The organism is Caenispirillum bisanense (assembly GCF_900230255.1).
Taxonomy (GTDB): domain Bacteria; phylum Pseudomonadota; class Alphaproteobacteria; order Rhodospirillales; family Rhodospirillaceae; genus Caenispirillum; species Caenispirillum bisanense_A.
The window spans coordinates 279,375-335,318 of record NZ_OCNJ01000006.1 but is presented as its reverse complement, the minus strand read 5'-3'; the positions used below and the strand labels follow the sequence as shown (position 1 = coordinate 335,318).

Genomic DNA, 55,944 nt, shown 5'->3' with positions numbered 1-55,944 from the left:
GGCCGGCGCGGCCGGGGTCAGGGCGTCAGGCACGAGCGGTAGACCTCCACCAGGAGCGGCGCCACCACCGGCGCGGCGAAACGGCGTTCGAAGGCGGTGCGGGCGGCCGTGCGCATGGCCGGTGTCACGGCGTGGACGGCACGGGCGAGGGCGTGGCTGTCCTCGCCGGGCACCAGCAGCCCGGTGACGCCGTCGTCCACCAGCTCCGGCAGGGCACCGGCGGCGGTGGCGACGACGGGCGTGCCGCAGGCGAAGGCTTCCACCACCGCCCGGCCGAAGGGCTCCGGCCACAGGCTCGGCACCACCACGGCGCGGGCGCGGCCCATGGCGTCGAGCACCTCGGCGTGCGGGCGTCGGCCGTGCAGGGTGACGCCGGGCACGCCGTCCAGCGCGCTCGCCATGGGGCCCTCGCCGTAGACCTCGAGGGGCGGCAGGTCGCGGTGGCGGCTCCAGGCCTCGGCGAGGCAGCCGACGCCCTTCTCGTCCGTCAGCCGGCCGGCGTAGACGACGCCGCTGCCGCCCGGTCCGGGCGCGGGCGCCGGGTCGACCATGTTGGGGACGACGGCCGTCGGCCAAGTCTCGGGCAGCACGGCGGCGACGGCGCGGCTCGGGCAGACGAAGCGCGTGACGCGGCGCCACGTGCCGATGGAACGGTGGACGGCGAGGGCCAGGGCGGCGGCCGAGGTCGCCGCCCGGTCGCCCCGCCAGCAGGCACGGCCGAGCGACGGCCAGGCGAAGGGCCGGGCGATGCAGTCGTCGCACGGCGCGCCGGCACGCCAGCGGGTGGCGGCGGGGCACACCAGCCGCCAGTTGCGCAGGGTCTGCACCACCGGCAGGCCCAGGCGGGCGGCGGCGCGGTGGACGGCGGGCGACAGGCCGGGGAAGAAGTTCTGCACGTGCACCACGTCCGGCCGCTCGGCCCGCACGCGGCGCACCAGCTCGGCGGCGGCGCGGCGGTTCCAGGCGGCGCGCAGGAAGGCGCCCGGGCCGGCGGCGGCCTCCGGCGGCAGGGTCCACGACTGCACCGTCACTCCGGCGGCGGCGAGGGCGCGCGTCTCGGTCTCCACCGAAACGTCCTCGCCGCCGGGCCGGCGGTAGCGGGCGTGGACCATGAGCACCTTCATTCGCGCTGCTTCGCCTCCCATTCCACCTCTTCCCAGTCGGCTTCCGGCATGTCCGGCAGGGCGGCCGGCTGCGGCGGCGGTGCCGGTGCGGTCTCGGGAACGCCCAGCAGGGCGGCGAGGCGCGCGCGAAAGGCGCCGTGATCGAAGCGGCCCTCGATGAGCGCATGGCCCTTGCGGCCCATCTCGCGCGCCGCCTTGGGGTCGAGCAGCAGGCGGTGGATGGCCGATCCCACCTGCCCCGGCGGCGCGGTGAGGCCGGTGACGCCGTCCTCGATCAGCCAGGCGGCGGCGTCGTCGGTGCCGCCGATGACCGGCAGGCCGTAGGACCACGCCTCGATGAAGGCGAGGCCGGACCCCTCCTTCTTCGACGGCAGCACGACGGCATCGGCCTCGCGGTAGACCTTGGCGAGCGCCGCGTCGTCGAGCGGCCCGAGGAACTCGACGCGCCGGTGGACGCCGTGCTCGATGGCGAAGTCCCACAGGGGCTCGATGAGCGGTCCGGAGCCGACGATGCGGTAGCGCAGCGCCGGAAAACGCTCCAGCAGGCGCGGCATGGCGCGGATGACGAGGCCGACGCCCTTGTTCACGTCGCGGACGCCGAGGCGGGCGACGGTGAGCAGCACGTTGCCGTGGCGCCGCTCCACCAGCTCCTGCGGGCCGTCCACCGCCTGCGGGAACAGCACGAAGCGGTCGCGCGGGATCTGGTAGCGGCGGCTCATGCGCTTCAGCGTCGTCTCCGACAGGGCGGCGACGGTGTGCAGGCTCTTGCGGGCGGCGAAGAACTCCCACCCCGGCGTGTGGCGGTGGGCGGCGTCGCCCCAGACTTCCGGCCCGTTGGCGAACAGCACCACCTTGCATTTGGGCGCCACCACGCGGGCGATGGCGGCCAGCGGCAGGAAGTCGGCGTGGGCGAGCAGCAGGACGTCGGGCCGTTTGGTCAGCAGGTGCATGCCGACGGCGTCCATCACCGGCTTCTTCTTGCCGTCGCCGGTGCGGAAGGGGGCGGGGCACGGCGCGTTGGGCGGGTCGAGCACGGAAAAAACCTGCGGCTTGACGCCTGGCAGCTCGTTGAGGCAGCGGATCAGCCGGCGGTTGAACTTTTCCATGCCGCCCTGGGCGAACCACGCCCCGAACATGACGAAGGTGACCTTCACGCCGCGATCTCCTGGTGTGCCTGCATGCCGTCGTGCGGCGACGCTACCACCGCGGGGCGCGTCTGCGCCACCGCCGCGCCCGCCACCAGGCCGAGCGCGAGGAAATACTGCCACGTCAGGAAGATGCCCGCGTTGAGGTAGCCGGCCGCCTGGCTGCCGAGCAGGAAGGCGGCGGCGAGGCGTCCGTCGGCGCCGCCGCGCGGCAGGATCAGCCGCAGCAGGCTGCCCTGGAAGGCCAGGAACAGCAGCACCGCCGGCGCACCGCCGTAGAGGGCCAGGGTCACGAGCACGTTGTGGGCATAATGGGCGGCGGCGATCTCCGGCGCCAGCGGCAGGTTGGCGGCGTAGCGCGGGTCGGCCCCGGCGCCGACGCCCGTCAGCGGGTGGGCGCGCAGCACGTCGAGCAGGGCCGTCCAGGCGTCCAGCCGCGCCTCGATGGTGCCGACGGTCAGCCAGCGGCGCAGGAAAGGGTCGTCGGCGGCTGGCGCGCCGGTGAACCACAGGTCGTAGGCGGCGCCACCGAGCCACAGGGTGAGCGGAAACCCGAGCACCGCCGCCGCCAGCACCAGCCAGGGCCGGCGGAAGGAGCGCAGGCCGAGCAGCGCCCAGGCCGCTCCGGTCACCGCCAGCGCGGCCCAGGGCGTGCGGCTCTGCGTCAGCACCAGCCCGACCAGCGCCGCCGCCCAGGCGAGCGCCGTCCAGCCGCGCGGCAGGCGGGCGAGGTGGACCAGCACCAGCGCCCCCACCAGCGCTTGCCCCCAGGTGAAGGGGTCAGCGAACAGCGAAAAGATCCGCCGCTCCCAGCTGTCGCCCACCATCCAGGCGAAGACCTTGCCGGCCTGGATGGACCGCTCCGCTGCCCCCACCGCCCAGGCGAGATCGAGCGCCGTGTAGCCCGCCGGCCCTTGCCACAGGCCGTAGAGGGCGGAGGCGACGCACACCGCCGCCGCCGCCCGTCCGATGGCGGCGCGGTCGCGCACGGCGAGCGCCGGCAGGAACAGCAGGGCCGGCACGATCTCCTGATGCAGCGCGCCCAGCCGCTGGAACCACGGCGCGCCCACCGGGGACAGCAGGGTGCACAGGCTCACCCAGGCCACCAGCGCCAGCAGCCACAGGGCCGGCGCCGGCAGCCGCAGGCGGGGCAGGGCGGCGGCGAGGGCGGCCGCCAGCAGGAGCGTCGGCAGAAGCTGGACGCCGTAGTAGGCCGCCGTCGAGCCCTCCCCGAGGACGAAAGTCAGGCGCTTCAGCAGCTCCGCCAGCGGTTCCGCCACCAGCAGGGCGGCGATCAGGCCGCCGACGCTGCCGCCGGCCAGCAGCACGAGCAGCACCAGCGCCACCACGGCCAGCACCAGCGCGCCCATCCCGCCAGCCACGGCACCGGCGGCGACGGCGGCCGGCACGGCGGCGAGTGCGGCGAGCCTCACAGGCAATGGCGCCCGCTCCGCAGCACCAGGGCGGTGCGGGCCAGCAGCGCGAGGTCGAGCGCCGGGCTCCAATCGCCGACGTAGGCGAGGTCGAGGCGCTGCATCTCGGCGAAGGAGCGGTCGCGCCGCGCCACCTGCCACAGGCCGGTGAGCCCCGGCCGCATGCGGCCGCGCAGGCGGCGCACGCTGCGCGGCAGGCGCTTCATGTGGTAGGCGGGCAGGGGGCGCGGGCCGACCAGCGACAGGTCGCCGCGCACCACGTTCCACAGCTGCGGCAACTCGTCGACGGCATAGCGGCGCAATGGGGCGCCGATGCGCGGCAGGATGCGCGGGTCGTCGGCCAGCTTGCAGGTCGCCGCCCACTCGGCGCGGGCCTGCGGGTCGGCGGCCAGATGCTCGGCGAGGCGGCGGTCGGCGTCGCGGCACATGGTGCGCAGCTTCCACAGCACGAAGGGCCGTCCGTGCCGGCCGATGCGCACCTGGCGGTAGAATACCGGGCCGCGATCGGTCAGCCAGACGGCCGCCGCCGCGGCACCGATCACCGGCAGGGCGAGCAGCAGCAGCGGCAGGCCGAGCATCAGGTCCATGCGCCGCTTGACGCCCTGCCAACGCCGCAGGTCCAGCGGCCGCGCCGGCGCTCCGACGGTGGATATGGTACGACTACGTATGGTCATACCGGCCGCCGTCGCAACAGGTCGCGCATCGCCAGCGCCGCGAAGACGGGCAGGGTCTGCAGGTAGCGGCGGCCGAGCCGGCGCGGCTCCATGGCGAGGCGGAAGGCCCATTCGAGGCCGCTGCGCTGCATCCAGCGGGGCGCCTGCGGCACCGTTCCGGCGGCGAAATCGAAGGCGGCGCCGACGCCGATCATCACCGTCGCGGCGGCACGGCTGCGGTTGGCGCGCATCCACAGCTCCTGCTTCGGCGTGCCGAGGCTCACCCACAGCACGTCGGCCGGTGCCGCCCGCAGGGCCGCCAGGGCGTCGGCGTCCTCGCCCGGCTGCGGCCGATGGCCGACGGGGCGGAGCGGCAGGGTGTCGGCCAGGGCGACCGCGAGCCCGGGATGGCGCCGTGCCATCTCCGCCGCCGCCCGCGCCGCGACGCCCGGCGCGCCGCCGAGGAATGCATGGCGCAAGCCGGCGGCGCGACCGAGGTCGCACACCCGGTCCATGAGGTCCGGGCCGTAGACCCGTTCTGCCCCGCGCGCGCCGGCCAGGCGCTGCAGCCAGACCAGCGGCATGCCGTCGGCGGTGACGAGGCCGGCGGTGCGGTGCGCCTCTGCCAGGGCTGGGTCGCGGCGGGCACGGACGAGGCCGTGGGCGTCGCGGACGCAGACGTGCATGTGCCGCCCGTCGTGCGCCGCCGCCACGATGGCTGCGGCGGCGCCGTCCAGTGTCAGGCAATGCACGGCCGTGCCGAGGAGGGCGACATGCCGTACCTCATCCAGGTTGTGGATCGCCGTCACGGGCCTCCCCCGCCATAGCCCTCGCGCAAGCTGCGCAGTTCATGCCTCCTGCGGTACTACCACGGCGCTAGGAGTGATTGCCCGTCGAAGTGCGGCGGCGCGAATCGTTCCGGCGGTGTTCGCGCCTGTTCGGCAGCCATGAAGCGCGACCTTAGGGCGCTGCCGATCCATAGTGGTAGCGGCTCGGCCCGCACCGCAGCGACTCGGCCGTTCTCCGCGCTGGAATGCGCGCCGCGCGGGGTGTACTCTGCGCACCTTCCTTCCTGCTTCCTCCCTCTGCCCTCAGGAGTACCGGTGCGGTGATGCCCGACGAGGCGAAAACCAGCGGCGCGCAAACCCCGTCCCCTTCCGCTTCCGTCACGCCTCTGCCCGCCGCCGCCGCGGCGGTGCCGGCGTCCGTGGACGATCTGCCGCCGCCGGCTCGCGGCGGGGGCCGCTGGCTGACTGCAGTAGCGCTGGTGCTGACGGCCCTGTGGCTCGGCTGGTGCGGCTGGTACGTCACCGAAACGATCGGCTGGGTCCGCGTGCCGACGCTCGCGCCCGAGGTGTTCGGCGGGCTCGCCAGCGGGGCGCTGGTGCCGGTGGCGCTGCTGTGGATGGTGGTGGCCGTGCTCGACCGCGGCCGTGCCATGCGCCGGGAAGCCGAGCTTCTGCGCGAGCATCTGGCGCGCCTCACCTATCCCGACGGCGCGGCCAAGGAACGAGTGACGGCGGTGACCGCCGCCCTGCGCCAGCAGGTCGACCTGCTCAACGCCGCCAGCCGTCAGGCCGTGGAGCGGGCCGAGACGGCGCGCGCCGTGCTGGCCGAGGAAGCCCGTGAACTGGGCCGCATCACCGGCCGCGTCGACAGCGAGGCCGGCGGCGCGGCGGAAGCCCTGAAGGGTCAGATCACCGCCCTCGAAGCCCTGGTGACGCGCGCCGAAGCGGTCGGCAAGGCGCTCGCCGGTCAGGTCGAGGATCAGGCCGCCAAGCTCGACGGCACCCTCGGCAAGGTCGAGGACGGCGGCAACCGGCTGGCGGAAGTCATCGCCGGCCAGCGCAAGGCCATGGACGAACTCTCCGAACAGACGACGGCCCGTGTCTCGGCGCTTGAAAGCCTCGCCGAGCGCGAGGAACAGGCGGTCGAGCGGGCCGAGCGGGCGGGGGCGGCCCTGCGCGAGGCCTCCGACGCGCTCACCCGGTCCACCGGCGAGACGGTGGCGACCCTGACCGAAAGCGCCGGCCGCATGGAAACCTCGGCGGCGCGCGTCGGCGAACTGGCGCAGCAGGCCAAGGGCGACGTGGCGGCGGTGGCCGACGCCCTGGACGGCGTGGCGAAACAGGCGCTCGACCGCACCGACCTGGCGCTCAAGGCCCTCGGCCAGGCGCGCGACGGCATGACCGGCGCGGCGGAAAGCGCCGTCGAGCGGCTGGGCGGCGTCGAGGAGAAGACGCGTGCCTATTCCGACAGCATCGGCGGCATGGCGCGCGACCTGACCGCCCACCTGGAAAAGGCCGGCGCGACGGCGCTGGAGCGCGTGCGGGCCCTCGGCATCGCCACCGACAACATCGGCGCCCGCGCCAAGGAAGCGGCGGAAGACGTGCGCGCCCAGACCGACATGCTGGAGCAGACGGCGGTGCGCGTGCAGCGCCAGACCGGCTCGCTGCGCGGCGGGCTGGAGAAGCAGGTGCAGGACGTCGACGCCGTCATCGCCCGCCTGTCGGAGCAGATCGAGGGCGGCCAGAAGGCCCTTCAGGGTCAGGTCGAAACCCTGCAGGCCGCCGCCGGCGACGCCCTGGAACGGCTGGCCAAGCTCACCGAAGGGGTGCAGGGGTCGGCGCGCGAGAGCGATGCCGCCATGGCCCGGGCCGCCGAGGCCGCCGCCGCCTTCGAGCAGCGCCTCGGCGCCCTCATGACCGCGGCCGGCGACACCCAGGCGCGCCTGACTGCCATCGCCGACGGCCTCGCCGCCGCCCGCGAGCAGGTGGAAACGGCCGCCGCCGGCGCCGACGAGCGCCTGTCCGGCCTCAGCGGCGTGTTCATCGAGCGCGCCCGCAAGATCGTCGCCGCCCTCGACAAGGCGCTCGACGAGGTGGTGGGCAACGCCGAGCAGCGCGCCGACACCCTGTCCGACGCCTTCGCCCGCAAGGCCGAGGAGGCCAAGGCCGCCGTCGATGGTGCCGTCGGCGCGGCGGAAGCCCGCCTGATCGCCGCCGGCGACGCCATCCGCGGCCAGGCCGACACCCTGTCGACCCTGGTCGAGCAGTCGTCGCAGCAGGCCGAGCAGCGGTTCTCCGTCCTCAGCGCCCATGTCGCCAAGCGCGCCACCGGCCTGCTGGTGCCGGTGGACGAGGCGGCGCGGGCGGTGGAGGCCCGCCTGTCCGGCGTCGGCGACGGCCTGGAGGCCAAGGCCGCCGAACTGGCGCAGGTGGTGGACCAGAGCGCCGGCACCGCCGAGCAGCGCGTCGCCGCCCTCATCGCCGCCCTGGAAGGCCAGAGCGCCGCCCTCGGCGCCCCGGTGGAAGCGGCGGCGGCGGGTATCGAGCGGCGCATGGAAGCCCTCGGCATGGACCTCGGCAAGCGCACCCGCTTCCTCGCCGAGCAGGTGGACAAGGTGGCGGGCGACGCCGAGGAACGGCTGCTGACGGCCGCCACCTCCCTCGGCGGCAGCGTCTCCAGCCTCGCCCAGGCGGCCGAACACGCCGCCGACGCCCTGGCCGCCACCGACAACGGTGTGCGCGAGCGGGCCGAGGTGCTGGCGCAGATCACCGACGCCGCGCTCGCCCACATCGGCGACCTCGCCGGCAGTATCGACCAGACGGCCCGCCGCCTGCACGACGTGGTGGTCAACGGCTCGACCGCAGTCGGCGAGACGGCCGAGGCGCTCGACAACACCATCGCCACCTACCGCGACCAGACCAAGGCCATCGCCGACGAGATGCGGCTGGCGAGCGAGGACTTCCGCGTCCGCTTCCGCGACCTCGGTCGCACGTCCGACGAGGCCATGGAAAAGGTCACTGCGGCGCTGGAGTTCATGCGCACCCAGGCCGACAGCCTGGCCGCCGCCGGCGACCGCCTGTCGGACCAGACCTCGCGCGCCGGTTCCGCCTTCGAAACGAAGGCCGACACGCTGGCTCGCATGGCCGACCGGGCGGAGGAAAAGCTGCGCCTGCTGGAGGCCCAGCGCGACGCCGCCGACCTGCAGCGCTTCCTCAACGGCGCGGTGTTCATCATCGAGCGGCTGCAGTCCATCGCCGTCGACATCACGCGCTTGTTCAGCCCGACGGTGGACGAGGACCTGTGGCAGCGCTACTACCGCGGCGACACGAGCGCCTTCCTGCGCCACGCGGCGCGCGCGCTGACCCGCCGCCAGGCCGGCCAGATCCGCGAGCTCTACGAGGCCAACGGCGACTTCCGCGACTACGTGAACCGCTACCTGAGCGAATACGAGACGCTGCTGCGCGCCTCCCGCCAGACCGACCGCGCCGAAGTGCTGGCGGCGACGCTCACCAGTGCCGACATGGGCAAGCTCTATCTGGTGCTGGCCCGCGCGGTGGGGCGTCAGCTGGAGGGCTGACTACGGACGCAGGCGGCGGTCGTTGCGGTGGGGGAACGGTAGGGGCGGCCGCCTCGCGGTCCGCCCCTGTCGGGCGCGGTGCCCTTCAGTGCACCGTGCGCGAGGCGGGGGCGACGGCCGCCGCGGGGGCCGGGTCGCCCTTGGGGGCACCCAGTTCCGGCGGCGTGATGGCGTCGCGCAGGCGGGCGAGCACATGCGGCAGTTCCGCCGCGTCGTAGGGTTCCGCCGGGCGCACGCCCCACACGGGCTTGGGCCATGCCGGGTCGTCGGCGAAGCGGGCGATGACGTGGACGTGCAGTTGTCGCACCATGTTGCCGAGCGCCGCCACGTTCATCTTGTCGGCCTTGGTGAAGCGGTGCAGCAGGTCGGCGGCCTGGGCCGTTTCGTCCATCAGGCGCACGCGATCGTCGCGCGACAGCTCGTGCACCTCGCTCACACCCTCCCGCTGCGGCACCAGGATCAGCCAGGGGTAGGTCCGATCGTTCATGAGCAGCACGCGGCACAGAGGCCAGCGCGCGATCTCCACGGTGTCGGCGGCGAGGCGGTCGTCGAGGCTGAACATGGGACGCATCCCGGGACGGATGGAAACGGGCCGCTATCCTGCCCCATCGGGGACCGCCTGTCACGGCGAGAACGGCCCTTGGTCCGCATGGCCGGCCTGCGGCATGGTAGCCTGCAAAAAACACCCCACCCGGAGACACGTCCCCCTTGTCCGTCACCCCCGCCGCCGCCGATGCCGATACGCGCCGCCCCTGGTGGTCCTCGCCCTATCTGATGCTCGTCATGCCGCCGCTGTTCTGGGCCGGCAACGCCATCGCCGGGCGTCTGGTGGCCGGCGAGATCTCGCCGCTCGCCCTGTCGTCGGTGCGCTGGGCGCTCGCCATCCTGCTGCTGCTGCCGTTGACGGCGGCCGGCGTGCGGCGCCAGTGGCCGGTGATCCGGCGGCGGTGGAAGGCGCTGGCGGCGCTCGGGATCCTGTCGGCGGGCCTGTATAACCTGCTGCTCTACATGGCGCTGCAGACGACCACCGCCATCAACGTCACGCTGGTCAATTCGGCCATGCCCATGACCATCGTGCTGGTGTCGTGGATCTGGCTGCGCGACCGGCCGAGCGGCGGCGCCATGGCCGGCATCGCCCTGTCCATGGTGGGCGTGGCGGTGGTGGTGAGCCGCGGCGAGCTGGCGGTGTTGCTCGGCCTGGAACTGCACCAGGGCGATGCGCTCATGCTGCTGGCGGTGCTGGTGTGGGCGCTTTATTCGGTCATGCTGCGGGCCCATCCGCCCGGCCTGACGCCCGGCGTGTTCCTGACGGTGCAGATGAGCGCCGGCCTCCTGTTCCTGCTGCCCTTCTACGGCGTCGAGATCGCGCTCGGCGGCGGCGCCGTGCCGCTGACGTGGGAGATGGCGCTGGTGCTCGCCTATGTGGCGACGGGGCCGGCCATCGGCGCCTTCTATTTCTGGAACCGCGGCGTGGCGGAGGCCGGGGCCAACACGGCGGGGCTCTACATCAACCTGCTGCCGGTGTTCACCGCCGTCCTCGCCGTGGTGTTCCTGGACGAGGTCTTCCGCTGGTACCACGCCGCCGGCCTGGCGCTGATCTTCTCCGGGATCGCGCTCGCCACCCTGCGCCGGCCGCGGGCGAGATAACGCGCCGCCGCCCCGAAACACGCGCGGGGGCCGGTTGTTTTTTCCCGCAGCGGCAGGCATCATCTACCCGAGCTTTTTGCACGGGTATTGTCCCGCAACCGATCGCCGCCCACGCAGGCGGCGGCGCCAGAACAGCGAGGGGACCGCCATGACCGACTCCGGCCGCAAGACCCGCAAGATCCTGACGGCGCTGGCGCTGCTCGCGCTCGCCGGCGGGTTCTACCTCAGTGCCTTCGTGATGCTGTCCAACGGCTGACCGGGGGCGCCATGGACACCGCATCCACCCTGCCGCACCTCAACGCGGCGCTCAACGGCGTCACCATCGTCCTGCTGCTGGCGGCCTTCGTGCTCATCAAGCAGGGCAAGGTGCAGGCGCACCGCAAGGCCATGCTGGGCGCCATCGGCGTCTCGGCGGTCTTCCTCGCGTCCTACCTCGTCTATCACTTCACCGCGCCGATCTTCCAGTTCCGCGGCGAGGGGGCGATCCGGCCCGTCTATTACGTCTTCCTGGTCAGCCACGTGCTGCTGGCGGCGGTGGCGACACCCATGATCCTGGTCACCGCCTGGCGCGGCCTGCACCGCGCCGACGCCCGCCACCGGGCCCTCGCCAAGGTCACCTGGCCGGTGTGGATGTACGTGTCCGTGTCCGGCGTGGTCGTCTACTGGATGCTCTACCACGTGTACGTCTGAGACGCCCGATCCGCCCGTTCCGTTCGCTGCAACGAGGTGCTGCCTCCGATGAGCCGTGACATCGCCGCCGACGGTGTGCCTTCCGCCGCCTCCGCCCCCGACCTGCGGGTCGGCGCCGTGGTGTTGCAGCGGGAGTTGCACGGCTGGGCGGCGTTGAGCGTCGCCGCGCTCGCCATCGCCGGGGTCTTCGTGCTGCTCATCGTGCCGGCACGCACCCCCGGCCTGCAGGACCTGCTGCCGTGGGACCCCAACGTCTTCTTCCGGCAGGCCCTGGTGACGCACGTCGTGTTTTCCGTCGTCATCTGGTTCCTCGGCACCCTCGGCGTGCTGAGCGTGCTCGCCACCGACCGCATGACCGGCAAGTCGCGCTCCGACCTGCGGGCGGCGTGGCTCGGTCCGGCGGGGCTCGGGCTGACGGTGCTGAGCATGGTGATGCTGGTCGCCGGCACCTTGGCCGGTCTGGGCAATCCGTCGTTGAACAACTACGTGCCGGTGCTGGTGCATCCGCTTTATTACGCCGGGCTCGCGGTGCTGTTCACCGGCGTCGCCCTGCCGGTGGTGCGGCTGCTGCTCAACATCGCGGGGCGGGAGGTGCCGGAGCCCCTGCCCTGGGGCGTGGCGGCGGTGGGGCTGACCTATCTGGCGGCGCCGGTGTGCTTCGTCTCGGCCTGGATGCAGTTGCCGGCCACGCTGACGGCGGAAGTCTACAACGAGCAGCTGTTCTGGGGCGGCGGCCATGTGCTGCAGGTGGTCAACACCGGCCTGCTCATCGTCGGCTGGCACATGGTGGCGCGCAACGCCTGGGGCGAGCACATCCTGCCGCGCCGCCTGTTCAGCCTGGTGACGCTGGCCCTGCCGGCGACGGCGGCGGCGGGCGTCGTCTACACCGTCGGCCGCGACGTCATGAGCAGCGACCACTACCAGGCCTTCACCGACCTCTACCTCTACGCCCTGGTGGTGCCGGCGGCGGTGGCCATGGCGGGGCTGGCGCAGGTGCTGTGGCGACGGCGGGCGAGCCTGACGTGGCGCGATCCGGCGACCCTCGGCCTCGTGCTGTCGCTGGTGCTGTTCGGCATCGGCGGCGTGCTCGGCTACGGCCTCGGCCACGGCGACACCCGCACGCCGGCGCACTACCACGCCGTCATCGGCGGGGTGAACCTCGCCCTCATGACCCTGTTCGCCACCGTCGTGCTGCCGGTGCTCGGCCGCGGCTTCGGGCGGGCGCGGGCGGTGCTGTGGTTCCTCGCGCTCTACTTCGCCGGCCAGACGGTGCATTCGGTCGGCCTGTTCGTGGCCGGCACTTTCGGCGTCGCCCGCAAGACCGCCGGCGCCGAGCAGGCCCTCGATTCGCTCGCCAAGACGGCCGCCATGGGGGTCATGGGGCTCGGCGGCCTGATCGCCGTGATCGGCGGCGTCATGTTCGTGTGGATGGCGTTGAAGCGGCTGTGGCGGCCCGCGCGTTGACCACGCCGTGGGGGATCGCCGGCCTGCGTTCCGCGGGGCCACTTGCCAATATCCGACTGCTCGTGTCAGGCTATTTCCCATAACGAACAACAGAGGGGCGGCCGTCGCAAAGACCGGCCCCGTGGGAGGCGCCATGACCCTGAAGAGCTATCTCGAGCTCTGCAAGCTGCGCATCGGCTTCATGATAGCCCTGACCGCCATGGTCGGATATGCGGCGGTCGCAGACCAGCTGGACGTCACACACCTTCTCCTGCTCGCGCTCGCCATGCTGCTCGGCTCTGCGTCGAGTTCGGTCTTCAACCACTTCTACGACCGCGACATCGACAGCCTGATGAAGCGCACCGCCAAGCGGCCGCTGGCGACCGGCGCCATGGCCGATCCCCGCGCCGCCCTGTGGCTGGCCGCCGGGCTGCTCGTGGTGGGATGTGGGCTCGCCACCGTCACCTTCAACTGGGCGGTCGCCGTGCACCTGTTCCTCGGCGCCTTCGTCTACGGCATCGTCTATACGGTGTGGCTGAAGCGGCGGACCTGGCTGAACATCGTCATCGGCGGCGCGGCGGGCAGCTTCGCCATCATGGCCGGCGCCGCCGCCGTCGATCCCGGCCAGTGGCTGCTGCCGGCGGTGATGGCCGTCTTCCTGTTCCTGTGGACGCCGAGCCACTTCTGGGCGCTGGCCATCCTGCTGCGCGAGGACTACGCCAAGGCCGGCGTGCCCATGCTGCCGGTGCTGGTGGGCGATGCCCAGACGGCGCGGGCCATCCTGTTCAATTCGGTGCTGCTGGTGGGATCGTCGCTGGTGCCGTGGATGATGGGCGGCCTGGGGCCGGTCTACGGCGTGCTGGCGGCGGCCTTCGGCGTCCACTTCCTGTGGAAGAACTGGCGCCTGGTGAAGGACCCGAGCCATGCCGAGGCGCGGCGCGTGTTCTTCGGCTCCATGAGCTACCTCGGCGGCGTCTTCCTCGCCGTGGTGCTCGACAAGCACCTGCCGCCGCTGTTCTGACGGCGGAGGCATGGCGGCCGGCGGTTCTCGCGCGGGTTGCAGCGGAAAAAGTTCGGCGGGCGTTGATCGGAAAACCCGCACGGCCCGTATAATCCGGTGATTTCATACGGGTTTCCGACCATTTCCCCGCCGCATTGCACGAGACCGCCATGGCCGCTTCCGCCCCTGCCCCCATCGTCGTCCTGTTCCGCGACGACCTCCGCCTCGCCGATCACCCCGCCCTGCACGCCGCCGCCGGACGCGGCGTGCCGGTGGTGCCGCTCTTCGTCGTCGACCGCGACCACGGTCTCGGCGACGGCCCGACCGCGCGGCCCTTGGGTGGAGCGGTGCGGTGGTGGCTGCATCACAGCCTGGAGCGGCTGTCGGCGGGGCTGGCGCGGCTCGGCGCCCCGCTGGTGCTGCGCGGTGGTCGTCCCGCCGACGTGGTGCCGCAGGTGGCGGGCGAGGCCGGCGCCGCCGAAGTCTTCGTGATCGGCAGCCTCGACCCCGCCCAGGCGGCGGCCGAGAAGCGTCTCGCGGACGCGCTGGAGCGCCAGGGCGTCCGGCTGGTGGTCTTCCCCCACGACCACCTGATCGACCCCGCCCGCCTGCGCAACGGCAGCGGCCAGCCCTATCAGGTCTACACCCCCTTCTTCCGCGCCCTGCGCCAGGGCCTGGAGCGCCCGGTCACTCTGCCCGCTCCGGACGCCCTGCGCCCGGCCTCACCGGCGCCGGCGCCGGAGTCGCTCGCGTCCTTCGGTCTGCTGCCGACGGCGCCCGACTGGGCCGGCGGCCTGCGCGATACCTGGACCCCCGGCGAGGATGCTGCCTGGACCCGGCTGCACGCCTTCCTGGAGACCCACGTGGCCGGCTACCGCACCGGCCGCAACATCCCGGCCGAGCCCGCCACCTCCCGCCTGTCGCCCCACCTGCGGTTCGGCGAGATCACCGCCCGCCAGGTGTGGAACGCCGTCTCCGCCATGGCCGAGGGCCAGGGGGCGGAGACCTTCCTCGGCGAGATCGGCTGGCGCGAGTTCTCGGCCTATCAGGTGGTCCACCACCCGGACATGGCGCGCCGTTCCCTGCGCCACGAATACGACGCTTTCCCCTGGCGCGATGCGCCCGACGAGCTGCGGGCCTGGCAGCGCGGCCGCACCGGCTATCCCATCGTCGACGCCGGCATGCGCGAGCTGTGGCAGACCGGCTGGATGCACAACCGCGTGCGCATGATCGTCGGGTCGTTCCTGGTGAAGGACCTGCTGTTGCCGTGGCAGATGGGCGAGGCGTGGTTCCACGACACCCTGGTCGACGCCCATTGGGCCAACAACCCGGCGAGCTGGCAGTGGGTGGCTGGCTGCGGCGCCGACGCCGCGCCTTACTTCCGCATCTTCAACCCGGTGCTGCAGGGCGAGAAGTTCGACCCGCGCGGCCACTACGTCCGCCGCTGGGTGCCGGAACTGGCGGGGGTTTCCGACCGCCTCATCCACCGCCCGTGGGACAGCCCGCTGGAGGTCGCCCGTACCGGCTACGCGCAGCCCCTGGTCGACCACGGCGCCGCCCGCCACCGCGCCCTGGCCGCCTGGCGCGGCCTCAAGGACGAAGCGGCGGAGTAGGAGGGGCGGGGCCGTGGCGCCCGCCACCCCGCACCCGGTCCGTCAGCGGCCGTCGCCGGTGTAGGCGGGCAGGGGCGTGCGGACGGCGCCGGTGTCGGCGGCCTCCAGGTGGTCGGCGAGCGGGTCGAGCAGGCGGACGACGCGGGCGAGCGCGGCCAGCGTGCGCGCGTCCGTGCCGGCCAGCGGTGTGCCGCCGAGGGTCTCCATCAGCTGGTCGAAGCGCGACCGCGGCTTGGGGAAGGACACCAGCGAGACCGCCGTGTCGGTGGCGATGCCGGCGCGGCGCTTGGCTTCGGCGACGGCGGCGTCGAAGCCGCCCAGCTCGTCCACCAGGCCGCGTTCGAGGGCGGCGGTGCCGGTCCAGATGCGGCCGCCGGCGACGGCTTCCACCTGCTGCCGGGTCAGGCCGCGCGACTGGGCGACCTTGTCCACGAAGTCGGCGTAGATCCAGTCGAGCTGGCGCTGGAACTTCTGCCACTGTTCCCAGGTGAAGGGCTGGTTGGCGCTGTACATGAGGGCCGGGCCGCCGGTGGTGACCGCATCCCACTGCACGTCGAGCTTGTTCCACATCTCCTGCAGCACGATCTTGCCCGAGATGACGCCGATGGAGCCCGTGATGGTGCCCGGCGCGGCGACGATGTGGTCGCCCGCCATGGCGATGAAGTAGCCGCCCGAGGCCGCCACGTTGCCGAGCGACACCACCACCGGCAGGCCGCTGTCGCGCACCTGGCGGATCTTGCGCCACAGGATGTCGGAGGCGACGTAGGAGCCGCCGGGGCTGTCGATGCGCAGCACCACCGCGCGGGTGCTCTCGTCGTCCACCGCTTCCTGCAGGGCGCGGGCGACGGTGTCGGAGTAGATGGCCTGTTCGCCGCCGAGGAGGCTTTCCTCGGCCTCGCCGCGCAGCACTTCGCCGGTGGCGTGGATGAGGGCGATGTGCGGCCGGTCGCCGGACGGGCCGTCGCCGAACAGGTCGGCGGCGTAGTCTTCCAGCGCCAGGGTGTCGCGGGTGCCGGCCTGCTCGAACAGGGCGGCTTCGGCCTCGTCGCGGTAGGCGAGGCGGTCGACCAGCCGCGCCTCCAGGGCTTCCGGCGGCAGCAGGGGCGAGGCGAGGGCGGCCTTCTGCACGTCTTCCGGCGCGATGCCGCGGTCGGTGGCGATGTCGGCGCGCACCTGCTGCCAGAAGCCGCCGAGCAGGGCGTCGAGGCTTTCGCGCTGGGCGGCGCTCATCTCGCGGCGGGTGAGGCTGTCGAGGGCGTTCTTGTGGTCCTCGCGGGCGTCGAACTGCGGCTGCACGCCGATCTCGTCGAGCAGGCCGCGGGCGAAGGGCACCTCCGCCGCGAAGCCGAGCGGGCCGATGCCGCCCGACGGCTGCAGGATCACCTGATCGAAGGCGGCGGCGAGGTAGGTGTCGACCATGTCGTCGCCCTCGTTCAGCGTCTCGGCGAAGACCCAGGCGGGCTTGCCGGCGGCGCGGAAACGCTGGACGGCGGCGCGGATGTCCTGCGCCTGGGCGAGGCCGGCGCCGGTGCCGCCCACTTCCGCCAGCAGGGCGGTGACCTGCGGGTCGGCGGCGGCGGCGTCGATGGCGCGGACGGTGCCGGCGAGCGACGGGTCGGCGCCGCCCTCCAGCAGGGCGAAGGGCACGGCCGGCTCGCCTTCGGGGAAGGGGCGGCGCAGGTCGAGCGTCAGCACGAAGCGCTCCGGCCGCTCCACGTCGTGCAGCACTTCGGCCACGTCGAGGCTCGACAGGCCCCACCACACCAGCCCGACGAGTCCGAGCGTCAGGACGCCGACGACCGCCAGGACGCCGAGCAGAAACCGGCCAAGGGCGCGCATGCCCCTCCCTCCCGCTTGTTGTTGCCGGGGCACGGTAGGCCGCGGCCGCCGCCCGGTCAAGCCGGCCGCCGGGGCCGGTGATCGGTCAGGCGCTCTGCAGGCGGGCCGACCAGTCCTCGACCTTCATGGTCTCCAGGCGCCGCGCGGCGAGGCGGCGCCAGCCGTCGGCCAGTTCGGGGATCCCGGCGATGGCGGCCAGGGCGTCGCGGTTGAGGGTGTCGTGGTAGAGGACGTGCAGGATGCGGGCCAGCGACCACTCGGGCTGCGGGCGGGACTCCAGCACCAGCCGGTCGCCGAGGCCGATCTCGCCCGGGTCCAGCACGCGGTAGTACCAGCCGGTGCGGCCGGTGGTCTGCACGCGCTTGGCCATGTCGGGCGTGGCGAAGCGGACGTTGAGCTTCCAGCACGGCTGGCGGGCCTGGCTCACCTGCACGAGGGCGGAGCCGGCGCGGAAGCAGTCGCCGATGCAGACGTCCTCTTCCGTGATGCCGGAGGTGGAGATGTTCTCGCCGAAGGCCCCGACCTCGCCGAGGATGGTGGGCGCCCCCGGCTGCAGATCGGCGACCCAGGCCGTGTAATGGTCGCGCGGGTAGTGGTGCACGGCCTTGTCGGCGCCGCCGTGGTTCCGGGTGTCGGCGACGGCGTCGCCGGCGAACCCGTCCGGTCCCACGGCGACGGGCCCCGAGGCGGGATAGCGGCTGGCGATGGTGCTGGTGCGCCCGTCGGGCCCGAAAGCCCGCGGCGTGCCCGTCAGCACCCCGTCGATGCGGATGTCGATCATGCGTGAATCTCCCAGTATTCTTGTGGGATGAGCATGCCTGCTTCGGGCCGCCGGGGCCAGGGCCACTTTCCCGGCGGTTGCGCCGACATTACCTATGGGCAACCCGTCGTCCCGCTTTCCGCCGCCCATGCCGCTCGACTCCGACCTGCTGCCCGCCCCGCTCCGCCAGTGGTTCGCCGCCCGCGGCTGGACCCTGCGCGACCACCAGCGCGCCATGCTGGAGGCGGCGGCGGGCGGGCAAAGCGCGCTGCTCATCGCCCCCACCGGCGGCGGCAAGACGCTCGCCGGCTTCCTGCCGAGCCTCGCCGACCTCACCCGGGCGCCGCGGGAGGGGCTGCATACCCTCTACATTTCGCCGCTGAAGGCGCTGGCGGTGGACGTCCACCGTAATCTGGAACAGCCCATCGCCGAGGCCGGCCTGCCGGTCAGCCACGAGACCCGCACCGGCGACACGCCCGCCGCCAAGCGCCAGCGCCAGCGCACCCACCCGCCCAACCTGCTGATGACGACGCCCGAGAGCCTCGCCCTCATGCTGTCCTACCCCGACGCGCCGCGGCTGTTCGGCGATCTGGCGGCGGTGGTGGTGGACGAGTTGCACGCGCTGGCCGGCACCAAGCGGGGCGATCAACTGGCGCTGTGCCTCGCGCGCTTGCGGGCGCTGCGGCCGCAGGTGCGGGCGGTCGGGCTGTCGGCGACGGTGGCGCAGCCGGAGGCCCTGGCTTGCCACGTGGCGCCCGATGCGGTGGTCATTCGCGGCGCGGCGGGGGCGACGGCCGAGGTCGGCATCCTCGACGCCGCCAAGGATCCGCCGTGGGCCGGGCACATGGCGCATCACGCCATGCCGGAGGTGATGGACCAGATCCGCAGCCATCGCACCACGCTGGTGTTCGTCAACACCCGCGCGCAAGGAGAAATCGTCTTCCAGGCGCTGTGGCGGCTCAACGACGAGGCGCTGCCCATCGCGCTCCACCACGGCAGCCTCGCCGCCGAGCAGCGCCGCAAGGTGGAGGCGGCCATGGCGGCGGGCAAGCTGCGGGCGGTGGTGGCGACCAGCTCGCTCGACCTCGGCATCGACTGGGGCGCCGTCGACCTGGTGATCCAGATCGGCGCCCCCAAGGGCTCGGCGCGCATGATCCAGCGCATCGGCCGCGCCAACCACCGGCTCGACGCCCCCTCGCAGGCCCTGCTGGTGCCGGGCAACCGCTTCGAGTACCTGGAGTGCGAGGCGGCGCTCGACGCCATGCGGGCGGGGGAGCTGGACGATCCGCCGCCCCGCGCCGGGGCGCTCGACGTGCTGGCGCAGCATGTTCTAGGGGTGGCCTGCGCCGGTGCCTTCCATCCCGACGACCTGTTCGCCGAGGTGCGCACCGCGGCGCCCTATGCCGACCTCGACCGCGAGACCTTCGACGGCGTGCTGCGCTTCGTGAAGGACGGCGGCTATGCGCTCAAGACCTACGACCAGTACCGGCGCCTCGCGCCGCTCAAGGACGGCCGCTTTAAGATCGCCAACCCCCGCTTCGTGCGCGACTGGCGCATGAACGTCGGCACCATCGTGGAGGCGGAAACGCTGAAGGTGCGGCTCGGGCGCGGGCCCTATCTGGGCGAGGTGGAGGAATACTTCGTCATGGGCCTCGCACCCGGCGACACCTTCATCTTCGCCGGCCAGACCCTGCGGTTCGAGGGCGTGCGCGAGATGACGGTGATCGCCGCCAAGGCCCAGGGGCAGGACCCCAAGGTGCCGGCCTACATGGGCGGCCGGCTGCCCATCTCGGCCCGCCTCGCCGACCGTGTGGTGGCGATCCTGTCCGACCCGGTGCGGCGGGCGCGCCTGCCGGCGGCGGTGCGCGACTGGGCCGACATCCAGGAGGCCCGCTCCACCCTGCCGCGCCCCGGCACCGTGCTGGTCGAGACCTTTCCGCGCCGGGGGCGGGCCTTCCTGGTGGCCTACAGCCTGGCCGGCCGCAACGCCCACCAGACGCTCGGGATGCTGCTGACGCGACGCATGGAGCGGCTGAAGCTGAAGCCGCTCGGCTTCGTCGCCAACGACTACGCCATCGCCGTGTGGTCCGCCGTCGATGCCGCCGACCATGTGGAGCGGCTGTTCGACTACGACATCCTCGGCGACGACCTGGAGGAGTGGATGGCCGAGAGCCCCATGCTCAAGCGCGCCTTCCGTCAGGTGGCGGTGATTGCCGGGCTGGTCCAGCGGCGCATCGCGGGGGCGGAGAAATCGGGGCGGCAGGTGACCTTCAACTCCGACCTCATCTACGACGTGCTGCGCAAGTACGAGCCCGAGCATGTCCTGCTGCGCGCCACCCGCGCCGATGCCGAAGGCGGCCTGATCGACCTGCACAGGCTGACCGACATGCTCTATAAGGCGCAGGGCAACATCGAGCACCGGCGGCTGGCCCGCGTTTCGCCGCTGGCCGTGCCGGTGCTCCTCGACATCGGGAAGGAAAGCATGGCGGGCGCCATCCTGGACGATCTTCTGGACGAAGCGGCGGCGGACCTCATCGCCGAGGCGGTGGGCTGATGCTGGTCAAGGGCGTGATGCTGCTGCCGGACCCCACCGGCGCCCTGTTCTGGCCCAAGGAACGCACCCTGGTGGTCGCCGACATGCACCTGGAGAAGGCGGCGACCCTGGCCCGGCGCGGCGCCGGCCTGCTGCCGCCCTACGACACGCGGGAGACGCTGGGCCTGCTGGAACTGCTGGTGCGCCGCCATGCCCCGAAGCGCCTCATCGCGCTGGGCGATGCCTTCCACGACGGCGAGGCGGCGCAGCGCCTGGGCGAGACCGACGCCGCCCGCCTGCGCAAGCTGACGGCGGCCACCGACTGGGTATGGATCACCGGCAACCACGACCCGGTGGCGCCGCTCCACCTGGGCGGCCGGGCGGCGGCGGAGGAACGCATCGGGCCGCTGGTGTTCCGCCACGACCCGACGCCCGGCCCGCGCGCCGACGGCGAGGTGGCCGGCCACCTGCACCCCAAGGCGGCGGTGACGGTGCGCGGCCAGCGCCTGTCGCGGCCGTGCTTCGTCACCGACACCCGCCGCCTGCTGCTGCCCGCCTTCGGCACCTTCACCGGCGGGCTGGAGGTGTGGGACCCGGCCATCCGCAGCCTGTTCGCCCGTGATTTCACGGTGTTCCTGACGGGGCGTGACAAGGTCCACAGCGTCCACGCCGGCCGCCTCGACCGTCCGGCCAAGGTGGACGCCCGCCCGCCGCAGGCGTAATTTATCGGTAGACCCGACCCGGAGTTTCGCCATGTACGTCAGAAGCCAGCGCGCCGAGGACCTCGCCCGCAAGCTCGCGGAGCGCACCGGCAAGAGCATCGCCCAGGTGGTGGAGGATGCCCTCGACGAACAGTGGCAGCGGGTGGAGGCGGAGCCGGCGCCGGAGGCGCAGTCCGCCGAATTGGACGATCTGATGGCGCTGGCGCGACAGTGCACCGCCCGGCTCGAAGGGCGGCGGCTCGATACCGACGGGCTGTACGACGAGGACGGGCTGCCCAAGTGATCATCGACACCTCCGCCCTGGTGGCGATCCTTCAGGGGGAGGACGATGCCGTCCCCCTCATGAACGTCCTGACGGCCTCTTCGGTACGCCTCATGTCGGCGGCCAACTACCTGGAACTCGGCATCGTGATCGACAAGCTCCGGGATCCGGCGTTCTCGGGCCTGGTCGATCACCTGCTCACGCGGGCCCGGATCGAGATCGCCCCCGTCACCGCCGACCAGGCCCGCCTCGCCCGCGAGGCCTATCGCCGCTATGGCCGCGGGTCGGGGCACGCGGCGAAGCTCAATTTCGGCGACTGCTTCGCCTATGCCCTCGCCAAGGACCGGGACCAGCCGCTGCTGTTCAAGGGCGACGACTTCTCCCACACCGACGTCCGCCGCATGCCGTATGCCTGAAGTCTAGGCAGCGCACTTCCCTGCATTTTTTGTGTGCATGTCATGGTAGCGTCACCGCCCGGAACTCGTCCACCGGGGAGGGGCGTATGCCGGAGCGGATTCTCACGCTGGCGACCAAGATCAGCGACCTCGCGACCCTGAAGGTCGACGAGATCCAGAAGGTCACCAAAGCCACCAACATCCTGGCGCTGAACGCGCTCATCGAGGCGTCGCGGGCCGGCGAGGTGGGGCGCGGCTTCGCCGTGGTCGCCACCGAGGTGAAGGAAATCTCGGGCCGCGTCACCGTCATCGCCGACGAGCTGCGCGAGATGTTCCGCCAGGAAGTCGTCGACCTGCAGGAGACGGCGCAGCGGGTGCGCGGCTCCCGCCTCACCGACCTCGCCGGCTACGCCATCGAGCTGATGGACCGGAACCTCTACGAGCGGTCGTGCGACGTGCGCTGGTGGGCCACCGACAGCGCCGTGGTCGACGCCTGCACCGACCCGACGCCGGAGCGCTGCCGCCACGCCGCGCGGCGGCTCGGCGTCATCCTCGACAGCTACACCGTCTACCTGGACCTCTGGGTGGTGGACAAGTCCGGCCACGTGCTCGCCAACGGCCGGCCCGACCGCTGGCCGGGCGTGGTCGGCACCTCGGTCGCCGGCGAAGCCTGGTTCCGCGACGCGCTCGCCACCCGCGACGGCGGTGCCTTCGCGGTGGCGGACGTGGAACGCAACCACGCCCTCGGCGGGGCCGCCGTCGCCACCTATGCCACCGCCGTGCGGCGCGACGGCGAGGCGCGCGGACCCGTCGTCGGCGTGCTCGGCATCTTCTTCGACTGGGAGAGCCAGGCCCAGACCATCGTCGACGGCCTGCGCTTCACCGAGGAAGAACGGCGCCGCACGCGCGTCATGCTGGTCGACAGCCGCCACCGCATCATCGCCGCCAGCGACGGCCGCGGCGTGCTGTCCGAGCACTATGCCTTGCGCACCGGCGGCGAGACCAGCGGCTCCTACGAGGACGAGGGCGGCCGCATGGTCGGGTTCGCCCTGACGCCGGGCTACGAGACCTATCGCGGCCTCGGCTGGTACGGCGTCATCGAGCAGGCGGCGAAGCAGGCGTGATCCCGCTCGCCTGAGTACCGCCGAGGATGCGCGCGTCGGCCGCCCGGTCCTCGGTCCAGGCGGGCAGGGAGAAGGCGACCACGGTGCCGGCGCCGCTCGGCTCCTCCTCGATGCCGAGCCAGCCGCCGTGGTTCTCCACGATGCTCTGGCTGATGGACAGGCCGAGGCCCATGCCGTTGGGCTTGGTGGTGAAGAAGGGCTCGAACACCCGCTCGCGGGCATCGGCGGGCAGGCCGGGACCGGTGTCGCGCACCGCCACCAGCACCGCCGTACCGCCGTCTTCCGCCGCCGTGCGCAGGGTCAGGCGCCGTTCGTCGGGCGGCACCGCCTGCATGGCCTCCACCGCGTTGCGCATGAGGTTGACCACCACCTGCTCCAGCTGGATGCGGTCGGCCAGGACCGGCGGCAGCCCGTCCCCCAGGTCGAGGGCGACCGCCACCCGCGCATGGCGCGTTTCGGCGGCGAGCAGGGCGGCGGCGTCCCGCAGCACGGTGTTGACGTCCAGCGGCCGGCGCGATTCCTCGCCCTTGCGGAGGAACGCGCGGATGTTCTGGATGATGCCGGCGGCACGCTGTGCCTGGCGGACGATCTGGCGGATGGCCTCCAGGATCTCGGCGTTGCCGGCGTCCACCTCCAGCCGCCGGATGCAGCCGTTGGCGTAGTTGGTGATGGCGGCGAGCGGCTGGTTGATCTCGTGGGCGAGGCCCGACGCCAGTTCACCCATGGTCGACTGCCGCGACACGTGCGCCAGTTCGGCGAGGCGCAGCTGCGCTTCTTCCTGCGCCTTGCGGCGTTCGTCCATCTCGCGGTGAAGCTCGGCGGTGCGCCGGGCCACCAGCCGCTCGGTGCGCAGGTGGAACAGGCCGGCCAGCAGCAGCAGGGCGGCGGCCAGCGCCGGCCATTCCCAGTGCCGCCGCAGCATTTCGGCGAAGACCTCCGACGGTTCCACGGCGAAGGGGCCGATGCGCAGGTCCGCGTAGAGGTCGTAGACCGGCTGGTAGCTCAGCGGCACCGTCCACTGCGCCGCCCCGGCCGGCAGCGGCCCCGCCATGCCGAGGCCGAGCAGCGCCATGGCCACCTGCTTGGCCAGCGCGCGGTCGGTGTGGCGCAGCTTGGCGAAGGCCCAGTCGGGATAGAGCCGCGACGACACGAGGCAGGGGAAGCCGTCGGCCGGCATGGGATTGAGGATGTGGAAGTCGGCCAGGTCGATGCGGCCCTCTGCCGCCATTTCCTCCAGCAGGCAGGCGCGCACCGTGCCGGCATCGGCCCTGCGGTCGCGCACGTCGTAGACGATCTGGTCGAGCGGGAAGCCCGTGAAGCGCAGCTCCGCGAAGTCGTCGTGCGGCTCGACGCCGGCGTCGCGCAACTCGCGCCAGGCGATCTGGAAGCCGCCGAAGGCGGTCGGGGCCACCGCTTCGAAGACCATGCCGCGCAGGTCCGTCAGGGACTGGATGTCGGCGCGGTCGGCGCGGGTGAAGATGACCGATCCAACGGCGGCGCGCGGCGTGCCGTGATCGGTGGTTTCCAGCGTCGCGATGCGGGTGATGGTGTGGGCCAGCTCCAGCTCGACGTAATGGCCGGGGTTGGTGAGCACGAAGTCGACATCGCCCACCGCGACGGCACGGCCCATGGCCACCAGGTCGAGCGGCACCAGCACCAGATTGTGTTCGGGCAGGGCGCGCGCCAGCGCGTCGACGGTCGGACCCCAGGTATGCACCGCTTCCTCGGTGCCGCGGAACGCGAGGGCGCCGATGCGGATGTCGGCGGCGGCGGCGGGTGCGGCGGCCGCCGACAGCAGCGCGGCGGCGATCAGGCAGGCGGCGAGGGCAGGTCGGCGACGGATGTGCGGCATGGCGTGGGGTCCACAGTGACCCCACCAGTCGTAGCACTTTCGATGCGGTCCGTCACCGGGTGCGGATGCGCCGCCGACCCCGGCCCTCGGGTCCTGCCGTCAGACGACGGCGCTGACGATGGACACCAGGCTCTTCACCGCCGAGCCGGCCGAGGCGATGTTGCTGCCGCCGTCGATGGCCTTGTAGAGCTTGATGACGCCGGGCCGCGTGGCCTGCAGCACCTCGACGTCGGAGCGAGCCTTGATGCGCAGGTCCATGCGCTTTTCCAGCACCTTGTTCTCGTTGGCGACGGCGTCGAAGGCTTCTTCGAAGGGCTTGGACAGCTTGCGCGCCACCGCCGGGTCGGCGTCGGCCACCTGGGCGATCTGCTTCTGGATCTCGCGGAACTTGGTGCGGATGGGCGGCAGGTACTTGGTCTCGTAGTCGACGCACTTCTTGGTGTATTCGTCGGTCGTCTTGGAGAAGCCGAGGATGCCGGTGGCCCAGGGTGCGCCGAGGAAGGACTGGAACTCGGTCCATTCCACGCTGGCGCGGCTGGCGCGCTCGTACATCTCCACCAGTTCCTTGTTCTCCTCGATGAGCTTCTGCTCCGTCGTCTCGATGTCGCGCACGTACTTGTAGGTGGCCGCCAGCATGCTCACCAGGGTCTTGCCGTTGGACGCGATGGCCGGAAGGATCACGGCGAGCGCCGCGCCGCCCGTCAGAACCGTCGCCGTCACCGACAGGGTGATGCCGACGACGCCCTTCACCACCGTGAAGGCGAAGCCCTTCTTGTAGTCGGACGCGATCTTGTGCTTGGTGAACCAGTCCTTGCAGATGGAATCCACCATGGCGTCCACCTCCACCCGATAACGGGCGATGATGTTGGTGCATTCCTTCATCATGGCCTGGACGGCCTTGTCCTTGTCCTTGGCGGCGATGGCCTTGGGGACCGTCGAGTCGATGTAGGCGGCCAGTTCCTCTTCCAGGTCGCGGATCTGGTTGCTGGCGCGCTGGATGAGCGTCTCCACCAGCCCGTCAACCTCGTCTTCCACCATCTTGGCGAGGCGTACCGAGGTTTCCGCGAAGCCGACATGGAAGGTGACCGGCTTCAGGTCGACGTCGCGCGACTTCACGCGGCGGAACACGTTGTCGCTGCGGCTGATGGCGTTGGGCAGGCGAATGGTGACCGGCAGCTTCTCCTCGAGCGCGGAGCGGAACAGCGTCTCGATGGTGTCCATCTCGCCGACCAGCTTCTGGACTTCTTTCTTGTAGTCGGCGTTGCTGTCGGCCTTCTCGGCGGCGAGAAGCTCCTTTTCATAGGTCGCGGCGGTCTTCTTGAAGTCCGTCAGCGCCTTTTCCATGGCCGGGGCATCGCCGTCGGCGGCCTTGTCCAGCGCCTTGCAGGCGTCGCTCATGCCCGTCCGCCGGAAGATGCCGAGGAAGTTGCCGCTCGGCTTCTTCTTCCCCGTCGCCTTCTCGAACGCCGCCTTGGCGTCCTGCCAGCGCTTCATGTACACGTCGGCCATCGTTCAATTCTCCCCGTGCGTAATCCCCCGGACCGACTGCCGTCGATCATCCGAGTGACATACTACGCCTTTAGGGCAAAAATTGAACAGCTTTTGGGCTTTTCTACTTTTGCTTTGTAGTCGGAGATACCTCGGTGCGGGTGGGTCTTCCCGGCAGGGGATAGGGGTAGATGCGTTCTCGCGCCGGCGTCGCCGCCACCTTTTCGCGCAGGGCTTCGACGAAGGCCGCTTCGGCCCGGTTCAGGTGGGTCGCCGGGTTGGTCACCATGTAGACGTCGACGGCCGGCGGCGACTCGTAGGGGGGCAGCGGCCACAAGCGGCCCTCGCGCACGTCCGCCTCGACCACGTGCATGGGCAGCGGGCCGATGCCGAGCCCGGCGAGGATCATGCGCCGCACCTCTTCCAGGTTCGACGTGGTGCCGACCACCCGGCCCTCGATGCGCTCCTGGGTGCGCAGCAGGGCGACGGGGCGCAGCACGCCGGACAACTGGTCGGTCTTGAAGCTGACCAGCGGCTGGTCGCGCAGGTCGGCGATGGTCAGGTCAGTGCGGCCGAACAGCGGGTTGCGGCGGCCGCAGAAGAACTGGAAGTGTTCGCGGAACAGCACCTCGTAGCGCAGGCCCGGCACCCGGTCGTAGACCAGGCAGACGCCGCAGCTCGCCGTCTTGTGCTGCACCTGCTGGGTGACGTCGGTCGAGGTGGTGACGTCGATGGAGAAGGTGACGAGCGGGTGGCTCTCGTGGAAGGCGGCCAGCACCTCGTCGAGCAGCGGGCTTTGCACATGGCTTGCCATGACGATGGAGACGTGGCCGGAAATCTCCTCGCGGATGTCGCGCAGCAGCACGTTCAGGCGCGAGATGTTGCCGTAGATCTCGACGCATTCCCGATACAGCAGGTCGCCGTGGGCGGTGACCCGGAAGGTGCCGGCGCCGCGCTCCACCAGCCGGCGGCCCAACTGCCGCTCCAGGCGCTTCAGGCGGTTGGAGACGGTGGGCTGGGCCAGCAGCATGCGGTCGGCGGCGCGGGTGATGCCGCCTTCCTGCACGATCATCATGAAGGTGCGCAAGAGGTTCCAATCCAACTGCCGGGTGAACTTCTCCAGCGCCGCCAGCCGGTCCAGCGCATCGGCACCGTCCGTCCCTTCCGTCAGGTCATCCAGGCCCCGCCGCACGGTCTTCGCCTCCCACATTCCCAAACGCTATGGTCGCGATTGTGACTATGTATTTCCCAAATGTCGACAGGGGCGGTTAGACTTTCTCCATCGTCAAGGGACGGCCGCCAGAAGCCGCCCGCCATCACCGCCGTAGACCTGAACAGGGAACAGGGATTTCATTCCGTGAGCAGCCTTGCAGAGACCAAGGCGCGCCCGTGGCTTCTGTTGTCCCCCGCGCTGGGGACACTGAGCTTCCTGCTGCTGGCGCCGCTGTGCTTCATCGTCGTCTACAGTTTCTGGCTGCGGACGGCCACCGGTGCCGACACCGGCGGCTTCCACCTGGATAACTGGGCGGAATTCTTCTCCGACGTCTTCTATCACGACATCCTGTTCTACACGGTGCGCATCGCGCTGATGACGACCGTCATCTGCGCCGTCGTGGGCTACATCCCGGCCTACTTCATCGCCAACACGCGCATGAAGAACAAGGGCCTGCTGCTCATGCTGCTGATGCTGCCGTTCTGGATCAGCTACATCATCCGCACGCTGTCGTGGATCAACATTCTCGGCACCAGCGGCGCGGTGAACGCCCTGCTGCAATGGGCCGGGCTGACCGGCGAGCCGTTGCAGCTGCTGTATAACGAGGCGACGGTGATTCTCGGCCTCGTCCACTACCTGCTGCCGTTCATGATCCTGAACGTCTACGTCAGCCTGGTGGGCATCGACGGCAACCTGGTGTCGGCCGCCCGCACCCTGGGCGCCACGCCCTTCGGGGCCTTCCTGAAGGTGACGCTGCCGCTGTCGCTGCCGGGTCTGGCGGCGGGGAGCCTGCTGTGCTTCGTGCTCGGCGCCGGCACCTACATCACGCCGCTCATCCTCGGCGGGCCGACCAACGCCATGTTCGCCAACCTGATCTTCGAGGCGATCATCATCCAGCTCAACTGGCCGCTGGGGGCTGCGCTCTCCATCGTGCTGCTGGTGGTGCTGGGCACCGTGGTCACCGTCTATGGCCGCCTCATGGGCCTCAACCAGCTGTCGAAGAGCTTCGGATGATGCAGACGACGAGCACGCCCTCCGCCCCCGCCCGCACGGCGGCCCGGATCGCCGACCGCGCCGCCGCCACCGCCGAAGCGCCCACCCGCGCCGGCCGCCGCTTCCGCCTGCCGCGCCCGTCGGGGTGGAGCTTCATCCGCGTCGCCACGGTGCTGGTCTACGTGTTCATGTTCGCGCCCATCGCCGTGGTGGTGCTGCTCAGCTTCAATTCCAGCCGCTTCGGCACCTTCCCGCTGGAAGGTTTCTCGTTCCGCTGGTTTCAGGCGCTGTGGGCCAACGACGCCATCGTCAACGCCTTCCAGACCTCGCTGGTGCTGGGCACGCTGACGGCGATCATCTCGACCGCCATCGGCATCGCCGCGAGCCTGGCGATGGTGCGCTACGACTTCCCCGGCAAGGGCCTCATCAACACGCTGCTCATCACGCCCATCCTGGTGCCCGAGGTGGTGCTGGGTGTCGCGCTGCTGCTGTTCCTGCGCTGGCTGTCCATCCCCAAGAGCTTCGCGCTGCTGCTCATGGGCCATGTGCTCATCACGCTGCCCTTCGTGGTGCTGGTGGTGCAGGCGCGGTTGACCGGCATCAAGCCGGTCTACGAGGAAGCGGCCCGTTCGCTCGGCGCCAATGCGTGGGAGACGTTCTTCCGCGTCACCCTGCCGCTGCTCATGCCGGCCGTGTTCGCGGGGATGCTGTTCGCCTTCACCATCAGCTTCGACGACGTGACGGCGACCCTGTTCTGGAAGTCCGGCGGCACCGAGACCGTGCCGACGCAGATCTTCGCCATGCTGCGCAATTCCATCAGCCCGGAAATCAACGCGCTCGGCACCGTGATGATCGTGCTGACGGTGTCGCTGCCGCTCATCGCCGGCTTCCTCGCCCGCCGCTTCGCCAAGGGCGGCCGCGGCTGAGCCCGACCCTACACAATAAGAAACCGAACGAACCCAACCAGGTACAGAGAGGCTTTCACCCATGGACGACAGCAAGCGTTACGAACGGCTCCTCGAGCGCTACCGCAACGGCGACGTCTCGCGCCGCGGCTTCTTCGGTCTGCTCGGCATGGCCGGCATCGCCACCGGCGTGGTCGGCGGCAGCCTGACCCTGGCCGGTCGCCAGGCCATGGCCCAGGCGGCGGCCAACCCCATTTCGGTGCGCTTCGACGGCTGGGGCGGCGTGACCTCGGAAGCTTTCCGCAAGTACGCCTTCAACCCCTATGAAAAGGCCACCGGCAACAAAGTGGTCGAAGGCACCTTCGCCTCGGGTGACGAGTTCCTGACGCGCGTGAAGGCCGGGCAGGAAGGCGAGTACAACGTCTTCCATGCCTCCGGCGTGTTCGATTACGCCCGCTATGTCGGCCTCGGCTATGGCGTCGAGCTGAACGAGAAGAACATCCCGAACCTGGCGCTGGTCATGCCGGCGCTCATGAAGCCCTACCGCGAGGTGACCAACGGCACCCTGTCGGCGGCGCCCTACGACTACGGCACCACCGGCATCGCCTATAACCGCGACCACGTCTCCGACGAGGAAGTGAAGGAGATGGGCGCCAAGATCCTGTGGTCGGAAAAGTACAAGAACAAGATCGGCGGCTGGAACGACTGGCGCACCCGCATCTGGTACGCCGCCCTCGCCACCGGCCAGGACCCCAACAACATCCAGGACATGGATGCGGTGTGGGAATCCCTGCGCGACCACCGCAAGAACCTGCTCAAGTACTGGACCTCGGGCGCCGAGCTGATGAGCCTGCTGGCCTCGGGCGAGATATACCTGACCGAAGCCTGGTCGGGCCGCGTCGCCGCGCTGCAGCAGCAGGGCCACAACATCGGCTACCACGACCCGAAGAACGGCTTCGCCTGGCAGGAATGCCTGATGGTGCTGAAGGGCAGCCCCATGGAGGCGACCGAGCAGCTGGTCAACTTCATGCTGGAGCCCGAAGTCGCCATCGCCGTCGCCGAGGGCCAGAACTACCCGCCGTCGCTCGACCCCACCAAGGTGGACCTGGGCGCGAAGGTCCCCAAGCTGCCGGCCTATGACGCCACCGGCCAGCTCGCCGACCTCACCTTCGCCAAGCCCGAGTACTGGAACAGCAACGAGCAGGAATGGTCGAAAATGTTCGGCCGCATCGAAAAGGGCTACTGAGGTTCCGTAGCCCCGGCGGCGGCCCGTCCCGCCCTCCCTGCCCAGGGGCCGGCCGCCGCCGCCTTCCGTCCGCCTTGACACCGCCGCCCGCGAGGACCCGCCCGCCATGACCGACATCGCCGTCCGCCTGACCGACGTGGAGAAGCACTACGGCAGCTTCCAGGCCGTCACGGACATGACCCTCGACATTCCCGAGGGCAGCTTCGTCACCCTGCTCGGCCCCTCGGGCTGCGGCAAGACCACGACGCTGCGCATGATCGCCGGCCTCGAAAGCATTTCCGCCGGCGAAATCGCCATCAAGGGCCGGCGGGTGAACGAGATTCCCATCCACAAGCGGAACCTGGGCGTGGTGTTCCAGAACTACGCCCTGTTCCCGCACATGACCGTCGCCGACAACGTCGCCTTCGGCCTCAAGTACCGCAAGGTGGGCAAGGCCGACGCCCGCGAGAAGGTGCGCCGCGCCTTGCAGATCGTGCGCCTGCCGCACCTGGAAGACCGCATGCCGTCGCAATTGTCCGGCGGCCAGCAGCAGCGCATCGCGCTCGCCCGCGCCATCGTGGTGGAACCCGACGTCCTGCTGCTCGACGAGCCGCTGTCGGCGCTCGACGCCAACCTGCGCGAGGAAATGCGCCTGGAGCTGAAGCGCATCCAGCGCGAACTCGGCATCGCCACCGTCTTCGTCACCCACGACCAGGGCGAGGCGCTCGCCATGTCCGACAAGGTGGTGGTCATGTCCAACGGCCGCATGGAGCAGGTGGGCACGCCGGAAGACGTCTACAACCGTCCGGCCAGCCACTTCGTCGCCGATTTCCTGGGCAATTCCAACTTCCTGGCGGGCCGGGTGGAGACGGTGGAGCAGGGCCTCGTGACCGTCGTGCTCACCCAGGGCGACCTGCGCCTGACCATCGCCAGCGGTGGCCGCTTCAAGCCCGGCGAGCTGGTGCAGGTGGTGGTGCGGGCCGAGCGCATCAGCCTCGGCCGCGAGCCGGAACCGCTCGCCGGACCGCTCAACACCGTGCCGGGCGTTATCACCACCGTCGACTACCAGGGCCTCAACGCCCGCTATTTCGTCGAGGCCGGCGGGCATCGCCTGCAGGTCATCAACCCCATCGACCGCAACCCGTTCCGCGACGGCGACCGCGTCATGCTCCACCTGCGGGCGGAGGATGCCGTGATCCTCGACGAGACCGGCCGCGTCCACCACTGAACCAGGACACCCCCCGAGAATGACCGGCGCCGCCGACACCCTTGCGCGCGACCCCGCGGCTCCCGCGGAAAGCCATCTGTTCTACCAGGCCCACGGCACGCGGCCGTTCATCGACCGCGCCGAGGGGATCTGGATGTACGGCCAGGACGGCAAGTCCTACATGGATGCCGCCTCCGGGGCCATGGTGTGCAACATCGGCCACTCCAACCCGCGCGTCATCGCCGCCATGAAGGAGCAGCTGGACCGCTGCACCTTCGCCTATCGCCTGCAATTCCAGTCGGAGGCGTCGGAAGGCTTGGCGGCCGAGATCGCCCGGCTGATGCCGGCCGGGCTCGACAAGGTGTTCTTCGTCTCCGGCGGGTCGGAGGCCGTGGAAACCTGCCTCAAGTTCGCCCGCCAGTGGGCCATCGCGGTGGGGCAGGGCAGCCGCTACAAGGTGATCAGCCGCTTCCCCAGCTACCACGGCTGCACGCTCGGGGCGCTCGCCGTCACCGGCTACACGCCGCTGTCGGCGCCCTTCGACCCCATGATGCGGGCCATGCCCAAGATCACCACGCCGCGCCAGTACCTGGACGGCCGCGGCGAGGACCCCGACGCCTACGGCCGCCGCATGGCCGACCTGCTGGAGGAGGAAATCCTCCGCCAGGGACCGGAGACGGTGCTCGCCTTCATCATGGAGCCGGTGGGCGGTGCCTCGACCGGCGCGGTGGTGGCGCCCGACACCTATTACCCGCGCATCCGCGAGATCTGCGACAAATACGGCGTGCTGCTGATCTACGACGAGGTGATGACCGGCGTCGGCCGCACCGGGCGCTTCCTGGCCGCCGAGCATTGGGGCATCACGCCCGATCTGGTCGCCATGTCCAAGGGCTTCGCCGCCGGCTATGCGCCGCTCGGCGCGATGATCGCGCCGGGGCGCATGGTGCGGCAGGTGCTGGATGCCGGCGGCTTCGCCCACGGCCACACCTACGCCGGCAACCCCATCGCTTGCGCCGCCGGCCGGGCGGTGGTGCGCGAGATCGTCGAGCAGGACCTGTCGACCAATGCGGCCTGCATGGGTGAGCGGCAGATGGCGGGCCTCCAGGCCCTGATGGCCGAGTTCCCCTTCGTCGGCGACGTGCGCGGCAAGGGCCTGCTGCAGGCCATGGAACTGGTGGCCGACAAGGAGACGCTGGCCGTCCTGCCCAAGGAGCTGAACGCCGCCAGCCGCCTGGTCGACCTCGCCTACGAGCGCGGCCTCATCATCTACTTCCGCCGCACCCGCGGCGGCGCCGAGGGTGACCACGTCATGATCACCCCGCCGCTCACCATCACGCCGGCCGAAGTCGACGAGATGCTGGACCGCCTGCGCGGCGCCCTGCGGGCGCTGCACAAGGAAATCGCCGGAAGGTATTGAAAACAATGGCTGCTTTGGAAACGTCCGTCGCCACCGACACGCCGTCGACGCGCCGCGAGAAGCGCGGGCGGGAGAAGGTCATCATCACCTGCGCCGTCACCGGCTCCATCCACACGCCGACCATGAGCCCGCACCTGCCCATCACCCCCGACCAGATCGCCGAGCAGGCGCTGGCGGCGGCGGAGGCGGGGGCGGCCATCCTGCACCTGCACGCCCGCGACCCGGAAACGGGCCGTCCGTCGCCCGATCCGGACGTGTTCATGCGCTTCCTGCCGCGCATCAAGCAGCAGACCGGCGCCGTGGTGAACATCACCACCGGCGGCGGGCAGGGCATGACGGTGGAAGATCGCATGCAGGCTGCATTGAAGGCGCAGCCCGAGATGTGCTCGCTCAACATGGGCAGCATGAACTTCGCCCTGCACCCGCTGGCGGAGCGCTACGACGGCTGGAAGCACGACTGGGAGAAGCCCTTCCTGGAAGGCTCCAAGGACTTCATCTTCCGCAATACCTTCGGCGACATAGAACGCATCCTGAAGGACCTGGGCGAAGGCTGCGGCACGCGGTTCGAGTTCGAGTGCTATGACGTCGGGCACCTCTATACGCTGGCGCATTTCCTCGACAAGGGGCTGGTGAAGACGCCGCTGTTCTGCCAGTTCATCTTCGGCATCCTGGGCGGCATCGGGCCGGACCCCGACAACCTGACGCACATGAAGTCGGTGGCCGACCGCCTGTTCGGCGGCGACTACCGCTTCAGCGTCCTCGGCGGCGGCCGTCATCAGATGGGCCTCGCCACCATGGGCGCGGTGATGGGCGGCAACGTGCGCGTCGGCCTGGAAGACAGCCTGACCATGGGGCCGGGCCGGTTGGCGGTCTCCAACGCCGAGCAGGTGGCCCACATCCGCACCATCCTGGAGAGCCTGGGGCTGGAAGTGGCCTCCCCCGACGAGGCCAGAACGATGCTCGACCTGAAGGGGGCGGATCTCGTAGCGTTCTGACGGGGTGGTGCGCGGTCGTGCTTCAGTGTCATGGCCGGGCCCTGTGCACACCGCCCTCCCGTGTTGTGGCCGGGCCGGGTGCCCCCCACCCTCCAGTGTCATGGCCGGGCTCGACCCGGCCATCCACGGCGCCACGGTCGGGGGGAGAGGGGCGACGTTCTCCACGGCCGTCGCCGGTGCCGCTGTGGATGCCCGGCTCGAGGCCGGGCATGACAAGGGTGGGGAAGGCGGTGGCAGGGTCGGGCTTCGTTGCTGCCACGGGCTCTTGCGACGAGGGCCGAGGAATGCGGCGAGGTGCGAGCGGCAGGGCGACGACAGGCGAGGCAGCATGGCAGGTGAGGCAGGCAAGGCGATGAAGCAGGCGAGGAACAAACAGCCGTAAGGAACGAGTGCCCCACCACCCACCCTCCAGTGTCATGGCCGGGCTCGACCCGGCCATCCACGGCGCCACGGACGGCGGGGAAGGGGTGGCGTTCTCCACGGCCGCCGCCGGTGCCGCCGTGGATGCCCGGCTCGAGGCCGGGCATGACACGTGAAGTAGACGACAAGCACACAGGCCCCCAGCGGCCACGGACGATGACCACGGAAGCGGACAGGACCACCATGAGCGACACCCGGCTCTTCGACTTCGTCATCATCGGCGGCGGCATCGCCGGTGCCTCGGCGGCCTATTTCCTCGCCCGCGACGGCCGGAGCGTGGTGGTGCTGGAGCGGGAGGCGCAGCCCGGGTACCACTCCACCGGCCGGTCCGCCGCCCTGTTCACCGAGAACTACGGCCCGCGTGCCATCCGCGCGCTGTCCATCGCCAGCCGGCCGTTCTTCGAGAACCCGCCGGAGGGGCTGACGGACGCGCCCGTGCTCACCGACCGCGGCGTGCTGTTCTTCGCGCCCGAGGGCCAGGAAGCGGCCCTCGCCCGCGCCGCCGAGGAAGGCCGCGCCTCCGGGGCGCCGCTGACCGAGCTGACGGTCGACGAGGCCTGCGCCCTGCTGCCGCTCCTGCGTCGCGACCAGGTGAAGGCCGCCATGCTGGAGACGGGCGCCAAGGACATGGACGTCCACGCCCTGCACCAGGGCTTCCTGCGCCTGATGAAGCGCCACGGCGGCGAGATCGTCACCCGCGCCGAGGTGGAAACGGTCACCCGCACCGACACCGGCTGGACCGTCACCACGCGGGCCGGCGACACCTTCGCCGCGCCGGTGGTGGTCAACGCCGCCGGGGCCTGGGCCGACGAGGTCGGCAAGCTGGCCGGCGTCAAGCCCATCGGCCTGCAGCCCAAGCGCCGCACCGCCTGCCTCGTCGCCGTGCCCGAGGGCATGAACCCGGAGCGCTGGCCCATGGTGCTCGACGCCGAGGAAAACTTCTACGCCAAGCCCGACGCCGGCAAGCTGCTGGTCAGCCCGGCCGACGCCACGCCGGTGCCGGCCCACGACGTCCAGCCGGAAGAACTGGACGTCGCCATCGCCGTCGACCGGCTGATGACCGCCCTCGACCTCGACGTGCGCGCGGTGGACCACAAGTGGGCCGGCCTGCGCAGCTTCGTGGAAGACGGCGTGCCGGTGGTTGGCGCGCGGGCGGGCGAAACGGGCTTCTTCTGGCTGGCCGGGCAGGGCGGCTACGGCATCCAGACCTGCGCCGCCATGGGCGCGCTGGCCTCGGCCCTGGCCCAGGGCAAGCCGGTGCCCGAGCACATCGCCGCCCGCGGCATCACCGAAACGACCCTCTCCCCCGACAGGATTCCGTGACCATGCCCCTGGATACCCCCACCGACGCCGCCATCCTCGACGCCGTGGCGGCCGAGCAGCCCGACGCCGTGGAGCTGCTCGCCGACCTCGTGCGCGAACCCTCCATGCTGGGGCAGGAACAGGGGGCGCAGGACATCATGGCCGGCGTGTTCGGCGCCATGGGCCTGGAGGTCGACCGCTTCGAGGTGGACCTCGCCGCCATCGCGCACCTGCCGGGCTTCTCGCCGCCGCTGGTGGACTATTCCGGGCGCGAGAACGTCATCGGCATCAGCCGCCCCAAGGGGCCGGTGCAGGCCCGCAGCCTCATCCTCAACGGCCACATCGACGTGGTGCCGCCGGGCGACGAGAGCCAGTGGACCGACCCGCCGTTCTCGCCGGTGGTGCGCGACGGCCGGCTCTACGGCCGCGGCGGCGGCGACATGAAGGCCGGCATCGTCGCCTATGTGGCGGCCATGAAGGCGCTGGCGCGGCTCGGCTGGCGGCCGGCGGCGCCCGTCTATCTGCAAAGCGTGATCGAGGAAGAATGCACCGGCAATGGTGCGCTCGCGTGCCTGCACCGCGGCTATCGCGCCGACGCCGCCATCATCCCCGAGCCCTTCAACCACACCCTGATGACGGCACAACTCGGCGTCATGTGGTTCACGGTGGACTTGCAGGGCACGCCGGCGCACGTGCTCGATACCTCGGCCGGCAGCAACGCCATCGAGGCCCTGTTCCCCATCGTCCAGAGCCTGAAGCGCCTGGAGGAAGCCTGGAACGGCGCCGACTGCCGCCATGCCCGCTACGAGGGGCACCGCCACCCCATCAACTTCAACGTCGGCAAGATCAGCGGCGGCGACTGGACGTCGTCGGTGCCGGCCGTCGCCCGCTTCGACCTGCGCGTCGGCTTCTTCCCCGGCAAGCCCCTGGAGGACGTGAAGCGCGAGGTGGAAGAGGCCATCCACGCCGGCGCCCCCAACGGCATCACCGCCACAGTCTCCTACGGCGGCTTCCATGCCGAGGGCGCGGTGATGGACCTGGACTGGCCCATGATGAAGTCGCTGTCGGCCATCCATGAGGAAATCACCGGCAGCACCATCGAGCACATGGCCTCCACCGCCACCACCGACGCCCGCTTCTTCGTGCTCTATGGCGATACGCCCGCCACCTGCTATGGTCCGGAGGCGGCCCGCATCCACGGCATCGACGAAAGTGTGAGCCTCGACAGCCTGCACACGGTGACCAAGGTGCTGGCCCTGTTCATCGCCCGCTGGTGCGGGCTGGAGCGGATCTGACGCTCGGGGGAGGAGAGAGAGGGTATGGAAACGGCGAGCGATGCGCGGTTCTGGGACCGCGCGGCCCGCAAGTACGCGGCGTCGAAGGTCTCCGACACGGCGGCCTATGCCCGCACGCTCGACCGGACCGCCGCCGTCATGCCCGACGGGTGCCGGGTGGTGGAACTGGGCTGCGGCACGGGCACGACGGCGCTCGCCCTGGCGCCGCGGGCCGCATCCTACGTCGCCACCGACCTGTCGCCGGAGATGATCGCCATCGCGCGATCGAAGCTCGAAGCGGATCCGGTCGCCGGTCTGGAGTTCCGGGTGGCGACCGCCGAGGATCTGGCGCGCGACGGTGTGCAGGCGGACGTGGTGCTGGCCTTCAACTACCTGCACCTCGTGCGCGACCTGCCGGCGGCGCTGCTCAGCATCCGCGCCCTGCTCGGCGCCGGCGGCGTCTTCGTCTCCAAGACGCCGTGCCTCGGCGACATGACGCCCTTGATCGGCAGCGTCCTGGTGCCGGCCCTGCGCGCCGTCGGCATGGCGCCCTATGCCGGGTCGTTCAGCGCCGACGGCCTGTGCGGCGCCCTGCGCGAGGCCGGTTTCGAGGTGGTCGCCGTGGAGCGGCACGCCTCCAAGGGCCGCGACCATCGCCCCTTCGTCGTCGCCCGCTGCGGGCCGGCGGCCTGAGCCGTCACCGGGCAACCCCCGCGCTGCCGGACCGTTGCACGGGCACCACCGGACCACAACCCGGAGTGCCTGATGCGAACGCAGATCCCCGTCCTCGCCGCCGTGCTGACCGCGGCCGCCGCCCCCGCCCTGGCCCAGGGCGCAAGCGACTATCCCGTCAGCGAGCAGATGCCGGTCACCAACCTGCAGGCCATCGCGCCGGGCAGTGGCGTGACGCCCTGCTCGCAGCGCTACCAGCCCGTCGACCTGCCGGCGCTGGATGCCGACAAGCCGGTGGCCGACGCCGTGCGCGACGCCTTCGATCCGCGCGACGCCTGGGGCCTCGACCAGAACCTCGCCCTGCTGCCGCCCGAGCCGGGGACCGAGGGCCCCGTCCTGCGCGTGAAGGCGCCCGGCGCCCTGCTGGAGGAAGGCGAGCCCGACCGCATGCGCGTCGGCGGCGGCTTCATCGCGCCCGTGCTGGGCGGCGAGGGCGCCCGCAGCGCCTGCCTGCAGTACAAGGTGCGCTTTCCCGACACCTTCTCCTTCACCGACGGCGGCCGGCTGCCGGGGCTCTACGGCGGGGCTCCGAGCATGGGCGCGGAGCCCGGCGACCCCTCCGGTTTCACCATGCGCTTCGCATGGCGCGAGGACGGTGACGGCGAACTGGTGGAATACATCGCCAACGGCGGCGCCGACGCGCGCTACGGCCTCTCCGTCGGCCCCACGCGCTGGTCGTGGCGCGCCGGCGTCTGGCACACGGTGGAGCTGGAAACCGTCATGAACGCGCCGGACCGCCCCGACGGCATCGCCCGGGTGTGGATCGACGGCGAGCCGGTGATCGAGCAGACCGACATCGCCTACCGCCGGAAGAAGGGCGCCGGCGCCGACGGCCTGCTGTTCTCGGTGTTCTACGACAACCCCGACGTCGAGCGCGCCGCACCCGGCGAGAAGTACGTCGACTTCGCCGACCTGCGCGTCTTCCGTGGCGGCGACCAGACTGCCGACGGCGGCGGCTGAGGCGCGCGGGCAACCGCCGCCGCCGAGCCTCCGTTGCTTCGACGGGGGCCGTATTCACCATCGCACCGACCGGCGGAGACCATGACCACCGACCGCGTTCTCGTCACATCCCTGCGCGCCCGCGCCTATGTCGTCCCGACCGACTTGCCGGAGGCGGACGGGACGTTGGCGTGGGACAGGACGACCCTGGTGGTGGTGCACGTGGAGGCGGGCGGCGAGACCGGCATCGGCTATACCTACGAGCATCGGGCGGCTGCCGTATTGGCTGAAAGCAAGCTCGCCGATCTGGTGTGCGGCCGCGACGCCTTCGACATCCCCGCCATCTGGCAGACCCTGTCGGAGAAGGTGCGCAACATCGGCCGCTCCGGGGTCGGCGCGGCGGCCATCTCGGCGGTCGACACGGCGCTGTGGGACCTGAAGGCGAAGCTGCTCGGCGTGCCGCTGGTGGAAGCTGTTGGGCCAGGCGCAGCCGCGCATCACGGCCTACGGCAGCGGCGGCTTCACCAGCTACGACGACGCCGAGTTGGAAAAGCAGCTGTCCGACTGGGCCGAAGCCGGCATGAAGATGGTCAAGATGAAGGTCGGCAGCGAGTCCGGCCGCGATATCGCCCGCGTGCGACTGGCGCGCGAGGCCATCGGGCCGGACGTGCAACTCGGCGTCGACGCCAACGGCGCCTACGGCCGCAAGCAGGCGCTCGCCTTCGGGGAGGCCTTCGCCGCGCAAGGGGTGATGTGGTTCGAGGAACCGGTGACCAGCCAGGACCGCGCGGGCCTGCGCCTGCTGCGCGACCGCCTGCCGGCCGGCATGGACGTCGCCGCCGGCGAATACGGCTGGGACCTGCAGCACTTCCACGACCTGCTCACGGCGGGCGCAGTCGACTGTCTGCAGATCGACGGCACCCGCTGCCTCGGCATCACCGGCTTTCTGCAGGCGGCGGTGCTGGCGCGGGCGCATCACCTGGAGGTCTCGGCCCACTGTGCGCCGACGCTGCACGTGCCGGTGTGCTGCGCCCTGCCGCACGCCCGCCACATCGAGTACTTCCACGACCACGTCCGCATCGAGCGCATGCTGTTCGACGGCTTCCGCGACGCCGCCGGCGGCCGCATGAGCCCGAGCCTCGACCGCCCGGGCCTCGGCATCGCCCTGAAGGAGGCCGACGCGGCGCGCTACGCCGTCTGACCCCGATCCCGACGACGAAGGAGGCTTTCATGCCGCCCATCACGCCCGTCGACGCCCCCCTGGCCGGCCCCATCGGCAAGCGGCGCTGGGCCATCGCCGAGGGCTACATCCCAGACGGCTCCACCGGCGAAGGGCCGGAGTTCGAGAGTCACGAGACGCTGTGCATCCTCAATGCCGGGGAGCAGCCGGCGCGGGTGCGGGTGACCCTGTTCTTCGCCGACCGCGACCCCGCCGGCCCCTACGGCATCGACGTACCGCCGCGCCGCACCGTGCACGTGCGCTTCAACCACTTCGAGAACCCGCCGGTGCCGCGCGGCCTCACCTACGCCAGCGTGGTGGAAAGCGACGTTCCCATCGTCTGCCAGCACACCCGCCTCGACAGCCGGCAGGCGGAGCTGGCGCTTTTGTCCACCATCGCCTTTTCGGAGGGCTGACCATGGCGCCGCGCCTCGACGACCAGACGGCCATCGTCACCGGCGGCAGCTCCGGCATCGGCAAGGCGGCCGCCATCGCCCTCGGCCGCGCCGGCGCCCGCGTCGCCATCGTCTACCACGCCAATGCCGAAGGCCGCGAGGAGGCGGCCCAGGCGGTGGAGGAAGCCGGCGGCTGCGCCCTGGTGCTGCAAGGCAACGTCGCCGACGAGGCCGACGTGGCGGCGCTGGTCCGCCGCACGCGGCAGGAATTCGGCACCGTCGACATCCTGGTCTCAAACTCCGGCATCCAGAAGGACGCCGACTTCCTGGAGATGACCCTGGACGACTGGAACGCGGTGCTGTCCGTCAACCTGACCGGCCAGTTCCTGGCGACGCGCGAATGCCTGAAGGTGATGACGGAGCAGGGCGTGCGCGAGGGCGTGTCGCGCGCCGCTGGCAAGATCGTCTGCATGTCGAGCGTCCACCAGTTCATCCCCTGGGCCGGCCACGCCAACTATGCCGCCGCCAAGGGCGGCGTGCAGATGCTGGCCGAGACGCTGGCGCAGGAATTCGCAGAGCACAAGGTGCGCGTCAACGTGGTCGCGCCCGGCGCCGTGCGCACCGCCATCAACGACGACGTCTGGCAGAGCGAGGAAGGCCGCGAGATGCTGCTCGGCATGATTCCCTACGGCCGCATCGGCGAGGTGGAGGACGTGGCCAACGCAGTGGTCTGGCTCGCCTCCGACGACAGCGACTACGTCACCGGCGCGACCCTGGTGATCGACTGCGGCATGCAGCTCTATCCCAGCTTCCGGTCGGGCGGGTAGGGGAGGCGCCGCTTGCCCAAGGATCCGCACGATCACCCCCTGGACCCCGGCTTCGACGCCGAGAACTTCCCCGCCATCGGCGACTACGGCCTGATCGGCGACGGCCGTATCTGCGCGCTGGTCAGCACCTATGGCTCCATCGATTGGCTGTGCCTGCCGAACGTCTCCAGCCCCTCGCTGTTCGCCGCGCTGCTGGACCGCAAGGCCGGCGGGCGCTTCGCCATCCGCCCGACGACGCCGTTCCGGGTGCGGCGGACCTACGACGACGCCACCGTCATCCTGTGCACCGAGTTCACCACCGATACCGGGCGCTGCCGGCTGATCGACCTGATCCCGACCGACGAGCCGCAGAGCGTCCTCGGGGCGCCGGTCCCGCAGCGCGAGGTGCTGCGCCTGGTCGAGGGCCTGGAGGGGGAGGTGGAACTGGAAGTGCTGTTCGAGCCGCGCCCCCAGTACGGCCGTGTCACGCCGCGCATCCGCAAGCGCGGCAAGCTCGGCTGGTGCGCCTCCCACGGCTTCGACTTCATCAATCTGGCGACCGATGTGGAACCCGGGACCGAGGCCGCCGACGAGTCCTTGCGGCTGACCTTCCGCCTGCGGGCCGGCGAGCGGCGCAGCTTCTCCCTCGTCTACGAGAACCGCGGCCCCGGTGTGATCGCGCCGGTGGGGGACGATGCCTGGCAGCGCTAGCCCTGACCCGCGACTACTGGACCCGCTGGGCGGGCCGCATGCAGTACGACGGGCCGCACCGCGACCTCGTGCAGCGCAGCGTGCTGACGCTGAAGATGCTGACCTACGTGCTGTCCGGCGCCGTGCTGGCGGCCGCCACCTCGTCGCTGCCCGAGTCCATGGCGGGCGGGCGCAATTACGACTACCGCTTCTGCTGGCTGCGCGACGCCGGCATCACGCTGCGCGGCTTCGACGACCTCGGATACGAGGAGGAAGGGGCCGCCTTCATGGACTGGCTCATGCACTCCACCCGCCTCACCCAGCCGCAGTTGCAGGTGTGCTACGACGTCTACGGCAAGACCGATCTGGTGGAGTGGGAACTGGACCACCTGTCCGGCTGGCGCGGCGTCGGGCCGGTGCGCATGGGCAATGCCGCAGCCGGGCAGTTCCAGCTCGACATCTACGGCGAGGTGGTGATGGCCGCGTACGACTTCGTGCTGCGCGACGGCAAGCTCGACGCCTTCGAGCGGCGCCTGCTGCTCGGCTTCGGCAAGGTGGTCTGCGACCGCTGGCAGGACCCCGACGCCGGCATCTGGGAACTGCGCGGCGACTACCGCCACAACACGCACTCCAAGCTCATGGCCTGGGTGGCGCTCGACCGCCTGATGAAGATGTGCGACGAGGGGACGCTCGACGGCCCGCGCGACCAGTACGCGGCCTGCTGCGAAGCCCTGCGCGAGTCCATCGAGACGCACGCCTGGAACGACGAGGTGCAGGGCTATACGGCGACCTACGGCAGCGATCAGGCCGACGCCTCGGTGCTGCTCATGGCGCATTACGGCTTCCATCCCGCCGACCATCCACGCATGGCGGCCACCCACGCTTTCCTGCGGCGGCGATTGGGCTGCGGGCCGTTCCTCTACCGCCTGGAGGAATTGCGGCGGCACGAGAACCCCTTCGTGCTCTGCACCTTCTGGGAGATCGGCTATCTGGCCCGCGCCGGCCGCATCACCGAGGCGGAGGACTTGTTCGACCGTGTCGCCGCCTGCGCCAACGACCTCGGCCTGTTCGCCGAGGAGATCGAGCCGGACACCGGCGCCGCCATGGGCAACTTTCCGCAGGCCTTCAGCCACGTCGGCCTGATCGACGCGGCGCTGGCCTTGGCGGCCAAGGAGAAGAACGAGGAGGTTCCCGAATGACCAGCACCGGCGGCGGCGACACCGGGCTCGGATTCCTACTGTTCATCCAGGACGGCGGCGACCTGCAGGTGGTACTGGTGTGGGGCCTGCTCGCCACCGTCGCCATGACCACCATCCTGCAGGGCAGCCAGTTGCTCGGCCTGTCGCGCCTCAGCCTGCCGTTCATGTTCGGCACCTTCTTCACCGGCGACCGCAAGTGGGCCAACGTTCTGGGCTACGGGCTCTATCTGCTCGGCGGTCTGCTGTTCGGGTTCTTCTACTTCGCCATCTTTGCCACGCTGGACTATGGCTCGTGGTGGCTCGGGATGCTGTTCGGCATCGCTCACGGGCTGATCCTGTTGACCGGGTTCCTGCCGCTGCTGCCCTACGTGAACCCGCGCATCGCCACGGAATACGACGGCCCGACGGCGGTGCGGCGGTTGGAGCCCCCCGGCCCCTTCGGCCTCAACTACGGCCGTCGCACGCCCTTGACGACCCTGGCCGGGCAGGCCGTATACGGGGCGTTGCTCGGCTTCGGATATACCCTGCTATGACCATGACCGCCGCACCCGACCCGCTGGCCGAGGGGCTGTGGACCCTGGAGGGCCGCTTCACCACCATGGGCCTGCCCATCAGCTCGCGCACGACATTGGTGCGCCTCGCCGACGGCAGCCTCGCCGTGGTCAATCCCGGCCCCCTGCCGGCGGCGGCGGAGCGGGCGGTGGCGGCGCTCGGACGGCCGGCGGTGCTGTTCTGCCCCAACCGATTCCATCACCTCTTCGCCGCCGACTGGAAACGGGCATGGCCGCAGGCGCGGCTGTGGGCGGCGCCGGGCCTGGCGGAGAAGGAGCCGGCCCTGCCGGTCGACGCGGTGCTCGGGCGCGATGCGCCGGGGCCATGGGCGGCGGAGCTGGAGCCCCTGCCCATCGACGGCATGCCGCGGCTGGCGGAGTGGTGGTTCTTCCACGCCGCCTCCGAAACGCTCGTGGTGACCGACGTGCTGGCGCGCGTCGGGCCGCGGCAGCCGTGGTTCCTGCGCCTGTGGGCCGGGCTGAACGGCAGCCGCGGCGGCCGGCTGGCGGTGCCGCGCTGGCTGCGGGCGGTGCTGCTGAAGGACCGCGCCGCCGCCGGGCGCAGCATGGCCGTCGCCCTGGCCCGCCGGCCGCGACGGCTGGTGGTGGCGCACGGCGATCCGCTGGGCGACGAGGCGGCGGCGGAGGTGCGGGCGGCGCTCGACGGCTTCCCGCTCGGCGACGGGTCCTAAGCCCTGGCATCCGCAAGGTGAAAAGTCTTCCCCTTACGGCGCGTAGCTGTTTACTCTGATGGCCTCGTTCGTGGGGAGCGATCCGGAGGGGAATCTGCATGCAGCACGCCGTGCGCAGTCGCGGCGGCTTCGGCCGTATGGTGGTGGCGATGCTTCTGGCGGTGGCCGGAGCCGTCGCCGTCGTCGCCTGCCGCGACGACGAGTCCGACCGCCTGCGGCTCGCCATAAACCCCTGGCCCGGCTACGAATTCCTCTATCTCGCCCGCGACCTCGGCTTCATGGCGGAGGAGGGGCTCGACGTGCTGTTCGTCGAGCGTCCCGACCTCGGCAGCGTCCGCGCCGCCTTCGAGGCCGGCGAGGCCGACGCCATGACCGTCACCCTGACCGAGGTGTTGCAGGCCTGCGATACCTCCGATCGCTGTCCGCGGGTGGTGCTGGCTGCCGACTACTCCGACGGAGCCGACCTGCTCATGGCGGTGCCGCCGGTGAAGCAGCCCACCGACCTGCGCGGCCGGCGCATCGGCGTCGAGCCCGGCTCGGTGAGCAGCTTCCTGGTGTCGCGCGCGCTGGAAAGCGCCGGCCTGTCCTTCGCCGACGTGACGCTCGTCGACCTGCCGCAGGCCAAGATGGCGGCGGCGCTGGAGGCGGGCCGGGTGGACGCGGTGGCGACCTATCCGCCCGTGGCGCTCGATCTCGCCCGCGGCGGCCGGCTGCGCACCGTCTTCACCTCCGCCGACATTCCGGGCGAGGTGGTCGACGTGGTGGCGGTGGACGCCGATTGGCTCGAACGCCAGCCGGAAAAGGCGGAGGCGCTGGTGCGCGCCTGGGACCGCGCCGTCGCGTGGTGGCGCGACAACCACGACGAGGCGGTGCGCCGCATGGCCGAACGCGAAGGCGTCTCGCCGGCGGAGATGGAGCAGGCGCTGGCGCTCATGAAGATCCTGCGCTCGGCCGAGCAACGGTTCCTGTTCGCCGCCGACGGACCGCTGGAGCGGGCGCTGACCCGTCACGACCTGCTGCTGCGCCGCGCTGGCCTGCTGGCGGGACCGGACCGCACGGCCGAGGTCATCACCGACCGCTACCTGCAGATGGCGCTCAACGGTAAGGGCGGCGGCGCCGACACCCGTTGAGCCCGGGCGTCGTCGATCCTACCTGAGGGATCATGCTGTCCCGCCCTTTGCTCGTCGCGCACGAGATCTACCGCCTGTCCCGCTACGGCCGCACCCATCCGCTGTCCATCCCGCGGGTGTCGACGGTGCTCGACCTGTGCCGGGCGCTGGGCTGGCTGCCCGACGACCAGTACGTGGAAAGCCCGCGGGCGACGGCGGAGCAACTGGCGCGCTTCCACGATCCGGCTTACGTCGCCGCCCTCATGGCCGCCGAACGCGACCAGGACCTGCCCGAGGCCGACCGCCAGCGCTTCAACATCGGCGTGAACAACAACCCCATCTATCCGGAAGTCTTCCGCCGCCCGGCCACGGCCTGCGGCGGCTCCATGCGGGCGGCGGACCTGGTGCGCGACGGCGGCATCGTCCACCACCCGCCCGGCGGCACCCACCACGGCCGGCGGGCCCAGGCGAGCGGCTTCTGCTACCTGAACGACCCGGTGCTCGGCCTGCTGCGGCTGCTCGATCTGGGGGTGGCGCCGATCCTCTACGTCGACCTCGATGCCCACCACGGCGACGGCGTGCAGGATGCCTTCCACGACGACGAGCGGGTGTTCACCGTCTCCATCCACGAGCACGACCGCTGGCCGCGCACCGGCGCCGTCGACGACCGGGCCGGCGGGGCGGCGCGCAACCTGCCGGTGCCGCGCGGCTTCAACGACAGCGAGCTGGACTATCTGATCGAGACGGCGGTGATCCCGCTCGCCGAGCGCCTGCAGCCGGCGGCGCTGATGATCCAGTGCGGCTGCGACGGCCTCGCCGACGACCCGCAGAGCCGGCTCATGCTGTCCAACCGCGGCTATTGGCGAGCGGTGTCGCTGCTGAAGGGACTGGCGCCGCGGGTGATCGTGCTCGGCGGTGGCGGCTACAACCCGTGGAGCGTGGCGCGCTGCTGGTCGGGGGTATGGGCGACGCTCAACGGCCTGCCCATACCCGAGCGCCTGCCGGCGGCGGCGGAGAGCATGCTGCGCGGCCTGTGGTGGACCCACCGCCGCGGCCGCAACCCGCCGGAGGAGTGGTTCACGACGCTCGCCGACACCCCCAACACCGGCGACGTGCGGGAAGAGGTGCGCGACGTCGCCCGCCGGGTGCTAGCCTGAGGCTCAATCGAAGGCGCGGGAGATGACCCAGTCGATGGCGGCGATGATGTCGTCGGCTCGGTGGGCGAGGGAGCCGACGGAGCGCCCCAGGCGGTCGACGGGAACGGTCGTCATGTCGAGTGGGTTGAGGAGGACCGCCACCCCCTCGATCTCGAACACCTTGTGGATGGCCGGGTCGGTCGTGCGCAGCAGCGTCTTGCGGATGAGCGGTACGACCAGCCGGCGCGGCTGACTGCGGAAGAAGTTGGATTGGACGTCCAGCAGGAACGGCATGGCCTCCCGCGTGAGGCGGCCAGGATTGGCATGGACGTCGAACTGGCCCATGGTCACTCCAGCGGGAAGTCGTCGGCGAGCGACCCGTGGCGGGCATGGAAGTCGCTCATCGCCTCCAGCGCGGGGCGCATGCGCTCTTCAGCTTCCACCAGCCGCCGGCGCTTGGCGATCCGGGTCTGCAACGCCTGTTCCACCACCTCGTCCAGGTCGAGGTCCAGCGCACGTGCGTCCTTCACCATGTCGGCGTTCACCGATACCGTCAGCGGCGTCTTCGGCGTGTGGGTGTCGTAGGGCATGGCGGCCTCCGCGGGCGTTGCTCGCCCCTGAAGATGGCCCGCCGCCGGGCCGCCGTCAATCGCGGCGGCGGATCGTCAGCACCAGCATGCCGGCCACCAGCAGAACGCCGCCGACGACGCCGAGCGGCCCCAGGCGCTCGCCGAAGATGATCCAGGCGAGCAGGGTGGCGGTCAGGGCTTCCAGCAGGGTGACGATGCTGGCGGCGGTGGCGGGCGTCGTCTTCATGCCGGTGAAGAACAGCATGTAGGACAGGCCGGTGGTCACCACGCCCAGGTAGATCAGCAGCGGCACGCCGATGGCCGTGTCGCTGACGCCGATCCCGGCGCTCGCCGCGAACGGCAGCAGGCACAGCGCCCCGCCGCCGAAGCCGAAGATGATGGTCTGGTAGGGATGCACCGACCCCGCCATTGAGCGGCCGGAGATGACCACGGTGGCGTAGGAGGCCGCCGCACCGCTCGCCAGCAGGACGCCGAGCAGGACCTGCGATCCGGCGTCGCCTTCGGGCACGCCGACCAGCATCACCGTGCCGCCGACCGCCAGCGCAAGGGCCAGCAGGGTGCGGGCGCCGGGCGGTTCGCGCAGCAGCACGGACGACAGCACCGCCACCACCACCGGCGCGCCGCACAGGGCGACCAGGCTGGTGACGGTCACCCCGGCGCGGGCCACGGCGGCGTAGAAGAACACCTGGTAGAACGCCATGGCGAGGCCGGTCACCGCCACCAGCGGCAGGCTCTTGCGCGACAGCCGGAACAGGCCGCGGCCGAGCGTCATCCACCCCAGCACCACCAGCGGCGGCACCGACAGGGCGAGGCGCCAGAAGCCGACACCGAGCGGCGTGGCGTCGGCGTGCAGCATCAGGGTCTTGGCGGCGATGCTGCTGGTGCCCCACAGGATGGAGGCAATGGCGACCAGCAGGATGCCCGTGCGGGCGGTGCGAACCATCACGGCTTCGGCGGTGGACATGGACGGGGCTCTACGAAGGAGAAGACTGCCGCCACTGTGGCGTACCGGCGGCGCGGCGTCTTGACCGCGCCTCCGATTCCCTTGACCGGATCTCCGGTCAGAAGCCGCCGCACTGGGCGCGGTGGCGCAGCAGGTGGTCGGCCAGCACGCAGGCCATCATGGCCTCGGCGACGGGCACGGCGCGGATGCCGACGCAGGGGTCGTGGCGGCCCTTGGTGCGCACGTCCACATCCTGGCCGTGGACATCGACGCTGCGCCGCGGCGTCAGGATGGACGACGTCGGCTTTATGGCCATGCGGGCGACCACCGGCTGACCGGTGGAAATGCCGCCCAGGATGCCGCCGGCGTGGTTGGACAGGAAGTCGATGCCGCCGTCCTCGCGCATGCGCATTTCGTCGGCGTTGTCTTCGCCGGTGAAGCCGGCGGCGGCGAAGCCGGCCCCGATCTCCACGCCCTTCACGGCATTGATGCTCATGAAGGCCTTGGCGAGGTCGGCGTCGAGCTTGTCGTAGACCGGCGCGCCGAGCCCGGCGGGGACGTTGGTCGCCTCCACCTCCACAACGGCGCCGGCGGACGAGCCGGCCTTGCGGATGCCGTCGAGGTACTCCTCCCACCGCGCCGCCGTGGCGGCGTCGGGGCAGAAGAACGGGTTGGCGCCCACCTGATCCCAGTCCCAACCGGCGCGGTCGACGGCGTGCGGGCCCATCTGGACCATGGCGCCGCGGATGACCACACCGCCCGGCACCAGGGCGTCGAGCACCTTGCGGGCGACGGCGCCGGCGGCGACGCGCATGGCGGTTTCGCGCGCCGAGGACCGGCCGCCGCCGCGATGGTCGCGGATGCCGTACTTCTGCCAGTAGGTGACGTCGGCGTGGCCCGGGCGGAACTGCTGGGCGATTTCGCCGTAGTCCTTGGACCGCTGGTCGGTGTTGTGGATCAGAAGCCCGATGGGCGTGCCGGTGGTCTGGCCCTCGAACACGCCCGACAGGATCTGCACTTCGTCGGGCTCGCGCCGCTGGGTGGTGTGGCGCGAGGTGCCGGGCTTGCGCTTGTCCAGCCACGGCTGGATGTCCGCCTCCGTCAGCGGGATGCGCGGCGGCACCCCGTCGACCACGCAGCCGATGGCCGGCCCGTGGCTCTCGCCGAAGGTGGTGAAGCGGAACAGGGTGCCGAACGCATTACCCGACATGGACGCCTACCCTCAGTCGCGAACCTTGAACTGGCTCAGCATTTCGGCCAGCTGCGGGGCGCTGTCGGGCTCCAGCATGCCGACGGTGTGGTAGCCGCAGTCGACGTGGTGGACTTCGCCGGTCACGCCCGAAGCGAGGTCCGACAGGAAGTAGAGGCCCGACTTGCCCACGTCTTCCAGCGTCACGTTGCGGCGCATGGGGGCGTTCAGCTCGTTCCACCGCAGGATCTGGCGGAAATCGCCGATGCCCGAGGCCGCCAGCGTCTTGATGGGGCCGGCCGAGATGGCGTTGACGCGGATGTTGTCCTCGCCCAGGTCGACCGCCAGGTAGCGCACGCTGGCTTCCAGTGCCGCCTTGGCCACGCCCATGACGTTGTAGTGGGGCATGACGCGCTCGGCGCCGTAGTAGGTGAGGGTGACGAGCGAGCCGCCGTCGGTCATCAGCGGCGCGGCACGGCGGCACACGTCGGTGAACGAGAAGCAGGAGATCTGCAGCGAGCGGGTGAAGTTGTCGAGCGTGGTGTCGACGTAGCGGCCCTTGAGCTGCTCCTTGTCGGCCCAGGCGATGCCGTGCAGCACGAAGTCGAGCTTGCCCCAGCGCTTCTCCACCTCGGCGAAGACGGCGTCCATGCTCGCTTCGTCGGTGACGTCGCACGGCACGACGAAGTCGGACCCGACGCTCTCGGCCAGCGGCTTGACGCGCTTCAAGAGGGCGTCGCCCTGGTACGTGAAGGCGAGCTCGGCCCCGGCATCGCGGCACGCCTTGGCGATCGCCCAGGCGATCGACTTGTCGTTGGCGACGCCCATGATGAGGCCTTTTTTGCCCGCCATGAGAGAGGAGGAAGCGGTCATGCGTTTTCTCTTGCGTGTTGGTTCCTGTGGGGTGATACCCGACGAAAAGTCGCGGCATCCTACACCAAGACATCACGGGGGCAAAGCCGCATGGCCGGACCGGCGGAACAGGCAGAGGAACAGGGCGTCTGGCGGCGATTGAGCGCCGGCGCCGGCCGCATCCTGGCATTCCCCGCCTACGTGATGCACCGTGCCCTGCGCGACCAGGTGTTCCTGGTGGCCGGCGACCTCGGCTACATGTCGCTCATCGCGCTGGTGCCCATGTTCGCCATCGGCTTCGCCATGCTGGCAGCCTTCCCGGCCTTCGAGGGCGCGCGGGCCTGGGTGGAGCGCTTCATCTTCCAGAACTTCGTGCCGAGCTTCGGCCAGCAGGTGCAGGAGGCGGTGGCCCGCTTCGTCGACGCTTCCGCCGAGCTGACGGTGGTGGGTGTCGCCGGCCTCGCCTTCATCGCCATCCTGCTGCTGGTGACCATCGAGCACGCCTTCAACCACATCTTCCGCGTCACCAAGGTGCGCCCGCCGCTGGCGCGTCTCGCGGTGTACTGGACGGTGATGACCGTCGGGCCGCTGCTGCTCGGCGCCAGTTTCTCCCTGTCGAGCCGCCTCGCGCACACCGACGAGGCGGCGGTGCAGGCGCTGTTCGACCAGGTGGGGGCGGTGCTGGCGCTGCTCGGCCCATTCCTGCTGACCCTGGCCGCCTTCACGCTGCTCTACGTCGCCGTGCCCAACCGCCGCGTGCGGCTGCGCGATGCCGCCGTCGGGGCCGGGGTGGCGGCGTTGCTGTTCGCGGCGCTGCGGGTCGGCTTCGTCATCTACGTGGCGCAGGCGCACAACTACTTCACCCTCTACGGCGCGCTGGCCGCCCTGCCGCTGTTCCTCACCTGGCTGTTCGCGAGCTGGAGCGTCGTGCTGCTCGGCGCCGTGGTGGCGGCGGCGCTGCCGGAATGGCGCATGCAGCGGGCGCAGATGGCGGGCCAGCCGCCGGCGACGCTGCGCCTCGTGCTGGCCCTCGACATCCTCGCCGTCCTGCTCGCCGTGCACCGCCGCCACCCGGAGGGCGTGCGGCGGCCGCGGGTGCTGGCGGCCACGGGGGCGGAGGAGGGCGCCTTCACCGAGGTGCTGGAGGCCATGGAGCGGGCGGGACTGGTCGCCCGCACCGACCGCCAGCGCTGGGTGCTGGCCTGCGACCTGCGCGCCGCCACCCTCGGCGACCTGTCCGACGCCCTCGGCCTCGGCCTGCCGCAGGACCTGCCGGAGGATCTGGCGCGGCCGTGGCGCGCCCGGTTGGCGCAGACCCTGCGTGATCTGCACGCCACGGAACGGTCCGAACTGGAAAAGCCCCTCGCCGATATCCTTCCCGCCCCTTGAACCGCGGCCGGCGCGCGCCTACCATCTGTGATAACCCTTCGCGCCGCTCTGGTATGAGCGGGCAGACGCAGGGAGCCAGGACCAGCCAGAGGGGCTGACAGACGTCGCATCCGGCCGTCGAGCGTGACGGAGGACAGCGATATGGACGTCCAGCACACCCATCCCCACCCGCACCGCGTGGGTGGCACGCACCTGCCCTATGCCGACAAGATCCGCACCGTCGATGCGGACACCGTGTTCCACTGGCTGGCCCTCGGCTGGCAAGACCTGCTGCGCGGCGGCGTCACCAGCGCGGCCTACGGCGCCATCTTCGCGCTCGCCGGCTACGTCATCGCCATCGGGCTCGCGCGGATCGACAGCATCTTCCTGCTGCTGCCCGTGGCCGCCGGCTTCACGCTGGTCGCGCCCGTGCTCGCCATCGGCTTCTACCGCATCTCCAAGACCCTGGAGAGCGGCGGCAGGGCCTCGTTCGGCGAGGCACTGACGGCCTTCCAGGCCAATGCCTTCCACATTCTCACGGCCGGCCTCGTGCTCATGCTGTTCGGGCTGATCTGGGTGCGCGTCGCGACGCTGATCTTCGCGCTGCTGTTCCCGGCCACCGGCTTCTCGGCCGAGGCCATGCTCGCCGTGCTCACCACCGTCGAGGGCTTCGCCTTCCTGGTCGGCGCCTTCGTGGTCGGCGGTGCCTTCGCGCTTGTCGCCTTCGTGTTCTGCGCCGTGTCGCTGCCCATGATGATGGACCGCCCGGGCATGGACTTCTTCACCGCTTCCCTGGTCAGCATGCAGGCGGTACTGCGCAACCCCGGCCCCATGCTGCTGTGGGCCGGCATCATCGCGGTCGCCACGGCGGCCGGCATCGTCACCTTCTTCCTCGGGCTCGTCATCGTCATGCCGTTGATCGGTCATGCCAGCTGGCACGCCTATCGGGCGCTGGTGGAGCGCGGCTGAGACCTTTCGCCGCCGCACAGGCGGCCCGCCGGAACCCGGGCGGCCCTCCCGACGGAGGTGCCGCCCATGCGGCCAAGACCAAGACCAAAACCAACGCCGAGTGCAGACAAAGACAGGGACAGTCGACAGTCGACCGCGACGAAACAGGGGACATCGCACATGCCGAACGGCCATCGCGGAGCGCATCCGCATCATCCCGACCACGCCGGCGAGCCCGCCGCGGCCGGTCTTCCCTTTCCCTTCGCCGACCGCATCCGCCGGGTCGAAACCGGCCAGGTGTTCGGCTGGCTCGCCGCCGGCTGGCGCGACATGCGGGCGGCCGGCTGGGTGAGCTTCGCCTATGGCGCGGTCTTCGTCGCCCTCGGCTATGCCATCGGCGTCGGCCTCGCGCAGCTCGACATGCTCTACCTGCTGACGCCCATGATCGCCGGCTTCCTGCTGGTGGCGCCGCTGCTGGCGGTCGGGCTCTACCGCATCAGCGGCCGGCTCGAGCGGGGCGAGCGGCCGCGCTTCCTGGATGCGCTGTTCGCCTGGCGCAGCAACACCTTCCACATCCTGACGGCCGGCCTCGTGCTGATGCTGTTCATGATGATCTGGGTGCGCATCGCGGCGCTGATCTTCGCCGTCAGCTTCCCCTACACCAACATGAGCGGCGCCGCCCTGGTGCATCAGCTGGCGACGGGCGAGGGGCTGGTGTTCCTGGCGGTCGGCACGGCGGTCGGCTTCTGCTTCGCCGTCGCGGCCTTCGTGCTCGGCGCCTTCGCCCTGCCCATGATGCTGGACCGCCGCGCCGACGTGTTCGCCGGGGCGGTGGTGAGCGCGCAGGCGGTGTTGAAGAGCCCGCGCGCGATGGTACTGTGGGCGGCGGTGATCGTGGTGGTCACCGCCTTCGGCCTGGTCACGGCCTTCCTGGGCCTGATCGTGGCCCTGCCGTTGATCGGCCACGCCACATGGCATGCCTACAGGGATTGCGTGGAATGGGACGACTGACGCCGACGCCGCTCGTGTTCACCCTGGCCGCCGGCCTGACCCTCTCGCTGAGCGCCTGCGACACGGTGGAGCAGTTCGTCGGCAAGGGCGCCCAGGTCCTGACCGTCAGCCCGAGCGGCGGCGCGGGCTACGAAGGGCGCTGTGTCCCCCGCGGGGCGGAACCGGTGGAGATCACCGGCACCGCCACCCGCACCTTCGAGTTCGAGGACGGCGTCGCCTGCCGCATCCTGCAGAAGGGGGCGGGCGCCCTGACCGTGGAACTGAACGGCCCGCGCGGCACCTCCACCGTCACCACCGACTCCGACGGCGAGATGGCGGCGGTGTCGCGGGGCTGAGGCCCGCTCACTCCTCCTCGAACAGCTTCTTGCGCAGGTCCTCGTCGCCGGCGGGGTTCCAGCGGTCGCAGAAGTCCTTCAGGGCCGCGTCCTTGGGGTCGGGCAGGACGATGCGCAGGCGCACCAGGTAGTCGCCGTGGCCGCCCTCGTCGCCTTCCTTGGGCAGGCCCTTGCCGCGCAGGCGCAGGACGGTGCCGCTGTTGGCGCCCTCCGGCACTGTCACCGCCACTTTGCCGGTCAGCGTCGGCACGGTGATCTTGCCGCCCAGCACCGCTTCCTTCAGCGTCACCGGCACCTCGGCGATGACGTCGTCGCCCTCACGCTTCCAGACGTCGGTGTCCTTGATGGAGATTTCCACCAGCGCGTCGCCCGCCGGTCCGCCGGAGATGGCCGACAGCCCCTGGCCCTTCAGGCGCAGCGTGCGGCCGTCCTCGCTGCGCGGCGGGATGCGGACGTCGAGCGTCTTGCCGTTGGTCAGGCGGATGCGCCGCGTGGCGCCGAGGGCGGCTTCGCGGAACGACACCTTCAGGCGATAGTGGCTGTCCGGCCCCTTGGGCTGGCTCTTGGCCTGGGCGTCGGCCTTGGCCTTGCTGGCGCGGGTGAAGATCTCGTTGAACAGGTCGTCGTCGGCGAAGGTGCTGTCGAAGTCGAAGCCGAACGGCCCGCCCGTGCGCCCGCCGGCACCGGGGCGGCCGCGTCCGCCGGGGCCACCGGCCCGGCCGCCGCGCCCGCCGCCGAAGCCGAAGGGCGCGCGCGGGTTGCCGGCGGCGTCGATCTCGCCGCGGTCGAACTTGGCGCGCTTGTCCGCGTCGCCCAGGATGCCGTAGGCGGCGTTGATTTCCTTGAAGCGGTCGGCGGCCTGCGCGTCGTCGGGGTGCAGGTCGGGGTGCATGGTGCGCGCCAGGCGCCGGAACGCTTTCTTGACGTCGTCCTGGGTGGCGGTGTGGGACACACCGAGGACGCTGTAGGGATCTCGCATGCTGGCTCAGCCGTAATCGGGTCCGGTCGGACATGACGAGAGGCGCCCGAGCGTCGGGCGCCTCCCGGTGGATGCTTCGCGACGATGACGGCCGAGGTGGTCGCCCCGCTCCGCCGGTCTCAGCTGCCGACGACGCGCCAGGTGCCGTCGGGCTGCTGGCAGGCGGTGCCATAGGCCGTTTCGTACTTGCCGTCGATGGTAACCGTGGTGCGGTATTCGCGGCAATAGGCGCCGGTGTTGGTGCGGCCGTCGCGCACCGGCGTGAAGCTGCCGTAGTTCCCGCTTTCCGGGTTGTTCCAGCTGATGGTCTCGCCCACCGGCGCGGCATAAGCGCGCTGCTGGGCCTGCACGGCATACTGCTGGTCGGCGCGATCGAGCGACTTGCCGATCTCGCTGCCGATCAGGGCGCCGAGCAGGGTGCCGGCCGCGGTGGCGGCGATCTGGCCGGTGCCGCCGCCGAACTGGCTGCCGATCACGGCGCCGCCGATGCCGCCGAGCAGGGTGCCGGCCGAGGCCTTCGGGTTGTTCTGAATGCCTTCGCAGGCGCTCAGGCCGAGCGAGGCGGCCAGGGCGACGGCGACGACGACGGGGGACTTGCGGGAGAAGGTCAGCATGATCTCTCAATCCGTTGGACGGGGCGATGCGTAGAACGGTACGGAGCGACCGTGGCGAAAGCATGACCGATGCGGCGGCTTCCCGGCAACACCGTGGTAAGCGGCTCTTTCCATCGGGCCCGCGGCTTCCCATAATCCGCTTCCGCCGGCCAGAAACGGCCGGGGCCTGCCGTTAGTTGCGTCCTTTCGTCTTTCGACCACCGAGGATAAGCCCTTCATGACCTCCGTCGACGAGACCGCCGATCCGTTCCAGCAGTTCGCCGACTGGCTGGCCGAGGCGGGCGAGCACGAGCTGAACGACCCCAACGCCATGGCGCTGGCCACCTGCACGCCGGACGGCCGGCCGTCGCTGCGCATGGTGCTGCTGAAGGGTGCCGATTCGCAGGGCTTCGTCTTCTACACCAACCTGGAAAGCCGCAAGGGCGGCGAGTTGCTCGGCAACCCGCACGCCGCACTGTGCTTCCACTGGAAGTCGCTGCGCCGCCAGGTGCGGGTCGAGGGGCCGGTGGAGCAGGTGAGCGACGCCGAGGCCGACGCCTACTTCGAGTCGCGGCCGCGCGACAGCCGCATCGGCGCCTGGGCGTCGCAGCAGTCGCGGCCGCTGGCG

54 protein-coding genes and 1 pseudogene (2 of these 55 running past the window's edge) are annotated in these 55,944 nt (G+C 71.1%); 36 read left to right on the top strand and 19 right to left on the bottom strand.

The genetic code is table 11. The features are described 5' to 3' along the window. The 6 genes in view from CRP50_RS15435 to CRP50_RS15410 are tightly spaced (each overlapping or abutting the next) and all read right to left on the bottom strand, a layout consistent with a single transcriptional unit that may run on beyond the window. Positions 1–33, bottom strand: the 5' end (the start) of a protein-coding gene (locus CRP50_RS15435) for a Wzz/FepE/Etk N-terminal domain-containing protein (protein ID WP_097280072.1). Its footprint begins 2,169 nt before the window's first position; the window shows 33 of its 2,202 coding nt (coding positions 1–33); its start codon is at positions 31–33; its stop codon lies off the left edge, out of view. Then, positions 18–1,124, bottom strand: coding sequence for a glycosyltransferase family 4 protein (locus CRP50_RS26140; RefSeq protein WP_176525193.1), 1,107 nt, complete (start codon positions 1,122–1,124; stop codon positions 18–20). Before CRP50_RS26140 ends, CRP50_RS15435 begins: the two co-directional genes overlap by 16 nt. Beyond that, positions 1,121–2,278 carry a glycosyltransferase family 4 protein gene (locus tag CRP50_RS15425; RefSeq protein WP_097280070.1) on the bottom strand — a complete coding sequence of 386 codons (1,158 nt, stop codon included), beginning with the start codon at positions 2,276–2,278 and terminating at the stop codon, positions 1,121–1,123. The genes CRP50_RS26140 and CRP50_RS15425 overlap by 4 nt, the downstream gene beginning before the upstream one ends. Continuing rightward, positions 2,275–3,702, bottom strand: a complete 1,428-nt coding sequence (locus CRP50_RS15420; RefSeq protein ID WP_097280069.1) for an O-antigen ligase family protein — start codon at positions 3,700–3,702, stop codon at positions 2,275–2,277. The genes CRP50_RS15425 and CRP50_RS15420 overlap by 4 nt, the downstream gene beginning before the upstream one ends. Then, a complete protein-coding gene (locus CRP50_RS15415) occupies positions 3,699–4,376 on the bottom strand; it encodes a sugar transferase (RefSeq protein ID WP_176525192.1) in 678 nt (225 codons plus the stop codon). Before CRP50_RS15415 ends, CRP50_RS15420 begins: the two co-directional genes overlap by 4 nt. Then, the gene (locus CRP50_RS15410) at positions 4,373–5,164 is read right to left on the bottom strand and encodes a WecB/TagA/CpsF family glycosyltransferase (RefSeq protein WP_097280067.1); all 792 of its coding nucleotides are present in this window, start codon (positions 5,162–5,164) and stop codon (positions 4,373–4,375) included. The genes CRP50_RS15415 and CRP50_RS15410 overlap by 4 nt, the downstream gene beginning before the upstream one ends. 398 nt (positions 5,165–5,562) lie before the next feature. Here CRP50_RS15410 and CRP50_RS15405 point away from each other — a divergent pair, with 398 nt between their 5' ends. Beyond that, positions 5,563–8,721 carry a hypothetical protein gene (locus tag CRP50_RS15405; RefSeq protein ID WP_141415167.1) on the top strand — a complete coding sequence of 1,053 codons (3,159 nt, stop codon included), beginning with the start codon at positions 5,563–5,565 and terminating at the stop codon, positions 8,719–8,721. A gap of 85 nt (positions 8,722–8,806) precedes the next feature. On the opposite strand, the gene CRP50_RS15400 is transcribed toward CRP50_RS15405, so the two are convergent. After that, positions 8,807–9,283 (bottom strand): HIT domain-containing protein, encoded by a 477-nt coding sequence (locus CRP50_RS15400; protein ID WP_097280065.1) that lies wholly within the window; start codon positions 9,281–9,283, stop codon positions 8,807–8,809. A 146-nt stretch (positions 9,284–9,429) separates the two neighbouring features. Between CRP50_RS15400 and CRP50_RS15395 the strand changes: the two genes are divergently transcribed. The 5 genes from CRP50_RS15395 to CRP50_RS15375 all read left to right on the top strand — a co-directional run bounded on the left by CRP50_RS15395 (position 9,430) and on the right by CRP50_RS15375 (position 15,114). After that, positions 9,430–10,368, top strand: a complete 939-nt coding sequence (locus CRP50_RS15395) for a DMT family transporter (RefSeq protein WP_245913497.1) — start codon at positions 9,430–9,432, stop codon at positions 10,366–10,368. Positions 10,369–10,635: 267 nt separating this feature from the next. Then, positions 10,636–11,058, top strand: a complete 423-nt coding sequence (locus CRP50_RS15390) for a DUF420 domain-containing protein (protein WP_097280064.1) — start codon at positions 10,636–10,638, stop codon at positions 11,056–11,058. Between the two features lie 48 nt (positions 11,059–11,106). Continuing rightward, positions 11,107–12,522, top strand: coding sequence for a cbb3-type cytochrome c oxidase subunit I (locus tag CRP50_RS15385; protein WP_097280063.1), 1,416 nt, complete (start codon positions 11,107–11,109; stop codon positions 12,520–12,522). 133 nt (positions 12,523–12,655) lie between these two features. Then, positions 12,656–13,522, top strand: coding sequence for a heme o synthase (cyoE, locus tag CRP50_RS15380; RefSeq protein ID WP_097280062.1), 867 nt, complete (start codon positions 12,656–12,658; stop codon positions 13,520–13,522). A gap of 149 nt (positions 13,523–13,671) precedes the next feature. Next, positions 13,672–15,114: a cryptochrome/photolyase family protein gene (locus CRP50_RS15375; RefSeq protein ID WP_097280061.1), complete on the top strand. Its 1,443-nt coding sequence runs from the start codon at positions 13,672–13,674 to the stop codon at positions 15,112–15,114. A 42-nt stretch (positions 15,115–15,156) separates the two neighbouring features. Here CRP50_RS15375 and sppA read toward each other — a convergent pair whose 3' ends face one another. Both sppA and CRP50_RS15365 read right to left on the bottom strand, forming a co-directional pair. Next, positions 15,157–16,953 (bottom strand): signal peptide peptidase SppA, encoded by a 1,797-nt coding sequence (sppA, locus tag CRP50_RS15370; protein ID WP_097280060.1) that lies wholly within the window; start codon positions 16,951–16,953, stop codon positions 15,157–15,159. A gap of 85 nt (positions 16,954–17,038) precedes the next feature. Further along, complete coding sequence (locus CRP50_RS15365; protein ID WP_097280059.1) at positions 17,039–17,734, bottom strand: MOSC domain-containing protein; 696 nt, start codon at positions 17,732–17,734, stop codon at positions 17,039–17,041. A gap of 127 nt (positions 17,735–17,861) precedes the next feature. On the opposite strand from CRP50_RS15365, the gene CRP50_RS15360 reads away from it, so the two are divergent. From CRP50_RS15360 to CRP50_RS15340, 5 genes are all read left to right on the top strand, one after another. Beyond that, complete coding sequence (locus CRP50_RS15360; protein WP_176525191.1) at positions 17,862–20,267, top strand: ligase-associated DNA damage response DEXH box helicase; 2,406 nt, start codon at positions 17,862–17,864, stop codon at positions 20,265–20,267. Next, the gene (gene pdeM, locus CRP50_RS15355) at positions 20,267–20,968 is read left to right on the top strand and encodes a ligase-associated DNA damage response endonuclease PdeM (protein WP_097280057.1); all 702 of its coding nucleotides are present in this window, start codon (positions 20,267–20,269) and stop codon (positions 20,966–20,968) included. Before CRP50_RS15360 ends, pdeM begins: the two co-directional genes overlap by 1 nt. A gap of 31 nt (positions 20,969–20,999) precedes the next feature. Then, the gene (locus CRP50_RS15350) at positions 21,000–21,251 is read left to right on the top strand and encodes a type II toxin-antitoxin system VapB family antitoxin (RefSeq protein WP_097280056.1); all 252 of its coding nucleotides are present in this window, start codon (positions 21,000–21,002) and stop codon (positions 21,249–21,251) included. Next, positions 21,248–21,646 carry a type II toxin-antitoxin system VapC family toxin gene (locus tag CRP50_RS15345; RefSeq protein WP_097280055.1) on the top strand — a complete coding sequence of 133 codons (399 nt, stop codon included), beginning with the start codon at positions 21,248–21,250 and terminating at the stop codon, positions 21,644–21,646. Before CRP50_RS15350 ends, CRP50_RS15345 begins: the two co-directional genes overlap by 4 nt. Before the next feature lie 86 nt (positions 21,647–21,732). Then, positions 21,733–22,749 (top strand): methyl-accepting chemotaxis protein, encoded by a 1,017-nt coding sequence (locus CRP50_RS15340; RefSeq protein WP_097280054.1) that lies wholly within the window; start codon positions 21,733–21,735, stop codon positions 22,747–22,749. On the opposite strand, the gene CRP50_RS15335 is transcribed toward CRP50_RS15340, so the two are convergent. From CRP50_RS15335 to CRP50_RS15325, 3 genes are all read right to left on the bottom strand, one after another. After that, positions 22,721–24,601 (bottom strand): PhnD/SsuA/transferrin family substrate-binding protein, encoded by a 1,881-nt coding sequence (locus CRP50_RS15335; protein WP_097280053.1) that lies wholly within the window; start codon positions 24,599–24,601, stop codon positions 22,721–22,723. The genes CRP50_RS15340 and CRP50_RS15335 overlap by 29 nt on opposite strands. A gap of 99 nt (positions 24,602–24,700) precedes the next feature. Beyond that, positions 24,701–26,110, bottom strand: a complete 1,410-nt coding sequence (locus CRP50_RS15330; RefSeq protein ID WP_097280052.1) for a hypothetical protein — start codon at positions 26,108–26,110, stop codon at positions 24,701–24,703. A 103-nt stretch (positions 26,111–26,213) separates the two neighbouring features. Continuing rightward, the gene (locus CRP50_RS15325) at positions 26,214–27,281 is read right to left on the bottom strand and encodes a LysR family transcriptional regulator (RefSeq protein ID WP_245913496.1); all 1,068 of its coding nucleotides are present in this window, start codon (positions 27,279–27,281) and stop codon (positions 26,214–26,216) included. A 165-nt stretch (positions 27,282–27,446) separates the two neighbouring features. Between CRP50_RS15325 and CRP50_RS15320 the strand changes: the two genes are divergently transcribed. The 20 genes and pseudogenes from CRP50_RS15320 (at position 27,447) to CRP50_RS15230 (ending at position 46,529) form a co-directional block, all read left to right on the top strand. After that, positions 27,447–28,316: an ABC transporter permease gene (locus tag CRP50_RS15320; RefSeq protein WP_245913495.1), complete on the top strand. Its 870-nt coding sequence runs from the start codon at positions 27,447–27,449 to the stop codon at positions 28,314–28,316. Further along, the gene (locus tag CRP50_RS15315) at positions 28,313–29,221 is read left to right on the top strand and encodes an ABC transporter permease (protein ID WP_245913494.1); all 909 of its coding nucleotides are present in this window, start codon (positions 28,313–28,315) and stop codon (positions 29,219–29,221) included. The genes CRP50_RS15320 and CRP50_RS15315 overlap by 4 nt, the downstream gene beginning before the upstream one ends. Positions 29,222–29,282: 61 nt before the next feature. Continuing rightward, the gene (locus tag CRP50_RS15310) at positions 29,283–30,446 is read left to right on the top strand and encodes an extracellular solute-binding protein (protein WP_097280049.1); all 1,164 of its coding nucleotides are present in this window, start codon (positions 29,283–29,285) and stop codon (positions 30,444–30,446) included. Positions 30,447–30,552: 106 nt separating this feature from the next. Further along, positions 30,553–31,653 (top strand): ABC transporter ATP-binding protein, encoded by a 1,101-nt coding sequence (locus tag CRP50_RS15305; RefSeq protein WP_097280048.1) that lies wholly within the window; start codon positions 30,553–30,555, stop codon positions 31,651–31,653. Between the two features lie 19 nt (positions 31,654–31,672). Beyond that, positions 31,673–33,049 (top strand): aspartate aminotransferase family protein, encoded by a 1,377-nt coding sequence (locus CRP50_RS15300; protein WP_097280047.1) that lies wholly within the window; start codon positions 31,673–31,675, stop codon positions 33,047–33,049. Positions 33,050–33,054: 5 nt separating this feature from the next. After that, positions 33,055–34,044 carry a 3-keto-5-aminohexanoate cleavage protein gene (locus CRP50_RS15295; protein ID WP_097280046.1) on the top strand — a complete coding sequence of 330 codons (990 nt, stop codon included), beginning with the start codon at positions 33,055–33,057 and terminating at the stop codon, positions 34,042–34,044. A gap of 603 nt (positions 34,045–34,647) precedes the next feature. Continuing rightward, positions 34,648–35,787: an NAD(P)/FAD-dependent oxidoreductase gene (locus CRP50_RS15290; protein WP_097280045.1), complete on the top strand. Its 1,140-nt coding sequence runs from the start codon at positions 34,648–34,650 to the stop codon at positions 35,785–35,787. Positions 35,788–35,789: 2 nt separating this feature from the next. Next, the gene (locus CRP50_RS15285) at positions 35,790–37,061 is read left to right on the top strand and encodes a M20 family metallopeptidase (protein ID WP_097280044.1); all 1,272 of its coding nucleotides are present in this window, start codon (positions 35,790–35,792) and stop codon (positions 37,059–37,061) included. A gap of 24 nt (positions 37,062–37,085) precedes the next feature. Beyond that, complete coding sequence (locus CRP50_RS15280; RefSeq protein ID WP_097280043.1) at positions 37,086–37,733, top strand: class I SAM-dependent methyltransferase; 648 nt, start codon at positions 37,086–37,088, stop codon at positions 37,731–37,733. Between the two features lie 72 nt (positions 37,734–37,805). Further along, on the top strand, positions 37,806–38,732 hold the full coding sequence (locus tag CRP50_RS15275; protein ID WP_097280042.1) for a polysaccharide lyase: 927 nt from the start codon (positions 37,806–37,808) through the stop codon (positions 38,730–38,732). Positions 38,733–38,813: 81 nt separating this feature from the next. Beyond that, positions 38,814–39,131: pseudogene (locus CRP50_RS26135) on the top strand (mandelate racemase); the annotation flags it as partial. Positions 39,132–39,186: 55 nt separating this feature from the next. Next, positions 39,187–39,912: an enolase C-terminal domain-like protein gene (locus CRP50_RS15270; protein WP_245913493.1), complete on the top strand. Its 726-nt coding sequence runs from the start codon at positions 39,187–39,189 to the stop codon at positions 39,910–39,912. 29 nt (positions 39,913–39,941) lie between these two features. Beyond that, a complete protein-coding gene (locus tag CRP50_RS15265) occupies positions 39,942–40,346 on the top strand; it encodes a sensory rhodopsin transducer (RefSeq protein ID WP_097280041.1) in 405 nt (134 codons plus the stop codon). Positions 40,347–40,348: 2 nt separating this feature from the next. Continuing rightward, positions 40,349–41,152, top strand: coding sequence for a glucose 1-dehydrogenase (locus CRP50_RS15260; protein ID WP_097280040.1), 804 nt, complete (start codon positions 40,349–40,351; stop codon positions 41,150–41,152). 12 nt (positions 41,153–41,164) lie between these two features. Next, complete coding sequence (locus tag CRP50_RS15255; RefSeq protein WP_097280039.1) at positions 41,165–41,842, top strand: trehalase-like domain-containing protein; 678 nt, start codon at positions 41,165–41,167, stop codon at positions 41,840–41,842. A gap of 38 nt (positions 41,843–41,880) precedes the next feature. Then, positions 41,881–43,020 carry a glycoside hydrolase family 15 protein gene (locus tag CRP50_RS15250; protein WP_097280038.1) on the top strand — a complete coding sequence of 380 codons (1,140 nt, stop codon included), beginning with the start codon at positions 41,881–41,883 and terminating at the stop codon, positions 43,018–43,020. Then, positions 43,017–43,553, top strand: a complete 537-nt coding sequence (locus CRP50_RS15245; RefSeq protein WP_245913492.1) for a hypothetical protein — start codon at positions 43,017–43,019, stop codon at positions 43,551–43,553. The genes CRP50_RS15250 and CRP50_RS15245 overlap by 4 nt, the downstream gene beginning before the upstream one ends. Further along, positions 43,550–44,263 carry a DUF4336 domain-containing protein gene (locus tag CRP50_RS15240; protein WP_097280037.1) on the top strand — a complete coding sequence of 238 codons (714 nt, stop codon included), beginning with the start codon at positions 43,550–43,552 and terminating at the stop codon, positions 44,261–44,263. The genes CRP50_RS15245 and CRP50_RS15240 overlap by 4 nt, the downstream gene beginning before the upstream one ends. Before the next feature lie 98 nt (positions 44,264–44,361). Beyond that, positions 44,362–45,393: an ABC transporter substrate-binding protein gene (locus CRP50_RS15235; protein WP_097280036.1), complete on the top strand. Its 1,032-nt coding sequence runs from the start codon at positions 44,362–44,364 to the stop codon at positions 45,391–45,393. Positions 45,394–45,425: 32 nt separating this feature from the next. Further along, a complete protein-coding gene (locus tag CRP50_RS15230; protein ID WP_097280035.1) occupies positions 45,426–46,529 on the top strand; it encodes an acetoin utilization protein AcuC in 1,104 nt (367 codons plus the stop codon). Positions 46,530–46,532: 3 nt separating this feature from the next. On the opposite strand, the gene CRP50_RS15225 is transcribed toward CRP50_RS15230, so the two are convergent. From CRP50_RS15225 to fabI, 5 genes are all read right to left on the bottom strand, one after another. Next, entirely contained in the window at positions 46,533–46,853 is a 321-nt protein-coding gene (locus CRP50_RS15225; RefSeq protein WP_097280034.1) for a CcdB family protein, read from the bottom strand. A 2-nt stretch (positions 46,854–46,855) separates the two neighbouring features. Next, the gene (locus tag CRP50_RS15220; RefSeq protein WP_097280033.1) at positions 46,856–47,098 is read right to left on the bottom strand and encodes a type II toxin-antitoxin system CcdA family antitoxin; all 243 of its coding nucleotides are present in this window, start codon (positions 47,096–47,098) and stop codon (positions 46,856–46,858) included. A 55-nt stretch (positions 47,099–47,153) separates the two neighbouring features. After that, positions 47,154–48,062, bottom strand: a complete 909-nt coding sequence (locus tag CRP50_RS15215) for a DMT family transporter (protein ID WP_097280032.1) — start codon at positions 48,060–48,062, stop codon at positions 47,154–47,156. Positions 48,063–48,159: 97 nt separating this feature from the next. Continuing rightward, complete coding sequence (aroC, locus tag CRP50_RS15210; RefSeq protein ID WP_097280031.1) at positions 48,160–49,251, bottom strand: chorismate synthase; 1,092 nt, start codon at positions 49,249–49,251, stop codon at positions 48,160–48,162. Positions 49,252–49,263: 12 nt separating this feature from the next. After that, positions 49,264–50,103, bottom strand: coding sequence for an enoyl-ACP reductase FabI (gene fabI / locus CRP50_RS15205; RefSeq protein ID WP_097280030.1), 840 nt, complete (start codon positions 50,101–50,103; stop codon positions 49,264–49,266). Between the two features lie 90 nt (positions 50,104–50,193). Here fabI and CRP50_RS15200 point away from each other — a divergent pair, with 90 nt between their 5' ends. The 4 genes from CRP50_RS15200 to CRP50_RS15185 all read left to right on the top strand — a co-directional run bounded on the left by CRP50_RS15200 (position 50,194) and on the right by CRP50_RS15185 (position 53,744). Next, positions 50,194–51,471 (top strand): YihY family inner membrane protein, encoded by a 1,278-nt coding sequence (locus CRP50_RS15200; protein WP_097280029.1) that lies wholly within the window; start codon positions 50,194–50,196, stop codon positions 51,469–51,471. A gap of 141 nt (positions 51,472–51,612) precedes the next feature. Then, entirely contained in the window at positions 51,613–52,419 is an 807-nt protein-coding gene (locus tag CRP50_RS15195; protein WP_097280028.1) for a DUF2189 domain-containing protein, read from the top strand. A 159-nt stretch (positions 52,420–52,578) separates the two neighbouring features. Continuing rightward, positions 52,579–53,409: a DUF2189 domain-containing protein gene (locus CRP50_RS15190; protein WP_097280027.1), complete on the top strand. Its 831-nt coding sequence runs from the start codon at positions 52,579–52,581 to the stop codon at positions 53,407–53,409. Further along, entirely contained in the window at positions 53,397–53,744 is a 348-nt protein-coding gene (locus tag CRP50_RS15185; protein WP_097280026.1) for a hypothetical protein, read from the top strand. Before CRP50_RS15190 ends, CRP50_RS15185 begins: the two co-directional genes overlap by 13 nt. 7 nt (positions 53,745–53,751) lie before the next feature. On the opposite strand, the gene CRP50_RS15180 is transcribed toward CRP50_RS15185, so the two are convergent. Further along, positions 53,752–54,723, bottom strand: a complete 972-nt coding sequence (locus tag CRP50_RS15180) for a J domain-containing protein (RefSeq protein WP_097280025.1) — start codon at positions 54,721–54,723, stop codon at positions 53,752–53,754. 119 nt (positions 54,724–54,842) lie between these two features. Next, positions 54,843–55,337, bottom strand: coding sequence for an RT0821/Lpp0805 family surface protein (locus tag CRP50_RS15175; RefSeq protein WP_097280024.1), 495 nt, complete (start codon positions 55,335–55,337; stop codon positions 54,843–54,845). Positions 55,338–55,554: 217 nt separating this feature from the next. Between CRP50_RS15175 and pdxH the strand changes: the two genes are divergently transcribed. Further along, positions 55,555–55,944, top strand: the 5' portion of a protein-coding gene (gene pdxH, locus CRP50_RS15170; protein ID WP_097280023.1) for a pyridoxamine 5'-phosphate oxidase. The gene runs 210 nt beyond the window's last position; 390 of the gene's 600 nt are visible here — the first part of the coding sequence; it begins with the start codon at positions 55,555–55,557; its stop codon lies off the right edge, out of view.

Excerpts from the sequence above, each read along its gene's own strand:
- CRP50_RS15365 (WP_097280059.1), bottom strand. The coding sequence starts at position 17,734 with ATGATCGACATCCGCATCGACGGGGTGCTGACGGGCACGCCGCGGGCT.
- CRP50_RS15175 (WP_097280024.1), bottom strand. The coding sequence starts at position 55,337 with ATGCTGACCTTCTCCCGCAAGTCCCCCGTCGTCGTCGCCGTCGCCCTG.
- CRP50_RS15330 (WP_097280052.1), bottom strand. The coding sequence starts at position 26,110 with ATGGCCGACGTGTACATGAAGCGCTGGCAGGACGCCAAGGCGGCGTTC.
- CRP50_RS15340 (WP_097280054.1), top strand. The coding sequence starts at position 21,733 with ATGCCGGAGCGGATTCTCACGCTGGCGACCAAGATCAGCGACCTCGCG.
- CRP50_RS15400 (WP_097280065.1), bottom strand. The coding sequence starts at position 9,283 with ATGTTCAGCCTCGACGACCGCCTCGCCGCCGACACCGTGGAGATCGCG.
- CRP50_RS15195 (WP_097280028.1), top strand. The coding sequence starts at position 51,613 with ATGGACGTCCAGCACACCCATCCCCACCCGCACCGCGTGGGTGGCACG.
- CRP50_RS15390 (WP_097280064.1), top strand. The coding sequence starts at position 10,636 with ATGGACACCGCATCCACCCTGCCGCACCTCAACGCGGCGCTCAACGGC.
- CRP50_RS15275 (WP_097280042.1), top strand. The coding sequence starts at position 37,806 with ATGCGAACGCAGATCCCCGTCCTCGCCGCCGTGCTGACCGCGGCCGCC.
- CRP50_RS26140 (WP_176525193.1), bottom strand. The coding sequence starts at position 1,124 with ATGAAGGTGCTCATGGTCCACGCCCGCTACCGCCGGCCCGGCGGCGAG.
- CRP50_RS15360 (WP_176525191.1), top strand. The coding sequence starts at position 17,862 with ATGCCGCTCGACTCCGACCTGCTGCCCGCCCCGCTCCGCCAGTGGTTC.
- CRP50_RS15225 (WP_097280034.1), bottom strand. The coding sequence starts at position 46,853 with ATGGGCCAGTTCGACGTCCATGCCAATCCTGGCCGCCTCACGCGGGAG.
- CRP50_RS15220 (WP_097280033.1), bottom strand. The coding sequence starts at position 47,098 with ATGCCCTACGACACCCACACGCCGAAGACGCCGCTGACGGTATCGGTG.
- CRP50_RS15265 (WP_097280041.1), top strand. The coding sequence starts at position 39,942 with ATGCCGCCCATCACGCCCGTCGACGCCCCCCTGGCCGGCCCCATCGGC.
- CRP50_RS15180 (WP_097280025.1), bottom strand. The coding sequence starts at position 54,723 with ATGCGAGATCCCTACAGCGTCCTCGGTGTGTCCCACACCGCCACCCAG.
- CRP50_RS15185 (WP_097280026.1), top strand. The coding sequence starts at position 53,397 with ATGGGACGACTGACGCCGACGCCGCTCGTGTTCACCCTGGCCGCCGGC.
- pdeM (WP_097280057.1), top strand. The coding sequence starts at position 20,267 with ATGCTGGTCAAGGGCGTGATGCTGCTGCCGGACCCCACCGGCGCCCTG.
- CRP50_RS15260 (WP_097280040.1), top strand. The coding sequence starts at position 40,349 with ATGGCGCCGCGCCTCGACGACCAGACGGCCATCGTCACCGGCGGCAGC.
- CRP50_RS15305 (WP_097280048.1), top strand. The coding sequence starts at position 30,553 with ATGACCGACATCGCCGTCCGCCTGACCGACGTGGAGAAGCACTACGGC.
- cyoE (WP_097280062.1), top strand. The coding sequence starts at position 12,656 with ATGACCCTGAAGAGCTATCTCGAGCTCTGCAAGCTGCGCATCGGCTTC.
- CRP50_RS15290 (WP_097280045.1), top strand. The coding sequence starts at position 34,648 with ATGAGCGACACCCGGCTCTTCGACTTCGTCATCATCGGCGGCGGCATC.
- CRP50_RS15215 (WP_097280032.1), bottom strand. The coding sequence starts at position 48,062 with ATGTCCACCGCCGAAGCCGTGATGGTTCGCACCGCCCGCACGGGCATC.
- CRP50_RS15310 (WP_097280049.1), top strand. The coding sequence starts at position 29,283 with ATGGACGACAGCAAGCGTTACGAACGGCTCCTCGAGCGCTACCGCAAC.
- sppA (WP_097280060.1), bottom strand. The coding sequence starts at position 16,953 with ATGCGCGCCCTTGGCCGGTTTCTGCTCGGCGTCCTGGCGGTCGTCGGC.
- CRP50_RS15285 (WP_097280044.1), top strand. The coding sequence starts at position 35,790 with ATGCCCCTGGATACCCCCACCGACGCCGCCATCCTCGACGCCGTGGCG.
- CRP50_RS15240 (WP_097280037.1), top strand. The coding sequence starts at position 43,550 with ATGACCATGACCGCCGCACCCGACCCGCTGGCCGAGGGGCTGTGGACC.
- CRP50_RS15295 (WP_097280046.1), top strand. The coding sequence starts at position 33,055 with ATGGCTGCTTTGGAAACGTCCGTCGCCACCGACACGCCGTCGACGCGC.
- CRP50_RS15280 (WP_097280043.1), top strand. The coding sequence starts at position 37,086 with ATGGAAACGGCGAGCGATGCGCGGTTCTGGGACCGCGCGGCCCGCAAG.
- CRP50_RS15350 (WP_097280056.1), top strand. The coding sequence starts at position 21,000 with ATGTACGTCAGAAGCCAGCGCGCCGAGGACCTCGCCCGCAAGCTCGCG.
- aroC (WP_097280031.1), bottom strand. The coding sequence starts at position 49,251 with ATGTCGGGTAATGCGTTCGGCACCCTGTTCCGCTTCACCACCTTCGGC.
- CRP50_RS15235 (WP_097280036.1), top strand. The coding sequence starts at position 44,362 with ATGCAGCACGCCGTGCGCAGTCGCGGCGGCTTCGGCCGTATGGTGGTG.
- CRP50_RS15230 (WP_097280035.1), top strand. The coding sequence starts at position 45,426 with ATGCTGTCCCGCCCTTTGCTCGTCGCGCACGAGATCTACCGCCTGTCC.
- CRP50_RS15190 (WP_097280027.1), top strand. The coding sequence starts at position 52,579 with ATGCCGAACGGCCATCGCGGAGCGCATCCGCATCATCCCGACCACGCC.
- CRP50_RS15200 (WP_097280029.1), top strand. The coding sequence starts at position 50,194 with ATGGCCGGACCGGCGGAACAGGCAGAGGAACAGGGCGTCTGGCGGCGA.
- CRP50_RS15300 (WP_097280047.1), top strand. The coding sequence starts at position 31,673 with ATGACCGGCGCCGCCGACACCCTTGCGCGCGACCCCGCGGCTCCCGCG.
- CRP50_RS15385 (WP_097280063.1), top strand. The coding sequence starts at position 11,107 with ATGAGCCGTGACATCGCCGCCGACGGTGTGCCTTCCGCCGCCTCCGCC.
- fabI (WP_097280030.1), bottom strand. The coding sequence starts at position 50,103 with ATGACCGCTTCCTCCTCTCTCATGGCGGGCAAAAAAGGCCTCATCATG.
- CRP50_RS15245 (WP_245913492.1), top strand. The coding sequence starts at position 43,017 with ATGACCAGCACCGGCGGCGGCGACACCGGGCTCGGATTCCTACTGTTC.
- CRP50_RS15375 (WP_097280061.1), top strand. The coding sequence starts at position 13,672 with ATGGCCGCTTCCGCCCCTGCCCCCATCGTCGTCCTGTTCCGCGACGAC.
- CRP50_RS15335 (WP_097280053.1), bottom strand. The coding sequence starts at position 24,601 with ATGCCGCACATCCGTCGCCGACCTGCCCTCGCCGCCTGCCTGATCGCC.
- CRP50_RS15315 (WP_245913494.1), top strand. The coding sequence starts at position 28,313 with ATGATGCAGACGACGAGCACGCCCTCCGCCCCCGCCCGCACGGCGGCC.
- CRP50_RS15250 (WP_097280038.1), top strand. The coding sequence starts at position 41,881 with ATGCAGTACGACGGGCCGCACCGCGACCTCGTGCAGCGCAGCGTGCTG.
- CRP50_RS15415 (WP_176525192.1), bottom strand. The coding sequence starts at position 4,376 with ATGACCATACGTAGTCGTACCATATCCACCGTCGGAGCGCCGGCGCGG.